The following is a 43,516-nucleotide window of genomic DNA, read 5'->3' as shown; positions in this document are numbered from 1 at the left end:
CGCGGCAAGGCCGCCATCGCATCGCCCGCAAGCGGGCTCCTACGGGCTGGGATTTTCATGCTTTCGTAGGTGCCCCGCGGTCGACGCGTCTGCCTCGCGGGTACCGGACACCCCTTTCTGTAGGAGCCTGCTTGCGGGCGAATCACCGGGCCAATGCCGATTCCGCGGCAAGGCCGCCATCGCATCGCCCGCAAGCGGGCTCCTACGGGCTGGGATTTTCATGCTTTCGTAGGTGCCCCGCGGTCGACGCGTCTGCCTCGCGGGTACCGGACACCCCTTTCTGTAGGAGCCTGCTTGCGGGCGAATCACCGGGCCAATGCCGATTCCGCGGCAAGGCCGCCATCGCATCGCCCGCAAGCGGGCTCCTACGGGCCGGAGTCTTCATGCTTTCGTAGGCGCCCCGCGCGCCGAGGTCGACGCGCCTGCCTCGCGGGTGCCGAACACCCCTTTCTGTAGGAGCCCGCTTGCGGGCGAATCATTGGGCCAACGCCGACTCCGCGGCAAGGCCGCAATCGGATCGCCCGCAAGCGGGCTCCTACGGGCTGGGATTTTCATGCTTTCGTAGGCGCCCCGCGGTCGACGCGTCTGCCTCGAGTGTGTCGAACACCCATTTCTGTAGGAGCCCGCTTGCGGGCGAATCACCGGGCCAACGCCGATTCCGCGGCAAGGCCGCCATCGCATCGCCCGCAAGCGGGCTCCTACGGGCCGGAGTCTTCACGCTTTCGTGGGGCGGCGCTCCTGCAAATGCCTAGATGCTGATTTGCAGTGGGCTCGGGCTGCTGGTCGCCGACAGCTTGGTGATGATGGTCTGCTGCAGGCGTGCGCACAGTTCCGGGTCGGACAGCGGCTGGTTGTTGGCGTCGGTGACGAAGAAGACGTCCTCTACGCGCTCGCCCAGTGTGGCGATCTTGGCGTTCTGCAGTGACAGGTCGAAGTCCAGGAATATCCGGCCGATCTTGGCCAGCAGGCCGGGGCGGTCTGGCGCGGTCAGCTCCAGTACGGTGACCGGCCGCTGGGCATCGTTGTGGATGGTCACTTGCGGTGCGAAGGCGAAGTGCTTGAGCTGACGCGGCACCCGACGCTGAATGATGTTGGGGTACTCGTCCGGGTGTTTCAGGGTATCGATCAGGCTCTGACGGATCTGCTTGATACGCTGTGGGTTATCGCCGATGGAGCCACCTTCCACCTCGAGCACGATGTAGGTGTCGAGGGTGAACTGACTGGTCGAGGTGAGAATTCGCGCGTCGTGAATGTTCAGGTTCAACTGCGCCATGGCAGCAACCGTCACCGCGAAGAAATCATGCTGATCCGGTGCGTAGATGAATATTTGCGTGCCGCCCTCGAACTCGCGCTGGGTGGTTTCCTTGATCAGCACCAGCGGACCCCCGTCGCTCGGGTGCTGGAGGATCGCATCGGTGTGCCAGGCGACATCGCTGGCGGTGTGGCGCAGAAAGTAGTCATCACCGAGTTGCGACCATAGCTGCTCGACGTCATCGGAGTCGGTGCCGCCGCGTACCAGGGTATCCAGCGCCGCGCTCTGAGTCAGGCGAATCTGTTCTTCGCGCTCCACCGGGTTTTCCAGGCCGCGGCGCAAGGCTCGCTTGGTTTCCGTGTAGAGCTGACGCATCAGGCTGGCGCGCCAGGAATTCCACAGGCTCGGGTTGGTGGCATTGATGTCGGCCACCGTGAGCACGTAGAGGTAGTCCAGGTGGGTCTGGTCGCCCACGAACGCGGCGAAGTCATGGATCACCTGCGGGTCGGACAGGTCCTTGCGCTGAGCGGTGGTCGACATCGCCAGGTGGTTCTGCACCAGCCAGACGATCAGCCCGGTATCCCAAGCCGGCAGATGGTGGCGCCGGCCGAAGGCTTCGGCGTCGATGGCACCGAGCTCGGAGTGGTCACCGCCGCGGCCCTTGCCGATATCGTGATAAAGGCCGGCCAGGTAGATCAGTTCGGGCTTTGGCAGCTTGTCGATCAGCTTGCTGGCCAGGGGGAATTTCTCCGCCAGCTCCGGCCATTTGAACTTGCGCAGGTGCTTGATCAGGTTGAGCGTGTGCGCGTCGACGGTGTAGATGTGGAACAGGTCGTGCTGCATCTGCCCGACGATATGGCCGAACTCCGGCAGGTAACGCCCGAGGATGCCGTAGCGGTTCATGCGGCGCAGATTACGGTGAATGCCCTGTTCGCACTTGAACAGCTCGATGAACAGGCTGGTGTTGCGGATGTCCTTGCGGAAATCGTCGTCGATCAGATGACGGTGATCGCGCAGCAGGCGAATGGTATCGGCGCATACCCCGCTCAGATTCGGGTGTTGGGCCATCAGCACGAAGATCTCGATGATGGCGAATGGCGTGCGCTTGAATACGTTCGGGTGGGTCACCTCGATGTAGCCGTCACGAACCTGGAAACGGCTGTTGAGCGGCGTCGCCGGGCCACTGTCACCGGCACGCAGGATCTCTTCCTCGAAGTGCTGGTTGATCAGGTCGCTCAGCTCGGCGATGGCCATCACCACCCGGTAGTACTTCTGCATGAAGCGTTCGATGGTGCGCTTGGTGTCTCCCTCGTCGTACCCCAGCAGTTCGGCCACCTTGCTCTGGTGGTCGAACAGCAGGCGGTCTTCGGCGCGCCCGGCCAGCATGTGCAGGGCGTAGCGCACCTTCCAGAGAAACTCCTGGGAAGAAGCCAGCAGGGTGTATTCGCTTTCCAGCAGGAAGCCCTGGCCGACCATGGCGTGCAGGTTGAGGGTGCCGAAGTGGCGGCGTGCGACCCAGAGAATGGTCTGGATGTCGCGCAGCCCGCCGGGTGAGCCCTTGACGTTGGGCTCGAGGTTGTACTCCGTGTCGTTGTACTTGGCGTGTCGACCTTTCTGCTCGTCACGCTTGGCCAGGAAGAACTCCTGGCTCGGCCACATGTGCGCACTGGAGGTGACCTCCTGCATGCGTCCGCGCAGATGCTCATGGCCGGCGATGGTGCGGCTTTCCATCAGGTTGGTGATCACCGTCAGGTCGGCGCGGGCTTCTTCGCCGCACTCGGCGACCGAGCGTACGCTCTGACCGACTTCCAGGCCGATGTCCCAGAGCAGGGTAAGAAAGCCTTCGATCGCGTCGCGGAAGATTTCCTGATCATCGCTGCCGAGGAGGATCAGCAGGTCGATATCCGAATAGGGGTGTAGCTCGCCACGGCCATAGCCGCCTACCGCCAGCAGGGCGATTTCGGCGTCCGCGTTCCAGGCAAAGCGATTCCAGGCTTCGAGCAGAATCTGGTCGGTGAACCAGGCACGGTCCTCGACCAGGCGGCGCACGTCGCGGCCGCCACGAAAGCGTGCATCGAGCACTTCGTGGGCGCGGCGGATGGCTTTCTTGAAGGCGCCGATGGGGCTGGACTTGAGCGCCAGTTCCGCCTGGAACTGGCCGCGATCGAACAACTCGGAGTCTACCTGCGGCATGCGGCGGCCTTCCTTCTATCTATAGGCGTGGTTCGAGATCAGGGGGAAACACGTGCAATGGTGTCATCGCCGCGCAGGGTGAATATCTCGTAGCCATCGGCCGTGACCAGCAGGGTGTGCTCCCACTGCGCGGACAACTTGCGGTCCTTGGTGATCGCGGTCCAGCCGTCACCCAGTACGCGGGTTTCCGGGCGCCCCTGATTGATCATCGGTTCGATGGTGAAGGTCATGCCTTCCTTGAGCTCCATGCCCGTACCGGCACGGCCGTAGTGCAGCACCTGCGGGTCCTCGTGAAACACCGAGCCGATGCCGTGGCCGCAAAACTCGCGCACCACCGAGAAGCCATGCTTTTCGGCATGCTTCTGGATCACTTCGCCGATGTCGCCCAGGCGGGCACCGGGGCGCACCACCTCGATGCCCTTGTAAAGGCATTCCTGGGTGATGCGTGACAGGCGCTCGGCCCACTCCGGTACCTTGCCGACGTGGAACATGCGGCTGGTGTCGCCGTAGTAGCCGTCCTTGATGACGGTGATGTCGATGTTCATCACATCACCTTCCTTGAGCGGCTTGTCATTGGGGATGCCGTGGCACACCACGTGGTTGAGCGAGGTGCAGATGGACTTGGGGAACCCCGGACGGCCTGGAGCGGCGCCATAATTGAGCGGCGCGGGAATGGCCTTCTGCACGTTGACGATATGCTCGTGGCAGAGGGTGTTCAGCTCGTCGGTGGTGACACCTGGCCTGATGTGCTCGGCGATCATCTCCAGCACTTCGGCGGCCAGGCGGCCGGCGATGCGCATCTTCTCGATTTCATCGGGCGTCTTGAGGGTGACGGTCATGGTGATCTCGGTATCTATAAAGGACGCCATTCTAAGCCCCAAGCCTCGAGCTGCAAACCGCAAGTAGGAGCAGGACGCTCATCTTGGACTAGACTCACTTGCCCGGGACGCCGGACATTCAGCTTGTGGCTTGCCGCTTGTAGCTTATGGCCGCTTCCTGTGGTATAAAACGCGCCGCTTTACGGGGCAGCCCCCGAAAGCTTAACCCCACACACGTATCGACACGATTTCCTGGGTGCCCGCAAGGGTTGGAAATTGGGATGCGTGGAGGCCTAACCCGACTTATCAAGGAACTATCATGTCCCAAGTCAATATGCGCGATATGCTGAAGGCCGGTGTGCACTTCGGCCACCAGACCCGTTACTGGAACCCGAAAATGGGCAAGTACATTTTCGGCGCGCGTAACAAGATCCACATCATCAACCTTGAAAAGACCCTGCCGATGTTCAACGACGCGCTGTCGTTCGTTGAAAAGCTGGCTGCTGGCAAGAACAAGATCCTGTTCGTCGGCACCAAGCGTTCCGCTGGCAAGATCGTTCGCGAAGAAGCTGCTCGTTGCGGCTCGCCGTTCGTCGATCACCGCTGGTTGGGCGGCATGCTCACCAACTACAAGACCATCCGTGCCTCGATCAAGCGTCTGCGTGATCTGGAAGTGCAGTCCCAGGACGGCACCTTCACCAAGCTGACCAAGAAAGAAGCACTGATGCGCTCGCGCGATCTGGAAAAACTGGATCGCAGCCTGGGTGGTATCAAGGATATGGGCGGTCTGCCTGATGCTCTGTTCGTCATCGACGTTGATCACGAGCGCATCGCGATCACCGAAGCCAACAAGCTGGGCATCCCGGTAATCGGCATTGTCGATACCAACAGCAGCCCGGAAGGCGTTGACTACATCATCCCGGGTAACGACGACGCCATCCGCGCCATCCAGCTGTACATGGGTGCCATGGCCGACGCCGTTGTTCGTGGTCGCAGCAACGCTGGCGGCGCTACCGAGCAGTTCGTCGAAGAAGCACCGGCTGCAGAAGCTGCCGAAGGCTAAGCGGTAACGCAGAGCATTTAGTGTTATGCGCTGCGCAAAAAGGGGGCTAGGCCCCCTTTTTGCCACTCACAGATTTGATCGCCTGCATGACGGGCGATGCTTGAAGACCTACCAAGAGGATTTTCAAAATGGCAGAGATCACTGCAGCCCTGGTTAAAGAACTGCGCGAGCGTACTGGCCAAGGCATGATGGAATGCAAGAAGGCCCTGGTTGCCGCCGGTGGCGACATCGAGAAAGCCATCGACGACATGCGCGCTTCGGGTGCCATCAAGGCCGCCAAGAAAGCAGGCAACATCGCCGCTGAGGGCGCTATCGCCGCTCGCGTCGAAGGTGGCCGTGGCCTGATCATCGAAGTCAACTCGCAGACCGACTTCCTGGCTCTGCAGGACGACTTCAAAGGCTTCGTAAAAGACAGCCTGGATGAAGCCTTCACCCAGAACCTGACCGAAGTCGCGCCGCTGATCGCTTCCCGCGAGTCCGCTCGCGAAGGTCTGGTTGCGAAGTGCGGTGAGAACGTCAACATCCGTCGTCTGACCGCGGTCGCTGGCGAAACCGTCGGTGCCTACCTGCACGGTCACCGCATCGGCGTTCTGGTCGTTCTGAAAGGCGGCAACGACGAGTTGGCCAAGCACGTTGCCATGCACGTCGCTGCTTCCAACCCGGCCGTGGTTTCGCCGGACCAGGTTTCCGAAGAGCTGGTTGCCAAAGAAAAGGAAATCTTCCTGCAACTGAACGCTGACAAGATCGCCGGCAAGCCGGAAAACATCGTCGAGAACATGATCAAGGGCCGTATCAACAAGTTCCTGGCAGAAGCCAGCCTGGTTGAGCAAGCGTTCATCATGGACCCGGAAGTCAAGGTCGGTGACCTGGTCAAGAAAGCCGGTGCTGAAATCGTTTCCTTCGTACGTTACGAAGTGGGCGAGGGCATCGAGAAAGCCGAGAACGACTTCGCTGCCGAAGTCGCTGCTCAGGTTGCTGCCAGCAAGCAGTAACAGGCGTCTAAGCTAGTGCCCCAGAAGAGGCTGCCCGCTCACGCGCGCGGCCTCTTTTTCAAATGGGATTTTTTTCCAAACGACGGTTGGTGCGCAGGGCACGAACGGTCGTGAGCGCTGTCGAAGCGCTCGATATGCGCGAGCCAAAGGGTTCGCACGTTTTCTTACGCCGCAGGAGAGACTGGTAATGGCTCAGCAGGTGAGTGGTCGTCAACCGCGCTATAAGCGCATTCTGCTCAAACTTAGCGGCGAGGCCCTGATGGGGTCTGAAGATTTTGGCATCGACCCCAAGGTGCTCGATCGCATGGCGCTGGAAGTCGGCCAACTGGTCGGTATCGGCGTGCAGGTCGGTGTGGTGATTGGTGGTGGCAACCTGTTCCGTGGCGCTGCGCTGAGCGCCGCTGGCATGGATCGGGTAACCGGCGATCACATGGGCATGCTGGCCACGGTGATGAACGCCCTGGCCATGCGCGATGCGCTGGAGCGCTCCAACATCCCCGCGCTGGTCATGTCGGCCATCTCGATGGTCGGGGTTACCGACCACTACGATCGCCGCAAGGCCATGCGCCACCTGAAAACCGGTGAGGTGGTGATTTTCGCCGCTGGCACTGGCAACCCATTCTTCACCACCGACTCTGCCGCCTGTCTGCGCGGTATCGAGATCGATGCCGATGTGGTGCTGAAGGCAACCAAGGTGGATGGTGTGTACACTGCCGATCCATTCAAGGATCCGCACGCGGAAAAATTCGATCGCCTCACCTATGACGAGGTGCTGGATCGCAAGTTGGGCGTGATGGATCTGACGGCCATTTGTCTGTGCCGTGACCACAATATGCCACTGCGTGTTTTCAACATGAACAAGCCGGGTGCCCTGCTCAATGTCGTGGTGGGTGGTGCCGAAGGTACTTTGGTCGAGGAAAGTAAAGAATGATCAACGAAATCAAGAAAGACGCCCAGGTACGCATGCAGAAGAGCCTGGAATCGCTGGCCCACGCATTCAGCCGCATCCGCACCGGCCAGGCCCACCCGAGCATTCTCGGCGGCGTGATGGTGCCTTACTACGGTGCCGATACACCGTTGAATCAGGTTGCCAGCGTGACCGTGAAGGATTCGCGCACCCTGCAGGTCGTGGCGTTCGAACGCAACATGCTGGCTGCCGTGGACAAGGCGATCCAGAGCTCCGGCCTGGGGTTCAACCCGACCAACCTCGGCGAGCTGCTGCTGATCTCCATGCCGGCACTGACCGAAGAAACCCGCAGGGGCTTCACCAAGCAGGCGCGTGACGCTGCGGAAGACGGCCGTGTGGCCGTGCGCAATATTCGTCGTGATGCCCTGAGCCAGCTCAAGGATCTGGTCAAGGAAAAGGAAATCAGCGAAGACGAAGAGCGTCGCGCTGCTGACGATATCCAGAAGCTGACCGACAAGTTCGTGGGCGAGATAGAAACTGCCGTCAAGCAGAAAGAAGCGGACCTGATGGCCGTTTAACGGCCAGGAAGTCGCCATGGACAATTCCAAAGTCGGTGCCGTGATGGCCGTTCCACGGCACGTGGCGATCATTATGGACGGTAACAACCGCTGGGCGCGCAAGCGCCTGCTGCCTGGCGTGGCCGGGCACAAGGCGGGTGTCGATGCGGTGCGTGCGGTCATCGAGGTGTGCGCCGAGTCCGGGGTCGAGGTGTTGACCCTGTTCGCGTTTTCCAGTGAGAACTGGCAGCGTCCCGCCGAAGAGGTCGGGGCGCTGATGGAGCTGTTTCTCAGTGCGTTGCGCCGGGAAACCCGCAAGCTCGACGAGAACGGCATCAGCCTGCGTATCATCGGGGACCGTTCGCGCTTCCATCCTGAGCTCCAGGCTGCCATGCGGGAGGCCGAGTCCAGGACATCTGGTGGTGCTGGCGAAAAGCGCTTCATCCTGCAGATCGCAGCGAACTACGGTGGTCAGTGGGATATCGCCCAGGCTGCCCAGCGCCTCGCTCGCGAGGTTCAGGGCGGGCACCTGCAGCCTGAGGACATTACCCCTGGTCTGCTGCAAAGCTGCCTGGTCACCGGTGAGCTGCCCTTGCCCGACCTGTGTATCCGCACCGGCGGTGAGCATCGGGTGAGCAATTTTCTGCTCTGGCAAATAGCCTACAGTGAGTTGTATTTCTCCGACCTGCTGTGGCCGGACTTCAAGCACGACGCCATGCGCGCAGCGCTGGCGGATTTTGCCAAGCGTCAGCGGCGCTTCGGCAAAACCAGTGAACAAGTAGAAGCCGAGGCCCGCGCCTGATGCTCAAGCAACGAATCATCACGGCGCTGATCCTGCTGCCGATCGCCCTTGCAGGCTTTTTTCTGCTCGAGGGCGGCGCGTTCGCGCTGTTCATCGCTGCCGTGGTGGTGCTTGGTGCCTGGGAGTGGGCGCGCCTGGCCGGTTTCGCCACGCAGTCATTGCGTATTGGCTACGCGGCGCTGGTGGCGGTGCTGCTATATGTGTTGCATGGTTTGCCCGCGCTGGCGCCCTGGCTTCTGGGTGTTGGCGTGCTGTGGTGGGTGTTCGCGACCTTTCTGGTGCTCAATTATCCGCACAGCAGCCGCTACTGGGGTGGTCTGCCGGGGCGCCTGTTGATCGGTCTGCTGATTCTGTTGCCCGCCTGGCAAGGGCTGGTGGTGGTGAAGCAGTGGCAGCTGGCCAACTGGCTGATTCTGGCCGTGATGGCGCTGGTCTGGGTGGCGGATATCGGTGCCTATTTTTCGGGTAAACGATTCGGCAAGCGCAAGCTGGCCCCGCATGTCAGTCCGGGCAAGAGCTGGGAAGGTCTGATTGGCGGTCTGCTGCTCAGTCTGCTGCTGACCGTGGTCGTTGGTCTGTATCGTGACTGGTCGTTCGGCGAATTCCTGCTGGCTCTACCGGCTGCGGCTCTGGTGGTGCTGATTTCCGTGGTTGGCGATCTCACCGAAAGCATGTTCAAGCGTCAGTCCGGCATCAAGGACAGCAGCAATCTGCTGCCCGGTCATGGTGGCGTACTCGATCGCATCGACAGCCTCACTGCAGCGGTGCCGGTGTTCGCCGTACTGCTGTGGCTCGCTGGCTGGGGTGCGCTGTGAGTCAGGTGCAGCGCATTACCGTGCTTGGCGCCACGGGCTCGATCGGCCTCAGCACACTCGACGTCATCGCCCGTCATCCTGACCGTTATCAGGTTTTCGCGCTGACCGCGTTCAGCCGCGTGGCGGAGCTGGAGGCCCTGTGCGTTATCCATCGGCCGAGCTTCGCCGTCGTTGCGGATGTGCAGGCGGCGAATGATCTGCAGGCTCGCCTGCGTCTCGCCGGCCTCGCGACCCACGTGCTGTTTGGCGAGGCAGGGTTGTGCGAGGTATCGGCGCATGCCGAGGTGGACGCCGTGATGGCGGCCATCGTCGGTGCGGCAGGCCTCAAGCCCACGCTGGCGGCGGTGGAGGCGGGCAAGAAGGTGCTGCTGGCCAACAAGGAGGCGCTGGTGATGTCGGGCGCGCTGTTCATGCGTGCCGTACGGCAGAGTGGTGCCGTGCTGCTGCCTATCGACAGTGAGCACAACGCGATTTTCCAGTGCCTGCCGCAAGATTACGCCCGTGGCCTGCAGCCGGTTGGCGTGCGTCGCATCCTGCTGACCGCGTCCGGTGGCCCGTTTCGAGAAACCACGCCCGAGGCGCTGCATGCAGTGACTCCCGAACAGGCTTGCGCTCATCCCAACTGGTCGATGGGGCGCAAGATTTCCGTCGACTCGGCCAGCATGATGAACAAGGGGTTGGAGCTGATCGAGGCCTGCTGGCTGTTCGATGCGCGCCCTGATCAGGTCGAAGTGGTCATCCACCCGCAGAGCGTCATCCATTCGCTGGTCGATTATGTGGACGGCTCGGTACTCGCCCAGTTGGGTAATCCCGACATGCGTACCCCCATCGCCCACGCCTTGGCGTGGCCGCAGCGCATCGATTCCGGTGTCGCGCCGCTGGATCTGCTGAAGATTGCGCGGCTTGATTTTCAGGCCCCCGACGACGTGCGCTTCCCGTGCCTGCGCCTGGCGCGTCAGGCTGCGGAGGCAGGTGGTAGTGCCCCGGCCATGCTCAATGCTGCGAATGAAGTCGCCGTGGCGGCGTTTCTCGAACGGCGGATTCGCTTTACCGATATCGCGCGTATCATTGACGGCGTTCTCGAAGCCGAGCCGGCTGTCGCGGTCGAGTGTCTCGACGCCGTGCTCGAGGCCGACCGCCGTGCGCGGGAGTTGGCTGGGCAGTGGTCGAATCGTGGAGAGGTGGCATGAGCGCACTGTATATGATCGTCGGTACCCTGATTGCGCTCGGGGTGCTGGTGACCTTTCATGAGTACGGTCATTTCTGGGTGGCCCGACGCTGCGGCGTCAAGGTGCTGCGTTTCTCGGTAGGCTTCGGCACGCCGCTGGTGCGCTGGCATGATCGCCAGGGCACCGAATTCGTGATCGCCGCCATCCCGCTCGGTGGCTACGTGAAAATGCTCGACGAGCGTGAGGGCGATGTGCCCCCGGCGTTGGCCGAGCAGTCGTTCAATCGCAAGACCGTCGGGCAGCGTATCGCCATCGTGGCCGCTGGCCCGGCGGCCAACTTCGCATTGGCGCTGGTGTTCTTCTGGCTGGTGGCCATGCTGGGCAGTCAGCAGGTGCGCCCCGTCATCGGTGCCGTGGAGTCCGGCAGCCTGGCGCAAGTCGCCGGTTTACAGGCGGGCGAAGAAATCGTTTCGATCAACGGCAAGGCGACTGTGGGCTGGTCGGCGGTCAATCTGCAGCTGGTGCGTCGCCTTGGCGAAAGTGGCGAGCTGATGATTGCCACCCGGAATGTCGACGGCGGTGCTGACACCCTGCATCGTGTCGAGCTGGACAACTGGCTGCGTGGCGCCAATGAGCCGGACCCGATCGCTTCGCTGGGTATTCGCCCCTGGCGTCCGAGCCTGGAGCCGGTGTTGGCCGAATTCGACCCCGAGGGGCCTGCGCAGGCTGCTGGCCTGCGTGCTGGCGACCGCCTGCTGGCGCTGAACGAGCAGCCGCTGGTCGATTGGCAGGATCTGGTCGACCGTGTGCGTGGGTTGCCAGGGCAGTCGGTATCCTTGTCGCTGGAGCGTGATGGGCAGCGTCTGGATGTGCCCGTCACCCTGGCCCGGCGTGGTGAAGGCGACGCGGTCAGCGGTTATCTGGGGGCTGGCGTCGCGTCCGCTCAGTGGCCGCCTGAAATGCTTCGCGAGGTCAGTTATGGTCCGCTGGAGGCTGTCGGTGAAGGCGTGTCGCGCACCTGGACAATGAGCGTTCTGACCCTCGATTCGCTGAAGAAAATGCTGTTCGGCGAGCTCTCGGTAAAAAACTTGAGCGGGCCGATAACCATTGCTAAAGTGGCGGGCGCTTCGGCCGAGTCAGGCCTCGGGGACTTCCTGAATTTCCTCGCCTACCTGAGTATCAGCCTGGGTGTTCTCAATTTGCTGCCCATTCCTGTGCTGGATGGGGGGCATCTGCTTTATTACCTGGTCGAGTGGGTGCGGGGTCGTCCCCTCTCCGAGCGGGTGCAGGGTTGGGGGATGCAGATTGGTATCAGCCTGGTGATCGGGGTGATGCTGCTGGCTCTGGTCAATGACCTTGGGCGCCTGTGACCTCTGCTGAATTACATATCTTTCGTCTCGAACGACTGATTTCTTATCGTTAGTTGGAATAAGAAAGGACTTCATGAAACGTCTGCTGCTACCTGCGGTTCTTGCCGCATTGATGATCGCCGAAGTTCACGCCGAGTCCTTCACCATCTCCGATATTCGCGTTAACGGCCTGCAACGCGTCTCCGCGGGCAGCCTGTTTGGTGCGCTGCCCCTGAACGTCGGCGAGTCGGCCGACGATCGCACGCTGGTCGAAGCGACCCGTGAGCTGTTCAAGACCGGTTTCTTCCAGGATATCCAGCTGGGTCGTGACGGCAACGTGCTGGTCATCACCGTGGTCGAGCGTCCGTCGATTTCCAGCATCGAAATCGAAGGCAACAAGGCCATCAGCAGTGATGACCTGCTCAAGGGCCTGAATCAGTCCGGCCTGGCCGAGGGCGAGATCTTCCAGCGCGCGACCCTCGAAGGCGTGCGTAACGAGCTGCAGCGCCAGTACGTGGCCCAGGGTCGTTATTCCGCCGAGATCGATGCCGAAGTGATTCCGCAGCCGCGCAACCGTGTGGCACTGAAGATCAACATCAACGAAGGCACCGTTGCAGCCATCCAGCACATCAACGTGGTGGGCAACAATGTCTTCTCCGATGAAGACCTCAACGATCTGTTCGAGCTGAAGACCACCAACTGGCTGTCGTTCTTCCGCAACGACGACAAGTACGCCCGTGAAAAACTGTCCGGTGACCTCGAGCGCCTGCGTTCCTATTATCTGGACCGCGGCTACATCAACATGGACATCACCTCCACCCAGGTGTCCATCACGCCGGACAAGAAACACGTCTACATCACCGTCAACGTCGATGAAGGCGAGAAATACACCGTCCGCGACGTGAAACTCTCCGGTGACCTCAAGGTGCCGGAAGAAGAAGTTCGTGCGCTGCTGTTGGTCAAGGAAGGCCAGGTGTTTTCCCGCAAGGTCATGACCACCACCAGCGAGCTGATCACCCGCCGTCTGGGTAACGAGGGTTACACCTTCGCCAACGTCAACGGCGTGCCCGAGCCCCATGATGACGACAACTCGGTATCGATCACCTTCGTCGTCGATCCGGGCAAGCGGGCCTACGTCAATCGCGTCAACTTCCGTGGCAACACCAAGACCGAAGACGAAGTGCTGCGTCGTGAAATGCGTCAGATGGAAGGTGGCTGGGCTTCGACCTACCTGATCGACCAGTCCAAGGTTCGTCTGGAACGTCTGGGCTTCTTCAAGGAAGTGAACGTCGAGACCCCGCAAGTGCCGGGCACCGATGACCAGATCGACGTCAACTACAGCGTCGAAGAGCAGGCTTCCGGTTCCATCACCGCCAGCGTCGGTTTCGCCCAGAACGCCGGTCTGATCCTCGGTGGTTCGATCACCCAGAACAACTTCCTGGGTAGTGGTAATCGTGTCAGCCTCGGCCTGACTCGCAGTGAATACCAGAGCCGCTACAACTTCAGCTTCGTCGATCCCTACTGGACCGAAGATGGCGTGAGCCTGGGCTACAACGCCTTCTACCGCACCACCGACTACGACGAGCTCGATGTCGATGTGTCCAGCTACTCGGTCGACAGCCTGGGCGCCGGTATCAACATCGGTTACCCGATCAGCGAGACCGCGCGCCTGACCTACGGCCTGACCGTGCAGCAGGACGAGATCAACACCGGCCGCTACACCGTCGACGAGATCTTCGACTTCACCCGTCAGGAAGGCGAGAAGTACCTGAACTTCAAGGCATCCGTCGGCTGGTCCGAGTCCACCCTGAACCGTGGCGTGCTGGCCAACCGCGGCCACTCGCAGAGCCTGGTGTTCGAAACCACCGTGCCGGGTAGCGACCTGTCGTTCTACAAGCTCGACTACCGTGGCCAGGTCTTCAAGCCGCTGACCGATACCTACACCATGCGTTTCCATACCCAGCTGGGTTACGGCGGCGCGTTCGGTTCCACCAGCAAGCTGCCGTTCTACGAGAACTACTACGCCGGTGGTTTCAACTCGGTTCGCGGTTTCGAAGACAGCAGCCTCGGCCCGCGCAGTACGCCGAGCACTGGTACGAACGCTGGAACCCTGGCCGACCCGGATCAGGATCCGTTGCCGTTCGGTGGTAACGTGTTGATTCAGGGCGGTGCAGAGCTGCTGTTCCCACTGCCGTTCGTCAAGGATCAGCGTTCGCTGCGTACCGCTCTGTTCTGGGACGTGGGTAACGTGTTCGATACCGACTGCAGCTCCGGGCAGAAACGTCGTGGCGACAGCTGTGACATCGATTTCGGCAACCTGGCCAGCTCGGTTGGTGTCGGTGTCACCTGGATCACTGCGCTCGGTCCGTTGAGCTTCAGCCTGGCGATGCCGGTGAAGAAACCGGACGACGCCGATACCCAGGTATTCCAGTTCTCCCTCGGCCAGACGTTCTAAGCGTCTGCTCATGAATCACGAAGACAGTTTTTCTGCAGGAGTTACACCGTGCGTAAGTTGACTCAACTGGTTCTGTTAAGCGCTGCTCTGCTGGCCACCCCGGCATTCGCGGAAATGAAGGTTGCGGTACTCAATTATCAAATGGCCCTGCTCGAGTCCGATGCGGCCAAGCGTTACGCCGTGGACGCCGAGAAGAAATTCGGCCCCCAACTGAACAAGCTCAAGACGCTGGAAAGCGACGCCAAGCGCATTCAGGATCGTATCGTCAAAGACGGTGAGAAGATGCAGACCGCCGAGCGCGAGCGTCTCGAGCTGGACTTCAAGCAGAAGGCACGTGACTTCCAGTTCCAGTCCAAGGAGCTGAACGAGGCCAAGGCCGTCGCTGACCGCGACATGCTCAAGAAGCTCAAGCCCAACCTGGACAAGGCCGTTGAAGAGGTCATCAAGTCCGGCAACTTCGATCTGGTGCTCGAGCGTGGTGCGGTGATCGATGTCAAACCCCAGTTCGACATCACCCGCCAGGTCATCGAGCGCATGAACCAGATGCGTTGATGATGTCCACACCTGTATTCACCCTCGGTCAACTGGCCGAGCGGTTGGGCGCCACCTTGCGTGGCGCTGCGGATCAGACGGTCGACGGGCTGGCAACCTTACAGGATGCCGGCCCGTCTCAGCTGACGTTCCTGTCGAACGCTCAGTACCGCAAGCACCTGCCTAGCTGCCAAGCCGCCGCGGTACTGCTGACTGCTGCTGACGCCGAAGGCTTCGCCGGCAATACGTTGATCGTGGCCAACCCCTACCTGGCCTACGCGTCGCTGTCCCACTTGTTCGATCGCAAGCCCAGGGCTGCGGCGGGGATTCATCCCACCGCCCTGGTGGCTGACGATGCTCAGGTGGACCCGAGCGCTGCGATCGGACCATTCGTGGTGATCGAGAGTGGCGCGAAGGTTGGTGCAGGTGTGTCGCTGGGCGCGCATTGCGTGGTCGGTGCGCGCTCCGAGATCGGAGAGGGTGGCTGGCTGGCACCAAGGGTGACCCTGTACCACGATGTGCGTATCGGCAAGCGTGTGGTCATTCAGTCGGGTGCAGTGATCGGTGGTGAGGGCTTCGGCTTCGCCAACGAGAAGGGCGTTTGGCAAAAGATCGCCCAGATCGGTGGCGTCAGCATCGGCGACGACGTCGAGATCGGCGCCAACACCACGCTGGATCGCGGTGCGCTGTCCGACACCCGCATCGGCAACGGTGTGAAGCTGGATAACCAGATCATGATCGCGCACAACGTGCAGGTCGGTGACAACACGGCGATGGCAGCATGCGTCGGTATTTCCGGCAGCACGTCGATCGGCAAGAACTGCATGATCGCTGGTGGCGTTGGCATGGTTGGGCACATCGATGTGTGCGACGGGGTATTCGTGACCGGCATGACCATGGTCACGCGCTCGATCACCGAGCCGGGGGCGTATTCATCCGGGACGGCCATGCAACCTGCAGGCGAGTGGAAGAAGAGCGTGGCGCGCATCCGCCAGCTGGACGACATGGCACGGCGTGTGAAGCAGTTGGAAAAACAGCTGAATGCCGTGACCTCGAGCGGGAATGCCTCATCTGATGCCTGAGCATGGCTGATGCCGTGCTCTATTCTTTTTATTACGGGCTTCTCTGGAAATGATGGACATCAACGAAATTCGCGAGTACTTGCCGCACCGTTACCCGTTCCTGCTGGTGGACCGGGTCACGGATCTGGATCTTGAAGGCAAGAGCGTTCGTGCCTATAAGAATGTCAGCGTCAACGAGCCATTCTTCAACGGCCATTTCCCCGAGCATCCGATCATGCCAGGTGTCCTCATCATCGAGGCCATGGCACAGGCGGCCGGTATTCTGGGCTTCAAGATGATGGACGTGAAGCCTGCCGACGGTACGCTCTATTATTTCGTTGGCTCGGATAAGCTACGCTTCCGTCAGCCGGTAGTGCCTGGCGACCAGCTGATTCTCGAGGCCAAGTTCCTCAGCAGCAAGCGCAGCATCTGGAAGTTCGAATGCAAAGCCACGGTCGATGGCAAGGAAGTGTGCTCGGCCGAAATCATCTGTGCGGAACGCAAGTTATGAGTTTGATTGACCCTCGCGCCATCATCGATCCCAGCGCCAAGCTGGCTGACGACGTCGTCGTCGGCCCTTGGTCGATCATCGGGGCCGACGTAGAAATTGGCGAGGGCAGCGTGCTGGGTCCCAACGTGATCATCAAGGGACCGACCCGAATCGGGAAGCACAACAAGATCTATCAGTTCGCCTCGCTTGGCGAAGATACCCCTGATCGCAAGTACAAGGGCGAACCTACTCGCCTGGTCATCGGTGACCACAACATCATCCGTGAAGGCGTGACCATGCACCGGGGCACCATTCAGGATCGTGACGAAACCACCATCGGTGACCACAACCTGATCATGGCCTATGCCCATATCGGTCACGACAGCGTCGTCGGTAACAACTGCATTCTGGTCAACAACGTGGCACTGGCCGGTCACGTGCACATCGGTGACTGGGCGATTCTGTCCGGCTACACCCTCGTGCACCAGTTCTGCCATATCGGTGCGCATGCCTTCGCCGGCATGGGCGCGGCGATCGGCAAGGACGTTCCGGCTTACGTTACCGTTTCCGGCAACCCTGCCGAGGCCCGTAGCATGAACTTCGAAGGCCTGCGCCGTCGTGGCTTCAGCTCCGAGGCCATGCAGGCCCTGCGGCGTGCCTACAAGATCGTCTACCGCCAGGGTTTCACCATCGAGGAAGCGCTGGTCGAGCTGGAAGACGTGGCCGCCCAGTTCTCCGAAGTAGCGGTGTTCCGTGACTCCATCCTCACCTCCAGCCGCGGCATCACCCGCTGACCCATGGCTGAGGTATTGCGTGTCGCGCTGGTCGCCGGCGAGGCATCCGGCGATATTCTGGGTTCAGGCCTGATGCAGGCCCTGAAGGCACAGCACCCCAATGTGGAGTTCATCGGCGTGGGCGGCCCACGCATGCAGGCCGAGGGCCTGGTCAGCGACTTTCCCATGGAGCGCCTTGCGGTCATGGGGCTGGTCGAAGTGCTGGGTCGTTTACCCGAGCTGCTGTCGCGCCGTCGCCGGCTGATCGCCAGTCTCATCGCGCGCAAGCCCGATGTATTCATCGGTATCGACGCACCGGATTTCACCTTGGGTGTCGAACTGAAGCTGCGGCGTGCCGGAATTCGTACCGTGCATTACGTCAGCCCATCGGTGTGGGCCTGGCGGCAGAAGCGCGTGCTGAAGATTCGCGAAGCCTGCGACCTGATGCTCACCCTGTTTCCTTTCGAGGCGCAGTTCTACGAGGCGCATCAGGTCCCTGTGTGCTTCGTCGGCCATCCGCTGGCAGATGCCATCCCGTTGCAGGCCGATCGCGCTGCGGCTCGCGAACTGCTCGGGCTGCCTCTCGAGGCTCCTGTGGTGGCCTTGCTGCCAGGTAGCCGCGGCGGTGAAGTGTCGCGTCTGGGCAGCCTGTTTCTCGATGCGGCGGAGCGTCTGCGTGCGCTGCGTCCGGGTGTACGCTTCGTATTGCCCTGTGCCAGCCCGGAACGTCGCCAACAGCTCGAGCAGATGCTCGGCGGTCGGGATTTGCCGCTGCAGTTGCTCGACGGTCGCTCCCACGATGCCCTGGCAGCCTGCGATGCCGTGCTGATCGCGTCCGGCACCGCTACCCTCGAGGCGCTGCTGTACAAGCGCCCGATGGTGGTGGCCTATCGTGTGGCGCCGATGACTTTCAGCATTCTCAAACGCCTGGTGAAGAGCCCGTACATCTCGCTGCCCAACCTGCTCGCGCAGCGCCTGCTGGTACCCGAGCTGATCCAGGACGCGGCCACCGCCGATGCCCTGGCTCGGACGGTGGCACCGCTGCTGGTCGATGGCGACGTGCAGACCGAGGGCTTCGATGCCATTCACCGCACCCTGCGACGCGGCGCCTCCGAGCGCGCGGCTGCCGCGGTGCTCGATCTGCTGGGGCGTCGCTGATGCAAATGGGGCTGGATTTTTCGACCGTCGAAGAACTGGTCGCCGGTGTCGACGAAGTCGGCCGTGGCCCTTTGTGTGGCGCAGTGGTCACCGCCGCGGTGATTCTCGACCCGGCACGGCCGATCCTCGGTCTCAACGACTCCAAGAAACTCAGCGAGGCCCGGCGCGAGAAGCTGTTCGATGAAATCCGCGAAAAGGCCCTGGCCTGGTGCATTGCCCGCGCTGACGTGGAAGAGATCGACCGCCTGAATATCCTGCATGCCACCATGCTTGCCATGCAGCGTGCCGTCGAGGGCCTGAGCGTAACGCCAAAACTGGCGCTGATCGACGGCAATCGCTGCCCGAAACTCTCTGTGCCCAGTGCGCCGGTGGTCGGTGGCGATGCTCAGGTGCCGGCCATCGCCGCGGCCTCGATTCTCGCCAAGGTCAGTCGCGATCGCGAGATGCGTGAGCTCGACGCGCTGTATCCGGGTTATGGCATCGCCCTGCACAAGGGTTATCCGACGCCCGTGCACCTCGAGGCCCTGATGCGCCTGGGCCCGACCCCCATCCATCGGCGCTCCTTCGCGCCGGTACGCCGATTGCTGGAAGCCACTGGAGCGGACTGAGCCTACTCAGGACGCTGTCCATCCTTCCAGTTACGGTACAATCCGCGTTTTGTCGCTTTTCCTGCAGGGCTTCTTCATGGCTGTTTCTTTCGTTCATCTTCGCCTGCACACCGAATACTCTCTGGTCGACGGACTGGTTCGCGTCAAACCTCTGGTCAAGGCCGTGGCCGGCTCGGGCATGCCGGCGGTGGCGGTCACCGACATGAGCAACATGTGCTCGTTGGTGAAGTTCTACAAAGCCGCCATGGGCGCCGGTATCAAGCCGATCTGTGGTGCCGATATCTGGCTTGCCAGCGCTTACGAAGACGGCCCGCTGACCCGCATGACTCTGTTGGCGATGAACCCCAAGGGCTATCGCAACCTCACCGAGCTGGTTTCCCGTGGCTGGAGTGAAGGGCAGAGCAATGATCTGGTGATCATCCAGCGTGACTGGGTGAAAGCTGCCAGCGAGGGCCTGATCGCCCTGTCCGGTGCCAAGGAAGGTGAAATCGGCCATGCGCTGCTCGATGGCGAGCTGGCTCGGGCCGAAGCGTTGCTGCAGGAATGGCAGGCCGTGTTCCCGGAGCGTTTCTATCTGGAAGTGCAGCGCACCAGCCGCGTCAATGACGAAGAGCACGTGCATGCAGCCGTGGCCCTGGCTGATAGGCAGGGGGCTCCGCTGGTCGCTACCAACGATGTGCGCTTCCTCAAGCAGGGTGACTTCGAGGCCCACGAAACTCGCGTCTGCATTGGTGAAAGCCGCATTCTCGACGACCCGCGCCGGCCACGTATCTACTCCGACCAGCAGTACCTGAAGTCGCCACAAGAGATGGCCGAGCTGTTCAGCGATCTTCCCGACGCGCTGGAAAACACCGTCGAGATCGCCAAACGCTGCAATATCGAGGTTCTGCTCGGCAAGTACTTCCTGCCTGACTTCCCCGTGCCGGAAGGCATGACCATCGACGAGTACTTCCGCAAGGTGTCGTTCGACGGCCTGGAGGAGCGCCTCGAGGTGCTGCTGCCCAAGGACACCCCGGACTACGACGCGAAGAAGCAGGTCTATATCGATCGGCTGAATTTCGAGCTGGATATCATCATCCAGATGGGCTTCCCCGGCTACTTCCTGATCGTTATGGACTTCATCCAGTGGGCCAAGAGCAACGGCGTGCCGGTCGGTCCTGGGCGGGGTTCAGGTGCCGGTTCGCTGGTGGCCTACGTGCAGAAGATCACCGACCTCGATCCGTTGGCCTACGACCTGCTGTTCGAGCGCTTCCTCAACCCCGAACGTGTATCCATGCCCGACTTCGACGTCGACTTCTGCATGGATGGCCGTGACCGGGTCATCGATTACGTGGCCGAGAAGTACGGCCGTAACGCGGTGAGCCAGATCATCACCTTCGGTTCGATGGCGGCCAAGGCGGTGGTGCGTGACGTGGCGCGGGTGCAGGGCAAGTCCTACGGCCTGGCGGATCGCCTGTCGAAGATGATTCCGTTCGAAGTCGGCATGACCCTGGAAAAGGCCTTCGAGATGGAGGAACCGCTGCGCGATTTCCTCAAGAACGACGAAGAGGCAGCCGAGATCTGGGACATGTCCCTGAAGCTCGAGGGCATCGTGCGCGGTACCGGCAAGCACGCCGGGGGCGTGGTGATCGCACCGACCAAGTTGACCGACTTTTCGCCTATCGCCTGCGATGAAGAGGGCGCCGGGCTGGTGACACAGTTCGACAAGGACGATGTCGAGCAAGCCGGCCTGGTGAAGTTCGACTTCCTCGGCCTGCGTACCCTGACCATCATCAAGTGGGCCCTGGAAACCATCCACCGCGACCAGCGTGCGGCGGGCGAGCCGGAAGAGAATCTGGTCAACATCGATTTCATCCCGCTGGATGACAAGCCGACCTATCAGATGCTGCAGAAGGCGGAGACCACCGCGGTCTTCCAGCTCGAATCGCGCGGCATGAAGGAGCTGATCAAGAAGCTCAAGCCCGACTGCCTGGAAGACATGATCGCTCTGGTGGCGTTGTTCCGTCCTGGTCCGTTGCAGTCCGGCATGGTGGATGACTTCATCAACCGCAAGCACGGTCGTGCCGAACTGTCCTATCCGCATCCTGATTACCAGTACGCGGGCCTGGAGCCGGTACTCAAGCCGACCTACGGGATCATCCTCTACCAGGAACAGGTCATGCAGATCGCCCAGGTCATGGGCGGTTATACCCTCGGCCAGGCGGACATGCTGCGCCGTGCCATGGGCAAGAAGAAGCCCGAGGAAATGGCCAAGCAGCGTGGTGGTTTCATCGAAGGCTGTGCCAACAACAATATCGATGCCGAGCTGGCGGGCAACATCTTCGACCTGGTGGAAAAGTTCGCCGGTTATGGTTTCAACAAGTCTCACTCGGCGGCCTATGGCCTGGTTTCCTACCAGACCGCCTGGCTGAAGGCGCATTACCCGGCGCCGTTCATGGCTGCGGTACTGTCGGCGGACATGCACAACACCGACAAGGTGGTGATCCTCATCGAGGAATGCCGCAACATGAAGTTGCGCATCGATCCGCCAGATGTGAACGCCTCCGAGTTCAAGTTCACCGTCAGTCATGACGCGAACGACGTGCCGCGGATTCTTTATGGCCTGGGCGCGGTCAAGGGTGTTGGCGAAGGCCCGGTCGAGGCGATTGTCGAGGCGCGTCAGGACGGCCCGTTCAAGGATCTGTTCGACTTCTGCTCGCGGGTCGACCTCAAGCGCATCAACAAACGCACCATGGATGCATTGATCCGCAGTGGTGCGCTGGATCGTCTGGGGCCGCACTTTTACGACGAGCTCAAGGCCTATCAGGCCAATATCGACCGCAATCGTGCGGTGTTGCTGTCGGCGATGGAGGAGGCCGTTCAGGCCGCCGAGCAGACCGCGCGCAGTCATGATAGTGGCCATATGGATCTGTTCGGCGGCGTGTTCGCCAGCCCCGAGGCGGACGTTTACGCCAACCATCACCGCGCCAAGGAGCTATCGCTCAAAGAGCGACTCAAGGGCGAGAAGGACACCCTGGGCCTTTATCTGACCGGCCACCCGATCGACGAGTACGAAAGCGAAGTGCGGCGTTTCGCCCGCCAGCGCATCGTCGATCTCAAGCCGGCACGTGACACCCAGACCGTCGCCGGCCTGATCGTCAACCTGCGGGTGATGAAGAACAAGAAGGGCGACAAGATGGGGTTCATCACCCTGGACGACCGTTCCGGGCGTATCGAGGCCTCGCTGTTCGCCGATGCCTTCGCCAGCAACCAGGCGCTGCTGCAGAGCGATGCTCTGGTGGTGGTGGAAGGGGAAGTCAGCAACGACGACTTCTCCGGTGGCATGCGTTTGCGCGCCAAGCGAGTGATGAGTCTCGAGGAGGCGCGTACCGGGCTGGCCGAGAGTTTGCGCGTTCGCGTGCAGGCCACTGCCTTGAAGGGTGATCGTCTACGCTGGCTGGGTGAGCTGTGCCGTCGTCACCGTGGCGCCTGCCCGATCACCGTGGACTACACCGGTGCCGATGCCAAAGCCTTGCTGCAGTTTGGCGAGGACTGGCGAATCGACCCGGCCGACAGCTTGATTCAAGCTTTGCGTGACCAGTTCGGACGAGAAAACGTCTTCCTGCAATACCGCTAGAATTGCGGTGCTGAAATGCGGGGCCAAGGCTCCGCACGAAGCCCGTGACACTGCATGATCGCCGCCGACGCGACCGAACCCCTCCGGGTTTGGCTGCCGAGTGAATGCCAAGGTGCATTCGCTGGCAGATTCGCTGCCGGAAGTGCCTTGCAAGTGTCGACCTGAATGCGCCTGTTCCTATAAGGTAGGCGCCAAATGGATACACGCTCCCCGGCCCTGTGGCCGTCGACGCATGACGGATGCCTATGAACCCGAATTATCTCGATTTCGAACAGCCGATTGCCGACCTGCAAGCCAAGATCGAAGAGCTTCGCCTGGTTGGTAATGACAACTCCCTGAACATCGGCGACGAAATCGCCCGTCTGCAGGACAAGAGCAGTACGCTGACCGAGAGCATCTTCGGCAATCTGACCAGTTGGCAGATCGCCAGGCTTGCCCGTCACCCGCAGCGGCCTTATACCCTGGACTACCTGCAACACATCTTCACCGAGTTCGACGAGCTGCACGGTGATCGTCATTTCTCCGACGACGCCGCCATCGTTGGTGGCGTTGCGCGCCTCAATGGCCAGCCGGCCATGGTCATCGGCCACCAGAAGGGCCGTGAGGTTCGCGAGAAGGTACGTCGCAACTTCGGCATGCCGCGTCCTGAAGGTTACCGCAAGGCCTGTCGCCTGATGGAAATGGCCGAGCGCTTCAAGATGCCGATCCTGACCTTCATCGACACCCCGGGCGCCTACCCGGGTATCGATGCCGAAGAGCGCGGCCAGAGCGAAGCGATCGCCTGGAACCTGCGTGTCATGGCGCGTCTGAAAACGCCGATCATCTCCACCGTCATCGGTGAGGGTGGTTCCGGTGGTGCACTGGCCATTGGCGTGTGCGACAACCTGAACATGCTGCAGTATTCGACCTATGCGGTGATTTCGCCGGAAGGTTGTGCGTCGATCCTGTGGAAAACCGCCGAAAAGGCACCGGACGCCGCTGAAGCCATGGGTATCACCGCCGAGCGCCTGAAGGGCCTGGGCATCGTCGACAAGGTGATCGCCGAGCCTCTGGGTGGTGCGCACCGTGATCCGGCCGCTGCCGCTGAATCCATCCGCCAGGTCCTGAGCGCTCAGCTCGAGGATCTCGGCAAACTCGATACCGATGCCCTGCTGGCGCGTCGTTACGAGCGTCTGATGAGCTACGGTATCGCCTGATGCCGGTTTGCCCCGCAGGCATGCGAGTCGCCGTGCTGGCGACGCGCATGCCTGCGGGGTCGCTTCGCTGAACCGCCGCATGCCCCTCGAATCGGCTCTGCTCGCGCGCCTCGCTCCGTGGCGTGAGGCATCTTCCTGGCGAGTCGCTTTCTCCGGCGGGCTCGACTCCACCGTGCTTCTGCACACGCTGGCAGTGGCTGCTCGAAGCCATGCGCTGCCCCCCATCTCCGCTATCCATGTGCATCACGGTTTGCAGGCCGCGGCTGACGCCTGGCCGCTGCATTGCCAGCGCCTGTGCGATGAGTTGGGCGTGCCGCTGCATGTCGAGCATGTGCAGGTCGCGCCGGGTGCCAGTTTGGAGCGAGCGGCGCGTGACGCTCGTTATGCTGCGTTTTCCGCGCGGCTGAATCCCGGGGAGGTACTGCTGCTCGCTCAGCATCAGGACGATCAGGCGGAGACCGTTCTCTATCGTCTGCTGCGTGGTGCTGGGGTGCGCGGTCTGGCGGCCATGGCGGCCAGCCGTGCGCTGGCCGCCGGGCATGCCGTGCGCCCCCTGCTGGACGTGCCGCGCAGCGCGCTGGAGGCTCATGCCGAGGCGCATGGGCTGCGCTGGGTGGAGGACCCGTCGAATGCCGACACCCGCCTTGCGCGCAATTTTTTACGTCGCGAGGTCCTGCCGCTCTTGCACAGGCATTGGCCTAAAGCATCCCAGGTACTGGCCCGTACCGCGGAGCATCAGGCCGAGGCGCTGGGGTTGCTGCAGGAGCTCGCCGAGCTCGATCTGCAGCGAGCCCAGGCGTCGCCGGCTTTCGATTGGCTAACCGTTCCCAGTCTGGATCTGCAGGCGTTGCGCGGACTTTCCGATGCCCGTCAACGCAACGTGCTGCGCCACTGGCTGGCGGATTTCACCCGCTTGCCCGATAGTCGCCATTGGCAGGGGTGGGTCGATCTGCGTGATGCGGGGCCCGACGCCAGCCCGGTCTGGCGACTGGAAAGCGGCGAGTTGCGACGTCATGGCGGTTGCCTGTTCTGGCTCGGTACTGGCTGGTCTGCAACCTGGTCGCGCCAGGCGCAGCCCTGGCCTCTGGTTGAGCAGCCACTGGCATTGCCGGGTAATGGTCGCGTCTGGCTCGAGGGCACCATACCGGAGGGGCGGTTGAGCGTCGGCTATCGTCAGGGCGGCGAGATTCTCGAGGTGCCAGGGCGCGGTCGGCGTGATCTCAAGCGTCTCCTGCAGGAAGCCGGTGTGCCCGAATTCGTCCGTGGGCGCATCCCGCTGCTGTTGTGCGACGGACGGCCCGTGGCGCTAGCCAATCTGCTCGCCAGCCCCGGTTGCGGTACGTTTCACTGGCAGCCAGCGCAGATCGATCGGCATCTTGCCGGAGCTGTCGACATACGCGCCTGAGGGCTGGCTGCCGCGTTGATGTCGCAGGCGCCAAGCCCCAGGCCAGAGGCTTTTCCGGGTTTCGTGCAAGTCTCGTCTCAGCAGCTTTTGCGCTGCTTCGGACTTCGTGTTCTTCCCCACTCAGGACGTTTCCGGTAGACTACGCTCCCGTCTCTATTCAGGTATTCGCTGCTTCTCCAGAAGCGGTGGATGTTTGCTATTTGCCAGCATGGTTCGCCATGTTTGCTAAGGTGAACCAAGGCCTTCTCTGCTCCCCGGCGGCTCGACCGCCACTGCTGACTTCTTAGGGTTTTTCATGACGCGCTTCATTTTCGTCACGGGTGGTGTTGTTTCTTCATTGGGGAAAGGCATCGCCTCGGCATCCTTGGCGGCAATCCTGGAGGCGCGGGGCCTGAAGGTCACGATGCTCAAACTGGATCCCTACATCAACGTCGATCCGGGCACCATGAGCCCGTTCCAGCACGGTGAAGTGTTCGTCACTCACGACGGTGCCGAGACCGATCTCGACCTGGGTCACTATGAGCGGTTCATCCGCACCACGATGACCAAGAGCAACAACTTCACCACTGGCCGCGTCTACGAAGACGTGCTGCGCAAAGAGCGCCGTGGTGATTATCTGGGCGCGACCATCCAGGTCATCCCGCACATCACCGACGAGATCAAACGCCGCATCATCAAGGGTGCCGGCGACGCCGACGTCGCCATGGTCGAAATCGGCGGCACCGTGGGGGATATCGAGTCGCAGCCGTTCCTCGAGGCTATCCGCCAGCTGCGTTTCGAAGTGGGCGCCAAGCGCGCCATGCTGATGCACCTGACGCTGGTTCCGTACATCGCCACCGCAGGCGAAACCAAGACCAAGCCGACCCAGCACTCGGTCAAGGAACTGCGCTCCATCGGCCTGCAGCCGGACGTACTGGTGTGCCGCTCCGATCACCCGATCGACCTGTCGTCGCGCCGCAAGATCGCCCAGTTCACCAACGTCGAAGAGCGTGCCGTAATCGCCCTGGAAGACGCCGACACCATCTACAAGATCCCGGGCATCCTGCACTCGCAGGGTCTGGATGATTTCGTCGTCGAGCGTTTCGCTCTGGAATGCCGCGGTGCCGACCTGTCCGAGTGGGATCGCGTGGTCGATGCCAAGCTGAACCCGGAAAAAGAAGTCAACATCGCCATGGTCGGTAAGTACATGGAGCTTCTGGATGCCTACAAGTCGCTGATCGAAGCGATGAGCCATGCCGGTATCAGCAACCGTACCAAGGTCAACCTGCGCTATATCGATTCCGAAGACATCGAGAACAAGGGCACCGACCTGCTGCAGGGCGTCGATGCCATTCTGGTTCCAGGCGGTTTCGGTCTGCGTGGCGTGGAAGGCAAGATCAAGACCGTCCAGTACGCTCGCGAGAACAAGATTCCCTACCTGGGCATCTGCCTGGGCATGCAGGTGGCGGTCATCGAGTTCGCCCGTAACGTGTTGGGCTGGGATGATGCCAACTCCACCGAGTTCGACATCGCCAGCAAGCATCCGGTGGTCGGTCTGATCACCGAGTGGCAGGATGCGACCGGCGCGACTGAACAGCGCACCGAAGCCTCCGACCTTGGCGGCACCATGCGCCTGGGCGCCCAGGATTGCCAACTGCTGAGCGGCTCCAAGGTTCACGATTGCTACGGCAAGGACGTGATCGTCGAGCGCCACCGCCATCGCTACGAAGTGAACAACAACCTGCTGCCGCAACTGATCGACGCTGGCCTGAAGGTCACCGGTCGTTCCGGTGACGGCGCCCTGGTCGAAGTGGTCGAGAGCGCGGATCATCCATGGTTCGTCGCCTGTCAGTTCCACCCGGAATTCACCTCCACGCCGCGTGACGGCCACCCGCTGTTCAGTGGTTTCGTCAACGCCGCACTGGCGCACCAAGCGAAGAAGGCCTGACCCATGGCGCAGAAGACCATCCGCGTTGGCGCGATCGATGTCGCCAACGACAAGCCGTTCGTGCTGTTTGGCGGCATCAACGTGCTGGAGTCCCGTGACCTCGCGCTGCGTACCTGCGAGGAATACGTGCGGGTTACCGAAAAGCTCGGTATCCCTTATGTGTTCAAGGCAAGCTTCGACAAGGCCAACCGTTCGTCGGTGACTTCCTTCCGCGGCCCTGGCCTGGAAGAGGGCATGAAGATCTTCGAGGAAGTGAAGAAGACCTTCGGCGTGCCGGTGATCACCGATGTGCACGAACCCCACCAGGCGCAGCCGGTGGCGGACGTCTGCGACATCATCCAGTTGCCTGCCTTCCTCTCGCGGCAGACCGACCTGGTGGTGGCCATGGCCAAGACCGGTGCAGTGATCAACATCAAGAAGGCGCAGTTCCTCGCGCCTCAGGAAATGAAACATATTCTCGCCAAGTGTGTCGAAGCCGGGAACGATCAGCTCATCCTCTGCGAGCGTGGTTCTTCCTTCGGGTACAACAACCTGGTGGTGGACATGCTGGGCTTCGGCATCATGAAGGCCTTCGAGTACCCGGTGTTCTTCGACGTCACCCACGCCTTGCAGATGCCGGGCGGGCGCTCGGATTCTGCGGGCGGGCGTCGTGCCCAGGTGACCGAGCTGGCCAAGGCCGGCATGAGCCAGGGGTTGGCCGGGCTGTTCCTCGAGGCGCATCCGGATCCGGAAAATGCCAAGTGCGATGGCCCTTGTGCCTTGCGTCTCGACAAGCTCGAGCCGTTCCTGGCGCAGCTCAAGCAGCTGGATGATCTGATCAAGAGTCAGGATCCGATCGAAACCGCCTGACCGGCGTTTCCACGGTTCGCTTATCTGTTTCACCGCCCGGCCTTTTGGCCGGGTTTGTCATGTCAGCCCGGTCCGCCGTTGATCGTGCCCGGTGCTGGCAGCCGAATGCAGCAGTGCGTTTTCGACAATTTCTGGAGAGCTTACAAGAATGGCAAAGATCGTCGACATCAAGGGTCGTGAGGTTCTCGACTCCCGTGGCAACCCCACCGTGGAAGCGGACGTAATCCTCGACAATGGCATCGTCGGTAGCGCCTGTGCGCCTTCCGGTGCCTCCACCGGTTCGCGCGAAGCGTTGGAACTGCGTGATGGCGACAAGAGCCGTTACCTCGGCAAGGGCGTTCTCAAGGCCGTTGGCAACATCAATGGCCCGATCCGCGATGCGCTGCTGGGCAAGGATCCGGTCGACCAGAAGGCTCTGGACAAGATCATGATCGATCTGGACGGCACCGAAAACAAAGCCACCCTGGGCGCCAACGCGATCCTCGCCGTCTCCCTGGCAGCCGCCAAGGCCGCCGCCCAGGATCAGGATCTGCCGCTGTACGCGCACATCGCCAACCTCAATGGCACCCCTGGCCAGTACTCCATGCCCGTACCGATGATGAACATCATCAACGGCGGCGAGCATGCCGACAACAACGTCGATATCCAGGAATTCATGGTGCAGCCGGTTGGTGCGAAGAACTTCGCCGACGGCCTGCGCATCGGCGCGGAAATCTTCCATCACCTCAAGGCCGTGCTGAAGGCTCGTGGCCTGAGCACCGCTGTTGGCGACGAGGGCGGTTTCGCGCCGAACCTGGCTTCCAACGAAGACGCGCTGTCGGCCATTGCCGAAGCCGTGGCCAATGCGGGTTACAAGCTGGGCACCGACGTTACCCTGGCACTGGACTGCGCGGCCAGCGAGTTCTACGAAGACGGCAAGTACAACCTGTCAGGCGAGGGTAAATCCTTCGACGCCGAAGGTTTTGCCGAGTACCTGAAAGGCCTGACCGAGCGCTTCCCGATCATCTCCATCGAAGACGGTCTGGACGAGTCCGACTGGGCGGGCTGGAAGATCCTCACCGACAAGATCGGCAACAAGGTCCAGCTGGTTGGCGACGACCTGTTCGTGACCAACACCAAGATCCTCAAGGAAGGCATCGACAAGGGCATCGGTAACTCGATCCTGATCAAGTTCAACCAGATCGGCTCGCTGACCGAAACCCTGGAAGCCATCCAGATGGCCAAGGCTGCTGGTTACACCGCGGTCATCTCGCACCGCAGTGGCGAGACTGAAGACAGCACCATCGCCGATCTGGCGGTCGGTACTGCCGCTGGTCAGATCAAGACCGGCTCGCTGTGCCGCTCCGACCGCGTATCCAAGTACAACCAGTTGCTGCGTATCGAAGAGCAACTGGGCGCCAAGGCGCCGTACCGTGGTCGCGGCGAGTTCCGCGGCTAAGGTAGGTTCGCTCGGCGAGGTGGTCAACACCTCGCCACGCGGACGCTGTGAAGATCTGTCGAGTCGACTTCACGGTCTTGTCGGATGCCGATGACGCAGGGAGAATCGACAGATGTCCGCAGCAGCGACCCTTTCTTATCCGAGTGCCTCACCTGCCATGCGTAGTTCCTACTGGCTGTTTCTCGTTCTGGTTCTGGTACTTGCAGGGCTGCAATATCGCCTGTGGGTCGGCGAGGGCAGTCTGGCGCAGGTTACCGATCTGCAGCAGCAGATTGCCGACCAGGAAGGCGAGAACGAGCGTCTGCTCGAGCGCAACCGCATCCTCGAGGCGGAGGTGATGGAGCTCAAGAAAGGCATGGAAACCGTCGAAGAGCGAGCCCGCCATGAGCTGGGCATGGTCAAGGACGGCGAAACCCTCTATCAGTTGGCTGAATGAACACTCCTGATCTGCCGTCCTTCTGGGCGGTGATTCCGGCCGCCGGTATCGGTAGCCGCATGCGTGCCGACAAGCCCAAGCAGTATCTGCAGCTGGCCGGCAAGAGCATTCTCGAACATACCCTCAACTGTTTCCTCGACCATCCGTGCCTGCGTGGCGTGGTGGTCAGCCTGGCCGAGGACGACCCGTTCTGGCCAAACCTGAGTTGCGCCCGCGACCCGCGCATCCATATTGCCAACGGCGGTGCCGAGCGCGCCGATTCGGTGCTCAATGCGTTGCTGCGTCTGGGAGAACTGGGCGCCAGTGAGCAGGATTGGGTGCTGGTGCACGACGCAGCACGGCCCAATCTGGCGCAGTCCGATCTCGACCTTTTACTGGCCGAGCTGGCTGACGACGCGGTAGGCGGGCTGCTTGCCGTTCCCGCTCGTGACACCCTCAAGCGTATCGGCAGCGATGGGCGTGTGCGCGAAACCATCGATCGCTCGGTCATCTGGCAGGCCTACACACCGCAGATGTTCCGCCTGGGTGCCTTGCACCGCGCGCTCGCCGAAGCACTGGTATCGGATGTTGCAGTGACCGACGAAGCGTCGGCCATCGAGTGGGCCGGTCAGTCGCCACGTCTCGTCGAAGGCCGGGCGGATAACCTCAAGGTCACCCGCCCGGAAGACCTGCACTATCTGGAGCGCGTCTGGCGCGGCCGCAGCTGACGCCGTTGCTCCACCGGTAGGAGCCCCGCCCCCGCGGCGAATCCTTCAGGCGACGCCGGCACCGCGGCAAGGCCCCATCGATTCGTACTGGGGCAATGCTCCGGGTGGCGCAAGTGGACCGCTCTCAGTGAATCCACTTGTTGGCGTTCTTGCCAAGGTTGCGATCGAGCACACTGGTGAGCCTGTTCATTGCGCCGTCGATGGCCTGCTGCATTTCGCAGGCATCGAAGGACACCGACATGGGGTCGCGCCCCTTCATGCGTGCTTCTACCTTGCAGCGTTTGTCCTGGGGGCCGCTTTTCAGGGCGTTTTCGTCGGAGAGATGAATTTCCACGCGGGTGAGATGTTCCTCATAGCGCTGTAACTTGTCTCGTACTCGGCTTCGGATATCCGTCTTGAATGCCATCGAGGTGTCGACGTGTTTTCCGCTGTTGACCATGACCTGCATAACCATTTCCTCATGCTGGTGGGTTCGCAACGGCCCGAACAAGGGCCTCATGATTTACGACGGGGTGATGACGACAGAGGTTCGCGGACGGTTGTGACAGCATATGAGCGGCTAGGTGTATTCGACTCGTTGGCTCAAGCCGTCACGCAACGCATCGATCAGTTGCCTGACCTTGGGCGACAGATGCCGTTGTTGCGGGTAGAGCGCCCACACCGCGGTATTCGGTGGCTGGTGATTGGCGAGCAGGGACACCAGGGCGCCACTGCGCAGGTGTTCGAGCACGTAATAGTCGGGCAGCTGGCACAGGCCCAGCCCGCCGAGCGCCGCATCCAGCACGGCCTGGCCGCTGTTGCAGCGCCAGTTGCCCTGAACCCGTTGAGAGGCTTCGCGGCCATCGAGCTGGAATGTCCAGACATCGCTGCTGCCAACCAGGCAATTGTGTCGAGCCAGCTCCGAGAGGCTGTGCGGGCGACCGTAGCGCTGCAGGTAGTCAGGCGATGCGCACAGGTACATGCGCCTTGGCGCCAGGCGCGTCGCGAGCATTCGCGAGTCCTGCAGGCGGCCCAGGCGAATGGCGATGTCGAAACCGTCCTGGAGCAGGTCCAGGGTGCGATTGCTCAGTTCGATATCCACGGAAAGCCTCGGGTGGCGGGCGGCGAAGGCGGTGACCAATGGCACGATGAAGCGCTCGCCATAGGCCACCGCACAGGTCATGCGCAGCAGCCCCTTGGGCTCGCCGCCCAGATCGCCAATCGCATTGAGCGCTTCCTCCCGTGCATCCTGCAGGCGCTGGCAATGCTGCAGAAAGGTCTGACCCGCCTCGGTCAGCGCCACCTTGCGCGTGGTGCGATAGAACAGCCGGGTATGCAGGCGTTCTTCCAGGCGGGCGATTTGTCGGCTTACCTGGGATGAAGACAACCCCAGGCGTTCGGCGGCAGCCGTGAACTGGCTGCATTCCGCCACAGCGACGAATTCGTCCAGGCCTTCCCAACGATTCATGTTCTTCCCCTTTTGCTTGGCCAGCGATTGATTGTCCCTGGATGGCAATAATGTTTTGCATTCTGCCTGATTATCTCTCGCTGTGGGTCTACTACACTCCCTCCCCATTGCTTTCCCATCAGGAGAATCTGGATATGATCAAGTCGCGCGCCGCCGTAGCCTTTGCGCCCAACGAGCCGCTGAAAATCGTCGAAGTGGATGTCGAGCCGCCCAAGGCTGGGGAAGTGCTGGTACGCATCGTCGCGACCGGTGTTTGCCACACTGACGCCTACACCCTGTCCGGTGCCGACTCCGAGGGCGTATTCCCCTCGATCCTCGGCCACGAAGGTGGCGGCATCGTCGAAGCCATCGGCGAGGGCGTGACATCGGTGGCTGTAGGGGATCACGTGATTCCGCTGTACACCGCCGAATGCCGCAAGTGCAAATTCTGCCTGTCGGGCAAGACCAACCTGTGCAGCTCGGTGCGTGCTACCCAGGGCAAGGGCCTGATGCCCGATGGTACGTCGCGCTTCAGCTACAACGGTGAGCCGATCTATCACTACATGGGCTGCTCGACGTTCTCCGAATACACCGTCCTGCCGGAAGTCTCCCTGGCTGTCATTCCGAAGGAAGCGCCGCTGGAAAAGGTCTGCCTGCTCGGCTGTGGCGTGACCACCGGTATCGGCGCCGTGCTCAACACCGCCAAGGTGGAGGAGGGCGCCACCGTGGCCATCTTCGGCCTGGGTGGCATCGGCCTGGCAGCGATCATCGGAGCGAAGATGGCCAAGGCCTCGCGCATCATCGCCGTCGATATCAATCCGGCCAAGTTCGACGTGGCCCGCGAGTTGGGCGCGACCGACTTCGTCAATCCGAAGGATTACGACAAGCCGATCCAGGACGTGATCATCGAGTTGACCGATGGCGGTGTGGACTACAGCTTCGAATGCGTCGGCAACGTGCAACTGATGCGCGCCGCACTGGAGTGCGCGCACAAGGGCTGGGGTGAAAGCGTGATCATCGGTGTGGCCGGTGCTGGCCAGGAAATCAGTACCCGCCCGTTCCAGCTGGTAACCGGTCGCGTTTGGCGTGGTTCGGCTTTCGGTGGCGTCAAGGGCCGCACCGAACTGCCGAGCTATGTGGAGAAGTCGCAGAGTGGCGAAATCCCGCTGGATACCTTCATCACCCACACCATGGGCCTGGAGCAGATCAACGACGCCTTCGATCTGATGCACGAAGGCAAGAGCATCCGCACCGTCATCCACTATTGATCAGTGGGGCGGATAACGCCGTCGCCCGACGGCTTGTCCGCCGCCCGTGAGGACTCGTCATGACTTTGGAAATCGTTTCCAGCAACAAGAGCTTTGGCGGCTGGCACAAGCGCTATCGCCACCGCTCCACGTCGCTCAACTGCGACATGGTGTTTGCCGTCTATCTGCCGCCGCAAGCCGAGAAGGGCGCCAGGCTGCCAGTGCTGTATTGGCTCAGCGGGCTGACCTGTACCGACGAGAACTTCATGCAGAAGGCCGGCGCCCAGCGCATGGCAGCCGAGCTCGGCCTGATCATCGTCGCCCCCGACACCAGCCCACGCGGTGAGGGCGTGCCGGACGACGCCAATGGCGCCTACGACTTCGGTCTGGGTGCCGGCTTCTACGTCAATGCGACGCAGGAGCCCTGGGCGCGTCATTACCGCATGTACGATTACGTGGTGCAGGAACTGCCGGCGTTGATCGAGGCCAACTTTCCGGTATCCGACAAGCGCGGTATCGCCGGACACTCCATGGGCGGCCACGGCGCGTTGATCTGCGCGCTCAAGAATCCGGGGCGTTATGCTTCGGTCTCGGCCTTTTCGCCGATCACCAATCCGCTGAACTGCCCGTGGGGCGAGAAGGCGTTTTCCAACTATCTCGGTGAAGACCGTTCGCGCTGGCGCGAATGGGATGCCAGCGTGCTGATCGCCGATGCGACGGAGAAGTTGCCTATTCTGGTGGATCAGGGAGATCGTGACGATTTTCTCGACGGCCAGCTCAAGCCTCATGCGCTGGAAGCGGCGGCCAAGGCGGCCGGCCATCCGCTGACCCTGCGCCTGCAACCGGGGTATGACCACAGCTACTACTTCATCGCCAGTTTCATCGAAGACCACTTGCGCCATCATGCCGGGGCGCTGGCTCGCTGAATGAAAAAGGGCGCTACCGGTTCAACCGGCAGCGCCCTTCCTTTCGCTGCTACAGATCACTCACCCAGACTGGATCTCAGCATCCAGGCATTCTGCTCGTGCACGCCGATGCGCGCTACCAGCATGTCGTGGCTGAACAGGTCACCGGCTTCTTCGGCCAGTTCAGCGAACTCGCTCATGCGCCGAGCCACTGCTTCGTTGTCCTTCACCAGCTCGCCGATCATCTGCGGTGTAGGTTTGTGTGGCGCTTCATTGTCGATGACGGTGAGCGCGCGGAAGGTTTCCCCACCGGTCGGCGCCAGTTTGCCCAGGGCGCGGATACGCTCGGCAAGCTCGTCAGCGGCCTGATGAATTTCGTTGTACTGCGCGTCGGTCAGCTTGTGCAGGCCATAGAAGTTCGAGCCTTGCACGTTCCAGTGCACGCCCAGGGTCTTGACGTACAGGGTGTAGCTGTCCGCGACCGCCTTGGTCAGTGCTTCAGCGACCTTCTCGCGGGCAGCGCCATCGACGCTGGTATTGATGGCCAGGCCATCGCCCTTGAGTTTCTGTGCGCTGGCTTTTGCCTTGGGTTTTGCTGCTGTCGGTTTGCGTGCTACGGCCATGATGGTCTCCATGGTTGCTAGAAATGTTTTGCTACCTCTTGTCGACTATCCGTAGGGCGAGAACATTCCAACATTTTCGCGATATAGAGTTTGCGAAGGCGGTGGAGGGGGAAGCTGCCTTGCGGTTTTTCTCTTCAGGTCGCCTGTACGGTCGCGCGCTGACGCCCTGAGCAACCTGTGCCGGAGCGCGGTGTTTTGCTCGACATGGAGATCACTGAAAATGGCTAGGCGGGAATGGGTTTTATTCCATTGGCCGCTTCAGCAGCCGGGCAAGTCCGCCTCCAGTTGTTCTTTCGGGTAGAATCGGCCTTTTTTGCGAGGGCATCGGTTCATGCGGATTGGCCATGGTTACGATGTGCACCGCTTCGGCGATGGGGATTTCATTACCCTGGGCGGTGTGCGTATCCCCCACAAGTTCGGCCTGGTTGCCCACTCCGATGGCGATGTGGTGCTGCATGCCCTTGCCGATGCGTTGCTCGGCGCCGTAGCGCTCGGTGATATCGGCAAGCATTTCCCGGATACCGACCCTGACTTCAAGGGCGCTGACAGCCGTGTGCTGTTGCGCCATGTGCTGGGGCTGGTTCACGCCAAGGGCTGGAAGGTTGGCAACGTCGACGCCACCATCGAAGCTCAGGCGCCAAAGATGGCTCCGCATATCGAAGCGATGCGCCGGCTGATCGCCGAGGATCTGCAGGTCGAACTGGATCAGGTCAACGTCAAGGCCACCACCACCGAGAAGCTGGGTTTCGTGGGCCGTGAAGAAGGTATCGCGGTGCATGCCGTGGCCTTGCTGGTCAGCGCATGACCGAACTGGAACTGCTCGGCCCGCTGGCCTATGGCGAGCCCTGCGGAAAGGCTGTTCTTAAGGCCGTCGCCGAGGATTTTCAGGTCGACGAAGTGCTGGATATCGAATTGTCCGGCGCAGGTGAGCATCTGTGGCTGTGGGTCGAGAAGCGTGGCCTAAATACCGAGGAGGCTGCTATCCGCCTGGCGCGTGCCGCCGGAGTGCCGGTACGAATGATCAGTTATGCCGGGCTGAAGGATCGCCAGGCGTTGACTCGGCAGTGGTTCAGCCTGCATTTGCCCGGCAAGAGCGATCCCGATCTGGGTAAGGCTCAGGACGAATCCCTGGTGATCCTCAAGCAGGTTCGCCATTCGCGAAAGCTGCAGCGCGGCGCCCATGCTGCCAATGGTTTCATCCTGCGCCTGACTGCCTTGCAGGCCGATCAGGCGGCGCTGGATGAACGCCTGAGAAGCATCGCCGCCCAGGGCATTCCCAATTACTACGGCGCTCAGCGCTTCGGTTTCGAGGGCGGCAACGTTGCGCATGCCCGGCATTTCGCCGAGCGCAAGGAGCTGCCGGAAAAGCGCAATGTGCGCTCTCGCGTCCTGTCGGCCGCGCGCAGCTTTCTGTTCAACCGGGTATTGGCCGAGCGAGTCGCCGCCGGCACCTGGAACCAGGCGCAGCCCGGCGACCTGCTGGCGTTCACCGACAGCCGCAGTTTTTTCGCTGCCGGTGAAGCCGAATGCCTAGATCCGCGGTTGACCCAGCTGGACTTGCACCCGACCGGTCCGTTGTGGGGCGAAGGCCCGTCCCCAGCGGCTGGAAGCACTCGACATCTGGAGCAGGGCATCGGTGACGCCGAGGCGCAGCTGGCCTTATGGCTGGCAGAAGCGGGCATGGCGCACGAACGGCGTATCCTGCGCCTCCCCATTAGCGGTTTGACGTGGCATTATCCCGAGCCTGACATTCTGCAACTGGAATTCGTCCTGCCGGCTGGATGTTTCGCCACTGCTCTGGTGCGCGAAATCGTCGACCTTTTGCCTGCAGGGCAGACGGACAACCCATGCGTATTCTGATTTCAAACGATGACGGCGTGGCCGCACCGGGCCTTGCCGCGTTGCATGCTGCGCTGGCCGATTACGCCGACTGCACGGTGATTGCACCCGATGGTGACCGAAGCGGCGCGAGCAGTTCGCTGACCCTCGATCGCCCGCTGCACCCGTGCGTCCTGGCCAACGGCTACATCAGTCTCAATGGTACGCCGACCGACTGCGTGCACCTGGGACTCCATGGCCTGCTGCCCGACGTTGCCGATCTGGTCGTGGCGGGTATCAACCTGGGGGCCAACCTCGGTGATGACGTGCTGTATTCAGGTACCGTAGCCGCGGCTCTCGAAGGCCGTTTCCTGGCCCGCCCGGCATTCGCCTTTTCGCTGCTTTCGCGTTCCGCCGAAAACATGCCGACCGCCGCTTATTTCGCTCGCAAGCTGGTCGAGGCCCATGAGCAGCTCGATCTGCCGCCGCGCACCGTGCTCAACGTCAACGTGCCCAATCTGCCACTCGAGCATATCCGTGGCGTGCAACTGACCCGACTCGGCCATCGCGCTCGGGCTGCGGCGCCGGTGAAAGTGGTCAACCCGCGTGGCAAGGAAGGTTATTGGATCGCCGCTGCCGGCGACGTGGAAGATGGCGCTCAGGGCACTGACTTTCACGCGGTGATGCAGGGCTACGTCTCGGTAACGCCGCTGCAACTCGACCGCACCTATCAGGATGGCCTGAATCGCCTCAAACCCTGGCTGGAGGGGCTGATGACATGAATCGGGAGCATGACCGCCACGGGATTGGCATGACCTCTCAGCGCACCCGCGAGCGCCTGATCCAGCGTCTCTACGATGAAGGCCTGTCGAACGCCCAGGTGCTCGAAGTGATTCGCCGTACACCGCGCCATCTGTTCGTCGACGAGGCCCTGGCCCACCGTGCCTATGAAGACACGGCGCTGCCGATCGGCCATAACCAGACCATCTCGCAGCCCTACATGGTCGCGCGCATGAGCGAGTTGCTGCTCGCCGCCGGTCCGTTGGACAAGGTGCTGGAGATCGGTACGGGGTCCGGTTACCAGACAGCGATTCTGGCTCAACTGGTCGAGCGGGTGTTCACGGTCGAGCGCATTCAGGGCCTGCAGGAACGGGCCAAGGAACGACTGGTCAAACTCAGCCTGCGCAACGTGGTGTTCCGCTGGGGCGATGGCTGGGAGGGCTGGCCTGCGCTGGCGCCCTACAATGGCATTATCGTCACGGCTGCTGCATCCGATGTGCCCCAGGCCCTGTTGGATCAATTGGCCCCAGGTGGGCGACTGGTCATTCCTGTCGGTTCAGGTGACGTTCAGCAATTGTTACTGATCATTCGCGAGGAATATGGTTTTTCTCGGCACGTACTCGACGCGGTTCGGTTCGTGCCCCTGCTTAACGGCCCTCTGGCCTGATTCAATCAATACGGAAGGATGCATGAAGAAAACCTTGTTGCTATATACCAAAGGGATAGCCATGGGCGCTGTCGACGTGGTGCCCGGTTTCTCCGGTGGCACCGTCGCCCTGATCACCGGTATATACGACAAGCTGCTCGCCTCGTTTGCCGCCATGCCCGAAGCGCTCCTGCTGTTCTTCCGCGGACGCGTCAAGGATGCCTGGCAGGCTTGCAACGCCAGCTTTCTGCTGGTCGTCATGCTCGGTATCCTCAGCAGCATCTTCACCCTGGCGCGGGCGATCAGTTTCCTGATGAGCGAGCACCCGGTACCGCTGTGGGCGTTCTTCTTCGGACTTGTGCTGGTTTCCGTGTACCTGGTGGGGCGCGAAGTGAGTGCCTGGCGCGCCAATCGGCTGGTCGGTTTCGCAGTGGGGCTGGCGTTCGCGCTGTGGATCACGCTCGCTGTGCCCATGCAGCTCTCCGCTGACCCACTGATGCTGTTCATCGCCGGCGCCATCGCCATCAGCGCGATGATTCTGCCGGGCATCTCTGGGAGCTTCATCCTGGTGTTGCTGGGGCTTTACCCGGTGGTGCTGGGTGCCGTGAAGAATTTCGATCTGGCGGTACTGGCGATATTTTCTGCCGGTTGCGTGCTGGGCCTGCTGACCTTTTCCAAGGCACTGAGCTGGCTGCTGGCGCATATGCGCGACCTGACCATGGCGTTCCTCGCTGGCCTGATGCTGGGTTCGCTGGTCAAGGTATGGCCCTGGAAGCAGACGCTTACATGGCAAATCAACCGTCATGGTGAATCGTTTCCTCTGGAACAGGTCAATCTACTGCCGTGGCAGTTCTCTGATGTCAGTGGCGAAGACGCACAACTGCTGCTGGCCATTGCCTTGAGCTGTTTTGCCATCGTATTGGTGCTGGGTGTGGAATGGCTGGCGCGCCGCCGCCAGTTGCAAGAAGTCTGACGTTTCGGCGTTCGTTACGGGTCGCTCGAGGCCGTCTGCAAGGGAGATACGGGTGAGTTTCACAGCCAATCAAGGGCGCTTTTGCTCGGGCATGCTACGCAATGTGCTGGTTCTGGCCGTGTTGAGCACGGTACTGGCAGGTTGTGCCAGCTCGCACTCCGGTAATGTGCAGGTAGTGGACCGCAACAACGCTGCCGCGCAGCGCCAGCCGGTGACGTCTGGTCAATACCGCGTGCAACGAGGAGACACACTTTACTCCATCGCCTTTCGCTACGGCTGGGACTGGAAAGCGCTGGCTGCCCACAACGCCATCGCCGCTCCCTACATGATCCGGGTTGGCCAGGTTATTCGCTTCGGCTCAGGCAGTTCGAGCAGGCCGGTAGCGACCTCGTCCCCTTCTGCCAGCACACCTGTAGTGACTACGCCAAGTCGGCCAACCACGCCGGTTCAGGCGCCTCCGGCAAGAACCACCACACAGCCTTCGACGCCGGTCGTCGTGACCCCGGCAACCACGCCCGTGGAGCCTGTTCAACGTTCGGCAACGGGGTGGGCATGGCCTGCCAGCGGTGCGATTATCGGACGTTTTTCCTCAAACGGTAGTTTGAATAAAGGCATTGATATCGCAGGTGAATTGGGACAGCCTGTCCTTGCTGCGTCTGGTGGATCCGTTGTCTACGCCGGGAGTGGGTTACGGGGCTACGGTGAATTGGTGATCATCAAACACAGCGATACCTACGTGAGTGCCTACGGTCACAACCGAAGGCTGTTGGTACGTGAGGGGCAGCAGGTCAAAGTCGGGCAACAGATTGCCGAGATGGGTTCCACAGGAACTGACCGGGTGAAGCTTCACTTCGAGATTCGCCGCCAGGGTAAGCCTGTAGATCCAATGCAATACCTGCCACGTCGTTGATCTGTCGCTCGTTCGCCCCTCATGTGGGATGGACGGGCTCGGATGTTGCCAAGGATAACGGCGCATCGGGGCTTGCTGGTCGAACTCAGCAAGGGACGGAAGAATAAAATGGCACTCAAGACCAAAGAAGCGCCGGAGTTTGACATCGACGATGAAGTGCTCCTGATGGAGCCCGACATCGATCTTGACGATGGGGCAGGCGAGCAGGCTGGTACCAAGACCACTGCGCGCGCCAAAGCCAAGCCATCCACCGGCAGCAAGCAACACAAGTACATCGACTACACCCGGGCGCTAGACGCCACTCAGCTTTACCTCAACGAAATCGGCTTTTCCCCCCTGCTTACCCCGGAAGAGGAAGTGTTCTTCGCGCGTCTGGCGCAGAAGGGCGATCCTGCCGGCCGTAAGCGCATGATCGAGAGCAACCTGCGGCTGGTGGTCAAGATCGCCAGGCGCTACGTCAACCGCGGGCTCTCGCTGCTGGACCTGATCGAAGAGGGCAACCTCGGTTTGATCAGGGCCGTCGAGAAATTCGATCCCGAGCGTGGTTTCCGTTTTTCCACCTACGCCACTTGGTGGATTCGGCAGACCATCGAACGGGCGATCATGAACCAGACCCGCACCATCCGCCTGCCCATTCATGTGGTCAAGGAGCTCAATGTCTACCTGCGTGCAGCGCGGGAATTGACCCAGAAGCTCGATCACGAACCGTCCCCCGAAGAAATCGCCAACCTGCTGGAAAAGCCGGTGGGCGAGGTCAAGCGCATGCTCGGGCTGAATGAGCGGGTATCGTCCGTTGACGTGTCGCTTGGCCCAGACTCCGACAAGACGCTGCTCGATACGCTCACCGATGATCGGCCCACCGATCCCTGTGAGTTGCTGCAGGACGACGATTTGTCCCAAAGCATCGATCAATGGCTCTCGGAACTGACCGACAAGCAGCGTGAGGTGGTGGTGCGCCGTTTCGGTCTGCGTGGTCATGAGAGCTGTACGCTCGAGGAGGTAGGTCAGGAGATTGGCCTGACCCGTGAGCGCGTTCGGCAGATCCAGGTGGAGGCGCTGAAGCGCCTGCGCGAGATACTCGAGAAGAACGGCCTTTCCGCCGATTCTCTGTTCCAGTAAACCCCGGCCTGCCAGGCCTTGTGCCAGTCAGCTCCGCTGACTGGCTTTTTATTGGGCGCGTGATTCCGGCAAACCGGTTCGCAGCGCGTCCTGCTCGCTCGGTGAGCAAAAAAAACGGCGCCCATGTGGGCGCCGTCTCGCTTTCCTGTTTCCGATCAGAGCGGCTGCGTTTCCTTTAGCTGCAGCAGGGCATCCGAGTGCGATTGCACGGCACGATATTGCTCTGCATCGCTGCTCAGTACCGCAGAAGGTGCCGGGAACATCTCGTGCAGCTTGCTGCTCCACTCGGCTGATGCCGCCTTTTCGGGGAAGCAGCGGCGAATCAGGTCGAGCATGATCGAGACCGTTACCGATGCGCCTGGCGAGGCACCCAGCAGGGCGGCGATGGAACCGTCCTTGGCTGCCACCAGCTCGGTACCGAACTGCAGAATGCCGCCTTTGTTGGTGTCCTTCTTGATGATCTGCACGCGCTGGCCGGCGATCTCCAGGCGCCAGTCACTGGCCTTGGCTTGCGGATAGAAGCCGCGCAGCGTATTGAGGCGCTGATCCTGGGATTGCATCACTTCCTTGACCAAATAACGGGTCAGGTCGAAGTTGTCGCGAGCCACTGCCAGCATCGGGCCGATGTTGTTGAGGCGTACCGACATGGGCAGGTCGAGGAACGAGCCCTTCTTCAGGAACTTGGTGGTGAAGCCGGCGTAAGGTCCGAACAGCAGGGATTTCTTGCCGTCGACGACGCGGGTATCCAGATGCGGCACCGACATGGGTGGGGAGCCCACTTCGGCCTGGCTGTACACCTTGGCCTGGTGCTGGTTGACCACTTCCGGGTTGTCGCAGCGCAGCCACTGGCCGCTGACCGGGAAGCCGCCGAAGCCCTTGCCTTCCGGAATGCCCGACATCTGCAGCAGGGGCAGGGCACCACCCCCGGCACCGAGGAACACGAAGCGGGCCTGGATCTCGCGGTGATTACCGCTCTTCGGGTCCTTGGTGCTTACGCGCCAGCCGTGCTCGTTGCGGGTCAGGTCCGTGACGCGCTGGTTGCAGGTCACGCGAGCGTTGCTCTGCTGCACCAGGTAGTCCAGCAAGCTCTTGGTCAGCGCGCCGAAGTTGACGTCGGTACCGTTGGCCACGCGGGTCGCTGCAATCGGCTCGCCGGGATCGCGGCCTGGCATCATCAGTGGCATCCACTGGGCCATGGTGTCGCGGTCTTCGCTGTACACCATGTCTTCGAAGGCATGGTGCACACGCAGTGCCTCGAAGCGTTTCTTCAGGTAGTCGATGCCTTTCTGGCCGCGAACGAAGCTGAGGTGTGGGACCGAGTTGATGAAGGTCTTCGGCGAGCCGAAGGTGCCTTTCTTGACCAGGTAAGCCCAGAACTGCTTGGATTCCTCGAACTGGGCGTTGATGCTCACCGCCTTCTTGATATCGATGGAACCGTCAGCCGACTCGGGGGTGTAGTTGAGCTCGCACAGGCCGGCGTGGCCAGTGCCTGCGTTATTCCAGGGGTTGGAGCTTTCAACTGCACCGGCGTCCATCGCTTCCACGACTTCCAGCTTGATGCCCGGATCGAGTTCCTTGAGCAGCACGGCCAGCGTCGCGCTCATGATGCCGGCTCCGACCAGCACTACATCTACAGCTTCGTAATCGTTCTGCGCCATTACCACATCTCCAAAAAATCAGCTTCCAATCGATGGCCTTCGGCCTGGGCGTAGATGCGCCTGTCAGCGGTTGCAGAGCTGTCCTGGGGATCCGGGTGACGGGAGGGGGTCGCCTTGTCCTGCCGCAAGATGATTCATATGTTCGCCACACTCTTGTGAAGTTATTGAAACCGTTTTTTCACGTTCTTTTGGAACGCGAACCTCAAAAGTTCATGTGCCTGTTGGGCCATCCTCGGCGGCAGATGTTCCGCGAAAACGCGGTAATCGCTGCATGGAGCGAGGAAGGCTGTCGATATCGAGCAGCACGAAGTGGGCGACTCTCTGTGGCGTTGCCGATGGCTCGAAGTGCATCAGCGGTACGGCGAGGCCGATCAGGAGGCGTCCTTATAATCGGGGCGCGATTATAAGGCGAAAGCGAGAGAATTGATCAGCTGCGTGTGACTTTTATTGCACGCGCAGTTCTGCCTGCAAACGCCCGGATGTGCGTTCAGCGGGAGGTGAAGGCGCTTTCCGGGAGCGCGGAGCCGAGCCAGGCGAGGCGTTGCTCGTTGACCTCGTGCCAGCTTGCAGGCCCCGGAGCATGGGCGCTCTGGCGAAATGCGCGGCATATGCCGTGTTCATCGACGCAGGCGAAAATCCGAGGGCGTGGTGGCAGTGCAGCCTTTTTCAGTAGTGCGCGCATCAAACAAACTTCCATCGTGCAAAGCGACCAAAGTCTTATACCGCTGGCATGTGACGAGCACATGACCGGAACCGCGTTCACCCATTGCAGGTCGATTCGTTATACTTCGCGACGCCTTATGCGCCCCTCCATGGAGAACCGAGTATGAATCGCCTGTTGTTT

The 43,516-nt window shown here is 61.5% G+C and carries 39 protein-coding genes (1 of these 39 running past the window's edge); 33 read left to right on the top strand and 6 right to left on the bottom strand.

Annotation, left to right across the window (positions count from 1 at the left end):
* Window positions 1-748: 748 nt before the first annotated feature.
* Window positions 749-3,445 (bottom strand): [protein-PII] uridylyltransferase, encoded by a 2,697-nt coding sequence (locus ACT9T4_RS07050; RefSeq protein WP_042555168.1) that lies wholly within the window; start codon window positions 3,443-3,445, stop codon window positions 749-751.
* 38 nt (window positions 3,446-3,483) lie between these two features.
* Window positions 3,484-4,284: a type I methionyl aminopeptidase gene (gene map / locus ACT9T4_RS07045; protein ID WP_042555169.1), complete on the bottom strand. Its 801-nt coding sequence runs from the start codon at window positions 4,282-4,284 to the stop codon at window positions 3,484-3,486.
* Between the two features lie 298 nt (window positions 4,285-4,582).
* Between map and rpsB the strand changes: the two genes are divergently transcribed.
* The 23 genes from rpsB to ispD all read left to right on the top strand — a co-directional run bounded on the left by rpsB (window position 4,583) and on the right by ispD (window position 30,567).
* The gene (gene rpsB, locus ACT9T4_RS07040) at window positions 4,583-5,326 is read left to right on the top strand and encodes a 30S ribosomal protein S2 (protein WP_042555170.1); all 744 of its coding nucleotides are present in this window, start codon (window positions 4,583-4,585) and stop codon (window positions 5,324-5,326) included.
* A gap of 128 nt (window positions 5,327-5,454) precedes the next feature.
* The gene (gene tsf, locus ACT9T4_RS07035; protein WP_042555171.1) at window positions 5,455-6,318 is read left to right on the top strand and encodes a translation elongation factor Ts; all 864 of its coding nucleotides are present in this window, start codon (window positions 5,455-5,457) and stop codon (window positions 6,316-6,318) included.
* Window positions 6,319-6,505: 187 nt separating this feature from the next.
* Window positions 6,506-7,249 (top strand): UMP kinase, encoded by a 744-nt coding sequence (pyrH, locus tag ACT9T4_RS07030; RefSeq protein ID WP_042555172.1) that lies wholly within the window; start codon window positions 6,506-6,508, stop codon window positions 7,247-7,249.
* Window positions 7,246-7,803: a ribosome recycling factor gene (gene frr / locus ACT9T4_RS07025; RefSeq protein WP_042555173.1), complete on the top strand. Its 558-nt coding sequence runs from the start codon at window positions 7,246-7,248 to the stop codon at window positions 7,801-7,803. Before pyrH ends, frr begins: the two co-directional genes overlap by 4 nt.
* Window positions 7,804-7,819: 16 nt before the next feature.
* Window positions 7,820-8,584 carry a polyprenyl diphosphate synthase gene (gene uppS, locus ACT9T4_RS07020; protein ID WP_042555174.1) on the top strand — a complete coding sequence of 255 codons (765 nt, stop codon included), beginning with the start codon at window positions 7,820-7,822 and terminating at the stop codon, window positions 8,582-8,584.
* Entirely contained in the window at window positions 8,584-9,399 is an 816-nt protein-coding gene (locus ACT9T4_RS07015; protein ID WP_042555175.1) for a phosphatidate cytidylyltransferase, read from the top strand. Before uppS ends, ACT9T4_RS07015 begins: the two co-directional genes overlap by 1 nt.
* Entirely contained in the window at window positions 9,396-10,589 is a 1,194-nt protein-coding gene (ispC, locus tag ACT9T4_RS07010; protein ID WP_499116205.1) for a 1-deoxy-D-xylulose-5-phosphate reductoisomerase, read from the top strand. The genes ACT9T4_RS07015 and ispC overlap by 4 nt, the downstream gene beginning before the upstream one ends.
* A complete protein-coding gene (rseP, locus tag ACT9T4_RS07005; protein ID WP_499116203.1) occupies window positions 10,586-11,938 on the top strand; it encodes an RIP metalloprotease RseP in 1,353 nt (450 codons plus the stop codon). Before ispC ends, rseP begins: the two co-directional genes overlap by 4 nt.
* A gap of 73 nt (window positions 11,939-12,011) precedes the next feature.
* On the top strand, window positions 12,012-14,372 hold the full coding sequence (gene bamA, locus ACT9T4_RS07000; protein ID WP_042555178.1) for an outer membrane protein assembly factor BamA: 2,361 nt from the start codon (window positions 12,012-12,014) through the stop codon (window positions 14,370-14,372).
* A gap of 48 nt (window positions 14,373-14,420) precedes the next feature.
* Window positions 14,421-14,924 carry an OmpH/Skp family outer membrane protein gene (locus ACT9T4_RS06995; protein ID WP_042555179.1) on the top strand — a complete coding sequence of 168 codons (504 nt, stop codon included), beginning with the start codon at window positions 14,421-14,423 and terminating at the stop codon, window positions 14,922-14,924.
* Complete coding sequence (gene lpxD / locus ACT9T4_RS06990; protein WP_042555180.1) at window positions 14,924-15,985, top strand: UDP-3-O-(3-hydroxymyristoyl)glucosamine N-acyltransferase; 1,062 nt, start codon at window positions 14,924-14,926, stop codon at window positions 15,983-15,985. Before ACT9T4_RS06995 ends, lpxD begins: the two co-directional genes overlap by 1 nt.
* Window positions 15,986-16,034: 49 nt before the next feature.
* Window positions 16,035-16,475 (top strand): 3-hydroxyacyl-ACP dehydratase FabZ, encoded by a 441-nt coding sequence (gene fabZ / locus ACT9T4_RS06985; RefSeq protein WP_042555181.1) that lies wholly within the window; start codon window positions 16,035-16,037, stop codon window positions 16,473-16,475.
* Window positions 16,472-17,248 carry an acyl-ACP--UDP-N-acetylglucosamine O-acyltransferase gene (lpxA, locus tag ACT9T4_RS06980; RefSeq protein ID WP_042555182.1) on the top strand — a complete coding sequence of 259 codons (777 nt, stop codon included), beginning with the start codon at window positions 16,472-16,474 and terminating at the stop codon, window positions 17,246-17,248. The genes fabZ and lpxA overlap by 4 nt, the downstream gene beginning before the upstream one ends.
* Window positions 17,249-17,251: 3 nt before the next feature.
* Window positions 17,252-18,385 carry a lipid-A-disaccharide synthase gene (lpxB, locus tag ACT9T4_RS06975; protein ID WP_042555183.1) on the top strand — a complete coding sequence of 378 codons (1,134 nt, stop codon included), beginning with the start codon at window positions 17,252-17,254 and terminating at the stop codon, window positions 18,383-18,385.
* On the top strand, window positions 18,385-18,993 hold the full coding sequence (gene rnhB, locus ACT9T4_RS06970) for a ribonuclease HII (RefSeq protein ID WP_042555184.1): 609 nt from the start codon (window positions 18,385-18,387) through the stop codon (window positions 18,991-18,993). The genes lpxB and rnhB overlap by 1 nt, the downstream gene beginning before the upstream one ends.
* Window positions 18,994-19,069: 76 nt before the next feature.
* A complete protein-coding gene (gene dnaE, locus ACT9T4_RS06965) occupies window positions 19,070-22,609 on the top strand; it encodes a DNA polymerase III subunit alpha (RefSeq protein ID WP_042555349.1) in 3,540 nt (1,179 codons plus the stop codon).
* 245 nt (window positions 22,610-22,854) lie between these two features.
* Entirely contained in the window at window positions 22,855-23,805 is a 951-nt protein-coding gene (locus tag ACT9T4_RS06960) for an acetyl-CoA carboxylase carboxyltransferase subunit alpha (protein ID WP_042555185.1), read from the top strand.
* A gap of 79 nt (window positions 23,806-23,884) precedes the next feature.
* Entirely contained in the window at window positions 23,885-25,210 is a 1,326-nt protein-coding gene (tilS, locus tag ACT9T4_RS06955; RefSeq protein WP_042555186.1) for a tRNA lysidine(34) synthetase TilS, read from the top strand.
* 295 nt (window positions 25,211-25,505) lie between these two features.
* Window positions 25,506-27,137 carry a CTP synthase gene (gene pyrG / locus ACT9T4_RS06950; protein ID WP_042555187.1) on the top strand — a complete coding sequence of 544 codons (1,632 nt, stop codon included), beginning with the start codon at window positions 25,506-25,508 and terminating at the stop codon, window positions 27,135-27,137.
* A gap of 3 nt (window positions 27,138-27,140) precedes the next feature.
* Window positions 27,141-27,986, top strand: coding sequence for a 3-deoxy-8-phosphooctulonate synthase (gene kdsA, locus ACT9T4_RS06945; RefSeq protein WP_042555188.1), 846 nt, complete (start codon window positions 27,141-27,143; stop codon window positions 27,984-27,986).
* Between the two features lie 148 nt (window positions 27,987-28,134).
* Window positions 28,135-29,424, top strand: a complete 1,290-nt coding sequence (gene eno / locus ACT9T4_RS06940) for a phosphopyruvate hydratase (RefSeq protein WP_042555189.1) — start codon at window positions 28,135-28,137, stop codon at window positions 29,422-29,424.
* Between the two features lie 157 nt (window positions 29,425-29,581).
* The gene (gene ftsB, locus ACT9T4_RS06935; RefSeq protein ID WP_042555190.1) at window positions 29,582-29,860 is read left to right on the top strand and encodes a cell division protein FtsB; all 279 of its coding nucleotides are present in this window, start codon (window positions 29,582-29,584) and stop codon (window positions 29,858-29,860) included.
* On the top strand, window positions 29,857-30,567 hold the full coding sequence (gene ispD / locus ACT9T4_RS06930) for a 2-C-methyl-D-erythritol 4-phosphate cytidylyltransferase (protein WP_042555191.1): 711 nt from the start codon (window positions 29,857-29,859) through the stop codon (window positions 30,565-30,567). Before ftsB ends, ispD begins: the two co-directional genes overlap by 4 nt.
* Before the next feature lie 124 nt (window positions 30,568-30,691).
* On the opposite strand, the gene ACT9T4_RS06925 is transcribed toward ispD, so the two are convergent.
* A complete protein-coding gene (locus ACT9T4_RS06925; protein WP_042555192.1) occupies window positions 30,692-31,015 on the bottom strand; it encodes an HPF/RaiA family ribosome-associated protein in 324 nt (107 codons plus the stop codon).
* Between the two features lie 111 nt (window positions 31,016-31,126).
* Complete coding sequence (locus ACT9T4_RS06920) at window positions 31,127-32,014, bottom strand: LysR substrate-binding domain-containing protein (RefSeq protein WP_499116196.1); 888 nt, start codon at window positions 32,012-32,014, stop codon at window positions 31,127-31,129.
* Between the two features lie 134 nt (window positions 32,015-32,148).
* Between ACT9T4_RS06920 and ACT9T4_RS06915 the strand changes: the two genes are divergently transcribed.
* Together ACT9T4_RS06915 and fghA are read left to right on the top strand one after the other, a co-directional pair.
* Window positions 32,149-33,261, top strand: a complete 1,113-nt coding sequence (locus ACT9T4_RS06915) for an S-(hydroxymethyl)glutathione dehydrogenase/class III alcohol dehydrogenase (RefSeq protein WP_042555194.1) — start codon at window positions 32,149-32,151, stop codon at window positions 33,259-33,261.
* Between the two features lie 59 nt (window positions 33,262-33,320).
* The gene (gene fghA, locus ACT9T4_RS06910) at window positions 33,321-34,166 is read left to right on the top strand and encodes an S-formylglutathione hydrolase (protein WP_499116194.1); all 846 of its coding nucleotides are present in this window, start codon (window positions 33,321-33,323) and stop codon (window positions 34,164-34,166) included.
* Window positions 34,167-34,222: 56 nt separating this feature from the next.
* On the opposite strand, the gene ACT9T4_RS06905 is transcribed toward fghA, so the two are convergent.
* Window positions 34,223-34,768 (bottom strand): Dps family protein, encoded by a 546-nt coding sequence (locus ACT9T4_RS06905; protein ID WP_052493837.1) that lies wholly within the window; start codon window positions 34,766-34,768, stop codon window positions 34,223-34,225.
* Window positions 34,769-35,099: 331 nt separating this feature from the next.
* Here ACT9T4_RS06905 and ispF point away from each other — a divergent pair, with 331 nt between their 5' ends.
* The 7 genes from ispF to rpoS all read left to right on the top strand — a co-directional run bounded on the left by ispF (window position 35,100) and on the right by rpoS (window position 41,014).
* A complete protein-coding gene (gene ispF / locus ACT9T4_RS06900) occupies window positions 35,100-35,573 on the top strand; it encodes a 2-C-methyl-D-erythritol 2,4-cyclodiphosphate synthase (protein ID WP_042555196.1) in 474 nt (157 codons plus the stop codon).
* Window positions 35,570-36,628: a tRNA pseudouridine(13) synthase TruD gene (gene truD / locus ACT9T4_RS06895; RefSeq protein ID WP_499116191.1), complete on the top strand. Its 1,059-nt coding sequence runs from the start codon at window positions 35,570-35,572 to the stop codon at window positions 36,626-36,628. The genes ispF and truD overlap by 4 nt, the downstream gene beginning before the upstream one ends.
* Window positions 36,616-37,368 carry a 5'/3'-nucleotidase SurE gene (surE, locus tag ACT9T4_RS06890; protein ID WP_042555198.1) on the top strand — a complete coding sequence of 251 codons (753 nt, stop codon included), beginning with the start codon at window positions 36,616-36,618 and terminating at the stop codon, window positions 37,366-37,368. Before truD ends, surE begins: the two co-directional genes overlap by 13 nt.
* A gap of 29 nt (window positions 37,369-37,397) precedes the next feature.
* Complete coding sequence (locus ACT9T4_RS06885; protein WP_499116189.1) at window positions 37,398-38,033, top strand: protein-L-isoaspartate(D-aspartate) O-methyltransferase; 636 nt, start codon at window positions 37,398-37,400, stop codon at window positions 38,031-38,033.
* A 22-nt stretch (window positions 38,034-38,055) separates the two neighbouring features.
* The gene (locus ACT9T4_RS06880; RefSeq protein ID WP_042555200.1) at window positions 38,056-38,985 is read left to right on the top strand and encodes a polyprenyl-phosphate transporter; all 930 of its coding nucleotides are present in this window, start codon (window positions 38,056-38,058) and stop codon (window positions 38,983-38,985) included.
* A gap of 91 nt (window positions 38,986-39,076) precedes the next feature.
* Complete coding sequence (locus ACT9T4_RS06875; protein ID WP_082045847.1) at window positions 39,077-39,895, top strand: peptidoglycan DD-metalloendopeptidase family protein; 819 nt, start codon at window positions 39,077-39,079, stop codon at window positions 39,893-39,895.
* A gap of 108 nt (window positions 39,896-40,003) precedes the next feature.
* Window positions 40,004-41,014 carry an RNA polymerase sigma factor RpoS gene (gene rpoS, locus ACT9T4_RS06870; protein WP_042555202.1) on the top strand — a complete coding sequence of 337 codons (1,011 nt, stop codon included), beginning with the start codon at window positions 40,004-40,006 and terminating at the stop codon, window positions 41,012-41,014.
* Window positions 41,015-41,169: 155 nt separating this feature from the next.
* On the opposite strand, the gene mqo is transcribed toward rpoS, so the two are convergent.
* Window positions 41,170-42,672, bottom strand: a complete 1,503-nt coding sequence (gene mqo / locus ACT9T4_RS06865; RefSeq protein ID WP_499116187.1) for a malate dehydrogenase (quinone) — start codon at window positions 42,670-42,672, stop codon at window positions 41,170-41,172.
* An 826-nt stretch (window positions 42,673-43,498) separates the two neighbouring features.
* Between mqo and ACT9T4_RS06860 the strand changes: the two genes are divergently transcribed.
* Window positions 43,499-43,516: the start of a YajG family lipoprotein gene (locus tag ACT9T4_RS06860; RefSeq protein WP_042555205.1), read on the top strand. The gene runs 567 nt beyond the window's last position; 18 of the gene's 585 nt are visible here — the first part of the coding sequence; the start codon lies at window positions 43,499-43,501; its stop codon lies beyond the right edge, outside the window.

Source organism: Pseudomonas sp. SZ40 (assembly GCF_052958135.1).
The sequence above is the reverse complement of the archived record's forward strand: the minus strand, read 5'-3'. Positions and strand labels throughout refer to the sequence as shown.

Bases quoted from the DNA above. Each gene is read 5' to 3' on its own strand.
- bamA (WP_042555178.1), top strand. From the start codon at position 12,012: ATGAAACGTCTGCTGCTACCTGCGGTTCTTGCCGCATTGATGATCGCC.
- kdsA (WP_042555188.1), top strand. From the start codon at position 27,141: ATGGCGCAGAAGACCATCCGCGTTGGCGCGATCGATGTCGCCAACGAC.
- ACT9T4_RS07050 (WP_042555168.1), bottom strand. From the start codon at position 3,445: ATGCCGCAGGTAGACTCCGAGTTGTTCGATCGCGGCCAGTTCCAGGCG.
- truD (WP_499116191.1), top strand. From the start codon at position 35,570: ATGACCGAACTGGAACTGCTCGGCCCGCTGGCCTATGGCGAGCCCTGC.
- fabZ (WP_042555181.1), top strand. From the start codon at position 16,035: ATGATGGACATCAACGAAATTCGCGAGTACTTGCCGCACCGTTACCCG.
- uppS (WP_042555174.1), top strand. From the start codon at position 7,820: ATGGACAATTCCAAAGTCGGTGCCGTGATGGCCGTTCCACGGCACGTG.
- rpsB (WP_042555170.1), top strand. From the start codon at position 4,583: ATGTCCCAAGTCAATATGCGCGATATGCTGAAGGCCGGTGTGCACTTC.
- ACT9T4_RS06875 (WP_082045847.1), top strand. From the start codon at position 39,077: ATGCTACGCAATGTGCTGGTTCTGGCCGTGTTGAGCACGGTACTGGCA.
- lpxA (WP_042555182.1), top strand. From the start codon at position 16,472: ATGAGTTTGATTGACCCTCGCGCCATCATCGATCCCAGCGCCAAGCTG.
- ftsB (WP_042555190.1), top strand. From the start codon at position 29,582: ATGCGTAGTTCCTACTGGCTGTTTCTCGTTCTGGTTCTGGTACTTGCA.
- fghA (WP_499116194.1), top strand. From the start codon at position 33,321: ATGACTTTGGAAATCGTTTCCAGCAACAAGAGCTTTGGCGGCTGGCAC.
- mqo (WP_499116187.1), bottom strand. From the start codon at position 42,672: ATGGCGCAGAACGATTACGAAGCTGTAGATGTAGTGCTGGTCGGAGCC.
- pyrH (WP_042555172.1), top strand. From the start codon at position 6,506: ATGGCTCAGCAGGTGAGTGGTCGTCAACCGCGCTATAAGCGCATTCTG.
- tsf (WP_042555171.1), top strand. From the start codon at position 5,455: ATGGCAGAGATCACTGCAGCCCTGGTTAAAGAACTGCGCGAGCGTACT.
- ACT9T4_RS06905 (WP_052493837.1), bottom strand. From the start codon at position 34,768: ATGGCCGTAGCACGCAAACCGACAGCAGCAAAACCCAAGGCAAAAGCC.
- surE (WP_042555198.1), top strand. From the start codon at position 36,616: ATGCGTATTCTGATTTCAAACGATGACGGCGTGGCCGCACCGGGCCTT.
- tilS (WP_042555186.1), top strand. From the start codon at position 23,885: ATGCCCCTCGAATCGGCTCTGCTCGCGCGCCTCGCTCCGTGGCGTGAG.
- rseP (WP_499116203.1), top strand. From the start codon at position 10,586: ATGAGCGCACTGTATATGATCGTCGGTACCCTGATTGCGCTCGGGGTG.
- ispF (WP_042555196.1), top strand. From the start codon at position 35,100: ATGCGGATTGGCCATGGTTACGATGTGCACCGCTTCGGCGATGGGGAT.
- ACT9T4_RS06920 (WP_499116196.1), bottom strand. From the start codon at position 32,014: ATGAATCGTTGGGAAGGCCTGGACGAATTCGTCGCTGTGGCGGAATGC.
- rnhB (WP_042555184.1), top strand. From the start codon at position 18,385: ATGCAAATGGGGCTGGATTTTTCGACCGTCGAAGAACTGGTCGCCGGT.
- pyrG (WP_042555187.1), top strand. From the start codon at position 25,506: ATGACGCGCTTCATTTTCGTCACGGGTGGTGTTGTTTCTTCATTGGGG.
- lpxD (WP_042555180.1), top strand. From the start codon at position 14,924: ATGATGTCCACACCTGTATTCACCCTCGGTCAACTGGCCGAGCGGTTG.
- rpoS (WP_042555202.1), top strand. From the start codon at position 40,004: ATGGCACTCAAGACCAAAGAAGCGCCGGAGTTTGACATCGACGATGAA.
- frr (WP_042555173.1), top strand. From the start codon at position 7,246: ATGATCAACGAAATCAAGAAAGACGCCCAGGTACGCATGCAGAAGAGC.
- ACT9T4_RS06925 (WP_042555192.1), bottom strand. From the start codon at position 31,015: ATGCAGGTCATGGTCAACAGCGGAAAACACGTCGACACCTCGATGGCA.
- lpxB (WP_042555183.1), top strand. From the start codon at position 17,252: ATGGCTGAGGTATTGCGTGTCGCGCTGGTCGCCGGCGAGGCATCCGGC.
- ACT9T4_RS07015 (WP_042555175.1), top strand. From the start codon at position 8,584: ATGCTCAAGCAACGAATCATCACGGCGCTGATCCTGCTGCCGATCGCC.
- ACT9T4_RS06885 (WP_499116189.1), top strand. From the start codon at position 37,398: ATGACCTCTCAGCGCACCCGCGAGCGCCTGATCCAGCGTCTCTACGAT.
- ACT9T4_RS06880 (WP_042555200.1), top strand. From the start codon at position 38,056: ATGAAGAAAACCTTGTTGCTATATACCAAAGGGATAGCCATGGGCGCT.
- ispD (WP_042555191.1), top strand. From the start codon at position 29,857: ATGAACACTCCTGATCTGCCGTCCTTCTGGGCGGTGATTCCGGCCGCC.
- eno (WP_042555189.1), top strand. From the start codon at position 28,135: ATGGCAAAGATCGTCGACATCAAGGGTCGTGAGGTTCTCGACTCCCGT.
- dnaE (WP_042555349.1), top strand. From the start codon at position 19,070: ATGGCTGTTTCTTTCGTTCATCTTCGCCTGCACACCGAATACTCTCTG.
- map (WP_042555169.1), bottom strand. From the start codon at position 4,284: ATGACCGTCACCCTCAAGACGCCCGATGAAATCGAGAAGATGCGCATC.
- ACT9T4_RS06915 (WP_042555194.1), top strand. From the start codon at position 32,149: ATGATCAAGTCGCGCGCCGCCGTAGCCTTTGCGCCCAACGAGCCGCTG.
- ACT9T4_RS06960 (WP_042555185.1), top strand. From the start codon at position 22,855: ATGAACCCGAATTATCTCGATTTCGAACAGCCGATTGCCGACCTGCAA.